50 protein-coding genes and 3 rRNA genes (1 of these 53 cut by a window edge) are annotated in these 57,445 nt (G+C 53.5%); 29 read left to right on the forward strand and 24 right to left on the reverse strand.

Going from position 1 to position 57,445, the window contains the following annotated elements:
• The first annotated feature begins 429 nt into the window (after positions 1-429).
• The 4 genes from P8S54_RS00005 to rlmM all read left to right on the forward strand — a co-directional run bounded on the left by P8S54_RS00005 (position 430) and on the right by rlmM (position 6,601).
• Positions 430-1,962 (forward strand): 16S ribosomal RNA (locus P8S54_RS00005).
• A 296-nt stretch (positions 1,963-2,258) separates the two neighbouring features.
• Positions 2,259-5,151: ribosomal RNA gene (locus P8S54_RS00010) — 23S ribosomal RNA — on the forward strand.
• A 115-nt stretch (positions 5,152-5,266) separates the two neighbouring features.
• Positions 5,267-5,382 (forward strand): 5S ribosomal RNA (gene rrf / locus P8S54_RS00015).
• The 16S, 23S and 5S rRNA genes sit together here, the layout of an rRNA operon.
• 151 nt (positions 5,383-5,533) lie before the next feature.
• On the forward strand, positions 5,534-6,601 hold the full coding sequence (gene rlmM / locus P8S54_RS00020) for a 23S rRNA (cytidine(2498)-2'-O)-methyltransferase RlmM (protein ID WP_281442705.1): 1,068 nt from the start codon (positions 5,534-5,536) through the stop codon (positions 6,599-6,601).
• 25 nt (positions 6,602-6,626) lie between these two features.
• Here rlmM and P8S54_RS00025 read toward each other — a convergent pair whose 3' ends face one another.
• Positions 6,627-6,914 carry an antibiotic biosynthesis monooxygenase family protein gene (locus P8S54_RS00025; protein WP_009099513.1) on the reverse strand — a complete coding sequence of 96 codons (288 nt, stop codon included), beginning with the start codon at positions 6,912-6,914 and terminating at the stop codon, positions 6,627-6,629.
• Positions 6,915-6,941: 27 nt separating this feature from the next.
• Here P8S54_RS00025 and tusA point away from each other — a divergent pair, with 27 nt between their 5' ends.
• A complete protein-coding gene (gene tusA, locus P8S54_RS00030; protein WP_281442706.1) occupies positions 6,942-7,193 on the forward strand; it encodes a sulfurtransferase TusA in 252 nt (83 codons plus the stop codon).
• A 62-nt stretch (positions 7,194-7,255) separates the two neighbouring features.
• On the opposite strand, the gene P8S54_RS00035 is transcribed toward tusA, so the two are convergent.
• The 3 genes from P8S54_RS00035 to P8S54_RS00045 all read right to left on the reverse strand — a co-directional run bounded on the left by P8S54_RS00035 (position 7,256) and on the right by P8S54_RS00045 (position 10,491).
• The gene (locus P8S54_RS00035; protein ID WP_281442707.1) at positions 7,256-7,960 is read right to left on the reverse strand and encodes a hypothetical protein; all 705 of its coding nucleotides are present in this window, start codon (positions 7,958-7,960) and stop codon (positions 7,256-7,258) included.
• 108 nt (positions 7,961-8,068) lie between these two features.
• The gene (locus P8S54_RS00040; RefSeq protein ID WP_281442708.1) at positions 8,069-9,067 is read right to left on the reverse strand and encodes a DUF3080 family protein; all 999 of its coding nucleotides are present in this window, start codon (positions 9,065-9,067) and stop codon (positions 8,069-8,071) included.
• A 5-nt stretch (positions 9,068-9,072) separates the two neighbouring features.
• On the reverse strand, positions 9,073-10,491 hold the full coding sequence (locus tag P8S54_RS00045; protein WP_281442709.1) for an MATE family efflux transporter: 1,419 nt from the start codon (positions 10,489-10,491) through the stop codon (positions 9,073-9,075).
• 153 nt (positions 10,492-10,644) lie between these two features.
• Between P8S54_RS00045 and P8S54_RS00050 the strand changes: the two genes are divergently transcribed.
• Positions 10,645-11,229: an elongation factor P hydroxylase gene (locus P8S54_RS00050; protein ID WP_281442710.1), complete on the forward strand. Its 585-nt coding sequence runs from the start codon at positions 10,645-10,647 to the stop codon at positions 11,227-11,229.
• On the opposite strand, the gene P8S54_RS00055 is transcribed toward P8S54_RS00050, so the two are convergent.
• Both P8S54_RS00055 and P8S54_RS00060 read right to left on the reverse strand, forming a co-directional pair.
• Positions 11,226-11,705: a hypothetical protein gene (locus P8S54_RS00055; RefSeq protein ID WP_009099520.1), complete on the reverse strand. Its 480-nt coding sequence runs from the start codon at positions 11,703-11,705 to the stop codon at positions 11,226-11,228. The genes P8S54_RS00050 and P8S54_RS00055 overlap by 4 nt on opposite strands.
• 13 nt (positions 11,706-11,718) lie before the next feature.
• Entirely contained in the window at positions 11,719-12,570 is an 852-nt protein-coding gene (locus P8S54_RS00060; RefSeq protein WP_281442711.1) for a TatD family hydrolase, read from the reverse strand.
• 221 nt (positions 12,571-12,791) lie between these two features.
• Between P8S54_RS00060 and P8S54_RS00065 the strand changes: the two genes are divergently transcribed.
• From P8S54_RS00065 to P8S54_RS00085, 5 genes are all read left to right on the forward strand, one after another.
• A complete protein-coding gene (locus P8S54_RS00065; RefSeq protein ID WP_281442712.1) occupies positions 12,792-14,021 on the forward strand; it encodes an ABC transporter substrate-binding protein in 1,230 nt (409 codons plus the stop codon).
• Positions 14,022-14,060: 39 nt separating this feature from the next.
• Entirely contained in the window at positions 14,061-15,614 is a 1,554-nt protein-coding gene (locus P8S54_RS00070) for a fatty acyl-CoA synthetase (protein ID WP_281442713.1), read from the forward strand.
• 2 nt (positions 15,615-15,616) lie between these two features.
• The gene (locus P8S54_RS00075) at positions 15,617-16,759 is read left to right on the forward strand and encodes an acyl-CoA dehydrogenase family protein (protein WP_281442714.1); all 1,143 of its coding nucleotides are present in this window, start codon (positions 15,617-15,619) and stop codon (positions 16,757-16,759) included.
• Positions 16,760-16,793: 34 nt separating this feature from the next.
• Complete coding sequence (gene bktB, locus P8S54_RS00080) at positions 16,794-17,981, forward strand: beta-ketothiolase BktB (RefSeq protein WP_281442715.1); 1,188 nt, start codon at positions 16,794-16,796, stop codon at positions 17,979-17,981.
• 77 nt (positions 17,982-18,058) lie between these two features.
• Complete coding sequence (locus P8S54_RS00085; RefSeq protein WP_281442716.1) at positions 18,059-19,711, forward strand: fatty acid--CoA ligase; 1,653 nt, start codon at positions 18,059-18,061, stop codon at positions 19,709-19,711.
• A 17-nt stretch (positions 19,712-19,728) separates the two neighbouring features.
• On the opposite strand, the gene P8S54_RS00090 is transcribed toward P8S54_RS00085, so the two are convergent.
• Complete coding sequence (locus P8S54_RS00090) at positions 19,729-20,742, reverse strand: AraC family transcriptional regulator (protein WP_281442717.1); 1,014 nt, start codon at positions 20,740-20,742, stop codon at positions 19,729-19,731.
• Positions 20,743-20,896: 154 nt separating this feature from the next.
• On the opposite strand from P8S54_RS00090, the gene P8S54_RS00095 reads away from it, so the two are divergent.
• A complete protein-coding gene (locus P8S54_RS00095) occupies positions 20,897-22,816 on the forward strand; it encodes an ATP-binding cassette domain-containing protein (RefSeq protein WP_281442718.1) in 1,920 nt (639 codons plus the stop codon).
• A 64-nt stretch (positions 22,817-22,880) separates the two neighbouring features.
• On the opposite strand, the gene P8S54_RS00100 is transcribed toward P8S54_RS00095, so the two are convergent.
• Entirely contained in the window at positions 22,881-23,333 is a 453-nt protein-coding gene (locus P8S54_RS00100; RefSeq protein ID WP_009099538.1) for a universal stress protein, read from the reverse strand.
• A gap of 146 nt (positions 23,334-23,479) precedes the next feature.
• On the opposite strand from P8S54_RS00100, the gene P8S54_RS00105 reads away from it, so the two are divergent.
• Entirely contained in the window at positions 23,480-24,019 is a 540-nt protein-coding gene (locus tag P8S54_RS00105) for a preprotein translocase subunit YajC (RefSeq protein WP_281442719.1), read from the forward strand.
• Positions 24,020-24,052: 33 nt separating this feature from the next.
• Here P8S54_RS00105 and slyA read toward each other — a convergent pair whose 3' ends face one another.
• Together slyA and P8S54_RS00115 are read right to left on the reverse strand one after the other, a co-directional pair.
• Entirely contained in the window at positions 24,053-24,505 is a 453-nt protein-coding gene (gene slyA, locus P8S54_RS00110; protein ID WP_281442720.1) for a transcriptional regulator SlyA, read from the reverse strand.
• A 75-nt stretch (positions 24,506-24,580) separates the two neighbouring features.
• Positions 24,581-25,735, reverse strand: coding sequence for a DUF5924 family protein (locus P8S54_RS00115; protein ID WP_281442721.1), 1,155 nt, complete (start codon positions 25,733-25,735; stop codon positions 24,581-24,583).
• A gap of 283 nt (positions 25,736-26,018) precedes the next feature.
• Between P8S54_RS00115 and fadB the strand changes: the two genes are divergently transcribed.
• Together fadB and fadA are read left to right on the forward strand one after the other, a co-directional pair.
• Positions 26,019-28,193, forward strand: a complete 2,175-nt coding sequence (gene fadB, locus P8S54_RS00120) for a fatty acid oxidation complex subunit alpha FadB (protein ID WP_281442722.1) — start codon at positions 26,019-26,021, stop codon at positions 28,191-28,193.
• Positions 28,194-28,213: 20 nt separating this feature from the next.
• Positions 28,214-29,395 carry an acetyl-CoA C-acyltransferase FadA gene (fadA, locus tag P8S54_RS00125; protein WP_035540594.1) on the forward strand — a complete coding sequence of 394 codons (1,182 nt, stop codon included), beginning with the start codon at positions 28,214-28,216 and terminating at the stop codon, positions 29,393-29,395.
• 62 nt (positions 29,396-29,457) lie between these two features.
• On the opposite strand, the gene P8S54_RS00130 is transcribed toward fadA, so the two are convergent.
• Complete coding sequence (locus tag P8S54_RS00130) at positions 29,458-30,546, reverse strand: histone deacetylase (RefSeq protein ID WP_281442723.1); 1,089 nt, start codon at positions 30,544-30,546, stop codon at positions 29,458-29,460.
• A 171-nt stretch (positions 30,547-30,717) separates the two neighbouring features.
• Positions 30,718-31,179: a flavodoxin family protein gene (locus P8S54_RS00135; RefSeq protein ID WP_281442724.1), complete on the reverse strand. Its 462-nt coding sequence runs from the start codon at positions 31,177-31,179 to the stop codon at positions 30,718-30,720.
• A gap of 72 nt (positions 31,180-31,251) precedes the next feature.
• Here P8S54_RS00135 and P8S54_RS00140 point away from each other — a divergent pair, with 72 nt between their 5' ends.
• The 4 genes from P8S54_RS00140 to P8S54_RS00155 all read left to right on the forward strand — a co-directional run bounded on the left by P8S54_RS00140 (position 31,252) and on the right by P8S54_RS00155 (position 33,177).
• A complete protein-coding gene (locus P8S54_RS00140) occupies positions 31,252-31,626 on the forward strand; it encodes a DCC1-like thiol-disulfide oxidoreductase family protein (RefSeq protein ID WP_009099553.1) in 375 nt (124 codons plus the stop codon).
• A gap of 28 nt (positions 31,627-31,654) precedes the next feature.
• Positions 31,655-32,224, forward strand: a complete 570-nt coding sequence (locus P8S54_RS00145; protein ID WP_281442725.1) for a hypothetical protein — start codon at positions 31,655-31,657, stop codon at positions 32,222-32,224.
• Between the two features lie 62 nt (positions 32,225-32,286).
• Positions 32,287-32,763, forward strand: coding sequence for a YbhB/YbcL family Raf kinase inhibitor-like protein (locus P8S54_RS00150; RefSeq protein WP_281442726.1), 477 nt, complete (start codon positions 32,287-32,289; stop codon positions 32,761-32,763).
• A gap of 72 nt (positions 32,764-32,835) precedes the next feature.
• Positions 32,836-33,177, forward strand: coding sequence for a zinc ribbon domain-containing protein YjdM (locus tag P8S54_RS00155; protein WP_281442727.1), 342 nt, complete (start codon positions 32,836-32,838; stop codon positions 33,175-33,177).
• 124 nt (positions 33,178-33,301) lie between these two features.
• Here the strand turns inward: P8S54_RS00155 and P8S54_RS00160 are convergent, their stop codons facing one another.
• Positions 33,302-33,505: a putative motility protein gene (locus tag P8S54_RS00160; protein WP_009099562.1), complete on the reverse strand. Its 204-nt coding sequence runs from the start codon at positions 33,503-33,505 to the stop codon at positions 33,302-33,304.
• Positions 33,506-33,781: 276 nt separating this feature from the next.
• On the opposite strand from P8S54_RS00160, the gene P8S54_RS00165 reads away from it, so the two are divergent.
• From P8S54_RS00165 to P8S54_RS00195, 7 genes are all read left to right on the forward strand, one after another.
• Positions 33,782-34,246, forward strand: a complete 465-nt coding sequence (locus P8S54_RS00165) for an SUF system Fe-S cluster assembly regulator (RefSeq protein ID WP_281442728.1) — start codon at positions 33,782-33,784, stop codon at positions 34,244-34,246.
• Between the two features lie 77 nt (positions 34,247-34,323).
• Positions 34,324-35,766, forward strand: a complete 1,443-nt coding sequence (gene sufB / locus P8S54_RS00170) for a Fe-S cluster assembly protein SufB (RefSeq protein WP_009099565.1) — start codon at positions 34,324-34,326, stop codon at positions 35,764-35,766.
• 72 nt (positions 35,767-35,838) lie between these two features.
• A complete protein-coding gene (gene sufC, locus P8S54_RS00175; RefSeq protein ID WP_009099566.1) occupies positions 35,839-36,588 on the forward strand; it encodes a Fe-S cluster assembly ATPase SufC in 750 nt (249 codons plus the stop codon).
• Positions 36,585-37,925 carry a Fe-S cluster assembly protein SufD gene (gene sufD / locus P8S54_RS00180; RefSeq protein WP_281442729.1) on the forward strand — a complete coding sequence of 447 codons (1,341 nt, stop codon included), beginning with the start codon at positions 36,585-36,587 and terminating at the stop codon, positions 37,923-37,925. Before sufC ends, sufD begins: the two co-directional genes overlap by 4 nt.
• 14 nt (positions 37,926-37,939) lie before the next feature.
• Positions 37,940-39,205 carry a cysteine desulfurase gene (locus tag P8S54_RS00185; protein ID WP_281442730.1) on the forward strand — a complete coding sequence of 422 codons (1,266 nt, stop codon included), beginning with the start codon at positions 37,940-37,942 and terminating at the stop codon, positions 39,203-39,205.
• A 22-nt stretch (positions 39,206-39,227) separates the two neighbouring features.
• On the forward strand, positions 39,228-39,797 hold the full coding sequence (gene sufT, locus P8S54_RS00190) for a putative Fe-S cluster assembly protein SufT (RefSeq protein WP_281442731.1): 570 nt from the start codon (positions 39,228-39,230) through the stop codon (positions 39,795-39,797).
• Positions 39,798-39,815: 18 nt separating this feature from the next.
• Complete coding sequence (locus P8S54_RS00195; protein WP_281442732.1) at positions 39,816-40,619, forward strand: ElyC/SanA/YdcF family protein; 804 nt, start codon at positions 39,816-39,818, stop codon at positions 40,617-40,619.
• A gap of 5 nt (positions 40,620-40,624) precedes the next feature.
• Here the strand turns inward: P8S54_RS00195 and P8S54_RS00200 are convergent, their stop codons facing one another.
• The 4 genes from P8S54_RS00200 to P8S54_RS00215 all read right to left on the reverse strand — a co-directional run bounded on the left by P8S54_RS00200 (position 40,625) and on the right by P8S54_RS00215 (position 43,639).
• Positions 40,625-41,071 (reverse strand): hypothetical protein, encoded by a 447-nt coding sequence (locus P8S54_RS00200; protein WP_009099572.1) that lies wholly within the window; start codon positions 41,069-41,071, stop codon positions 40,625-40,627.
• An 88-nt stretch (positions 41,072-41,159) separates the two neighbouring features.
• On the reverse strand, positions 41,160-42,068 hold the full coding sequence (gene rimK, locus P8S54_RS00205) for a 30S ribosomal protein S6--L-glutamate ligase (RefSeq protein ID WP_009099574.1): 909 nt from the start codon (positions 42,066-42,068) through the stop codon (positions 41,160-41,162).
• 40 nt (positions 42,069-42,108) lie between these two features.
• A complete protein-coding gene (locus P8S54_RS00210) occupies positions 42,109-42,549 on the reverse strand; it encodes a RimK/LysX family protein (RefSeq protein WP_009099576.1) in 441 nt (146 codons plus the stop codon).
• A gap of 43 nt (positions 42,550-42,592) precedes the next feature.
• Positions 42,593-43,639, reverse strand: coding sequence for a DUF3549 family protein (locus P8S54_RS00215; protein ID WP_281442733.1), 1,047 nt, complete (start codon positions 43,637-43,639; stop codon positions 42,593-42,595).
• A gap of 296 nt (positions 43,640-43,935) precedes the next feature.
• Between P8S54_RS00215 and P8S54_RS00220 the strand changes: the two genes are divergently transcribed.
• Entirely contained in the window at positions 43,936-44,268 is a 333-nt protein-coding gene (locus P8S54_RS00220; protein WP_035540609.1) for a YqcC family protein, read from the forward strand.
• Positions 44,269-44,394: 126 nt separating this feature from the next.
• On the opposite strand, the gene P8S54_RS00225 is transcribed toward P8S54_RS00220, so the two are convergent.
• The 7 genes from P8S54_RS00225 to P8S54_RS00255 all read right to left on the reverse strand — a co-directional run bounded on the left by P8S54_RS00225 (position 44,395) and on the right by P8S54_RS00255 (position 56,328).
• A complete protein-coding gene (locus P8S54_RS00225; RefSeq protein WP_281442734.1) occupies positions 44,395-45,021 on the reverse strand; it encodes an OmpW family outer membrane protein in 627 nt (208 codons plus the stop codon).
• A 397-nt stretch (positions 45,022-45,418) separates the two neighbouring features.
• On the reverse strand, positions 45,419-49,084 hold the full coding sequence (gene putA, locus P8S54_RS00230) for a bifunctional proline dehydrogenase/L-glutamate gamma-semialdehyde dehydrogenase PutA (protein ID WP_281442735.1): 3,666 nt from the start codon (positions 49,082-49,084) through the stop codon (positions 45,419-45,421).
• A gap of 92 nt (positions 49,085-49,176) precedes the next feature.
• Positions 49,177-50,667, reverse strand: coding sequence for a sodium/proline symporter PutP (putP, locus tag P8S54_RS00235; RefSeq protein WP_281442736.1), 1,491 nt, complete (start codon positions 50,665-50,667; stop codon positions 49,177-49,179).
• A gap of 348 nt (positions 50,668-51,015) precedes the next feature.
• Positions 51,016-54,207, reverse strand: a complete 3,192-nt coding sequence (gene putA / locus P8S54_RS00240) for a bifunctional proline dehydrogenase/L-glutamate gamma-semialdehyde dehydrogenase PutA (protein ID WP_281442737.1) — start codon at positions 54,205-54,207, stop codon at positions 51,016-51,018.
• 198 nt (positions 54,208-54,405) lie between these two features.
• Positions 54,406-55,239: a helix-turn-helix domain-containing protein gene (locus tag P8S54_RS00245; protein ID WP_281442738.1), complete on the reverse strand. Its 834-nt coding sequence runs from the start codon at positions 55,237-55,239 to the stop codon at positions 54,406-54,408.
• A 45-nt stretch (positions 55,240-55,284) separates the two neighbouring features.
• Positions 55,285-55,653, reverse strand: a complete 369-nt coding sequence (locus P8S54_RS00250) for a hypothetical protein (RefSeq protein ID WP_009099586.1) — start codon at positions 55,651-55,653, stop codon at positions 55,285-55,287.
• Between the two features lie 267 nt (positions 55,654-55,920).
• Complete coding sequence (locus P8S54_RS00255) at positions 55,921-56,328, reverse strand: CBS domain-containing protein (protein WP_009099587.1); 408 nt, start codon at positions 56,326-56,328, stop codon at positions 55,921-55,923.
• Positions 56,329-56,531: 203 nt separating this feature from the next.
• On the opposite strand from P8S54_RS00255, the gene P8S54_RS00260 reads away from it, so the two are divergent.
• Positions 56,532-57,086: a YqaE/Pmp3 family membrane protein gene (locus P8S54_RS00260; protein WP_281442739.1), complete on the forward strand. Its 555-nt coding sequence runs from the start codon at positions 56,532-56,534 to the stop codon at positions 57,084-57,086.
• Positions 57,087-57,184: 98 nt separating this feature from the next.
• A protein-coding gene (locus tag P8S54_RS00265) for a carboxylate/amino acid/amine transporter (RefSeq protein WP_281442740.1) crosses the window boundary here: on the forward strand, positions 57,185-57,445 show its 5' end (the start). It continues 609 nt past the right edge of the window; the window shows 261 of its 870 coding nt (coding positions 1-261); the start codon lies at positions 57,185-57,187; its stop codon lies off the right edge, out of view.

Here is a 57,445-nt window from a genome sequence, read left to right on the forward strand (position 1 = left end):
CCAAGACGGCAGCGAATCCGTAAAGTACGCATCCGCTGCCGGGGACGCCAAGCGTTACCAGCGGTGAATGAAGGTGAAAACCTTCGGTTTGTCAGTAGGTTAGAGCGGTTATGTGGCTCGCCTCGTTCGCTGAATTCAGTCACTGAAAACAGCGGTTGACAATCAACAGGAAATGCGTAGAATACGCATTCCTCGCTGAGGCAAGCCAGTTCAACGGCAAGCCGGTTATTAGCGGAACGCTCTTTAACAATTTGATCAGGTAATTCATGTGGGCGCTTGCCGATGAGGGTGATAAATCACCAAATATCAAGGCAAGCGGTCATGAAAACGTAAGTTTGAATGAATTCGTTTGAACCTTGAGCCAAGTTTGATGCGCTTTTGTTGCTTTCGGCTAGTCCTTAAGTAACGAGTAAGCATCACAATGATTTTAAACTGAAGAGTTTGATCATGGCTCAGATTGAACGCTGGCGGCAGGCCTAACACATGCAAGTCGAGCGGTAACAGATCTAGCTTGCTAGATGCTGACGAGCGGCGGACGGGTGAGTAATGCATAGGAATCTGCCCGATAGTGGGGGATAACCTGGGGAAACCCAGGCTAATACCGCATACGTCCTACGGGAGAAAGGGGGCTCCGGCTCCCGCTATTGGATGAGCCTATGTCGGATTAGCTAGTTGGTGAGGTAATGGCTCACCAAGGCAACGATCCGTAGCTGGTCTGAGAGGATGATCAGCCACATCGGGACTGAGACACGGCCCGAACTCCTACGGGAGGCAGCAGTGGGGAATATTGGACAATGGGGGAAACCCTGATCCAGCCATGCCGCGTGTGTGAAGAAGGCCCTCGGGTTGTAAAGCACTTTCAGCGAGGAAGAACGCCTAAGGGTTAATACCCCCTAGGAAAGACATCACTCGCAGAAGAAGCACCGGCTAACTCCGTGCCAGCAGCCGCGGTAATACGGAGGGTGCAAGCGTTAATCGGAATTACTGGGCGTAAAGCGCGCGTAGGTGGCTTGATAAGCCGGTTGTGAAAGCCCCGGGCTCAACCTGGGAACGGCATCCGGAACTGTCAAGCTAGAGTGCAGGAGAGGAAGGTAGAATTCCCGGTGTAGCGGTGAAATGCGTAGAGATCGGGAGGAATACCAGTGGCGAAGGCGGCCTTCTGGACTGACACTGACACTGAGGTGCGAAAGCGTGGGTAGCAAACAGGATTAGATACCCTGGTAGTCCACGCCGTAAACGATGTCGACCAGCCGTTGGGTGCCTAGCGCACTTTGTGGCGAAGTTAACGCGATAAGTCGACCGCCTGGGGAGTACGGCCGCAAGGTTAAAACTCAAATGAATTGACGGGGGCCCGCACAAGCGGTGGAGCATGTGGTTTAATTCGATGCAACGCGAAGAACCTTACCTACTCTTGACATCCTGCGAACTTGTGAGAGATCACTTGGTGCCTTCGGGAACGCAGAGACAGGTGCTGCATGGCTGTCGTCAGCTCGTGTTGTGAAATGTTGGGTTAAGTCCCGTAACGAGCGCAACCCTTGTCCTTATTTGCCAGCGCGTAATGGTGGGAACTCTAAGGAGACTGCCGGTGACAAACCGGAGGAAGGTGGGGACGACGTCAAGTCATCATGGCCCTTACGAGTAGGGCTACACACGTGCTACAATGGCCGGTACAAAGGGTTGCCAACTCGCGAGAGTGCGCTAATCCCGAAAAGCCGGTCTCAGTCCGGATCGGAGTCTGCAACTCGACTCCGTGAAGTCGGAATCGCTAGTAATCGTGAATCAGAATGTCACGGTGAATACGTTCCCGGGCCTTGTACACACCGCCCGTCACACCATGGGAGTGGACTGCACCAGAAGTGGTTAGCCTAACGCAAGAGGGCGATCACCACGGTGTGGTTCATGACTGGGGTGAAGTCGTAACAAGGTAGCCGTAGGGGAACCTGCGGCTGGATCACCTCCTTAAACGATGCATTATCCTCGCGGTAAGCGCTCACAATGAATTACCTGATCAGAATGCTGTTGATGAGCAGTGATAAACGCTCTTTCACACTAAAAAAAGAAGAAAAGACCTTTCTTTTTCTTTTGATGTTGAAAATACGATTCGTTTATCACTGCTTATAGCAGTCGCTCTTTAACAATGTATATCATGCTGACATAAACGCTTCGTAGAAGTGTTTATACGTAATTGTTTTGTGATACGTCTCAAGCGTATCCGGCAATCGTTATTATTGCGAACCCCAGACTCCTTCGGGTTATAGGGTCAAGCAATTAAGCGCACACGGTGGATGCCTAGGCAGCCAGAGGCGATGAAAGACGTGGTAGCCTGCGATAAGGCTCGGCGAGGTGGCAAACAACCTGTGACCCGGGCATTTCTGAATGGGGAAACCCACTCAGCATAAGCTGAGTATCTTACGCTGAATATATAGGCGTAAGAGGCGAACCAGGGGAACTGAAACATCTAAGTACCCTGAGGAAAAGAAATCAACCGAGATTCCCCTAGTAGCGGCGAGCGAACGGGGACCAGCCCTTAAGCATGTGACTGATTAGACGAACGCGCTGGGAAGCGCGGCCGTAGCGGGTGATAGCCCCGTAGTCGAAAATCTGATCATGTGAAATCGAGTAGGTCGGGGCACGAGAAACCTTGACTGAAGACGGGGGGACCATCCTCCAAGGCTAAATACTCCTGGCTGACCGATAGTGAACCAGTACCGTGAGGGAAAGGCGAAAAGAACCCCGGAGAGGGGAGTGAAATAGATCCTGAAACCGTGTGCGTACAAGCAGTAGGAGCAGACTTGTTCTGTGACTGCGTACCTTTTGTATAATGGGTCAGCGACTTATATTCAGTGGCGAGGTTAACCGTTTAGGGGAGCCGTAGGGAAACCGAGTCTTAACTGGGCGACACAGTCGCTGGATATAGACCCGAAACCGAGCGATCTATCCATGAGCAGGGTGAAGGTTGAGTAACATCAACTGGAGGCCCGAACCAGGATCTGTTGAAAAAGATTTGGATGACTTGTGGATCGGAGTGAAAGGCTAATCAAGCTCGGAGATAGCTGGTTCTCCTCGAAAGCTATTTAGGTAGCGCCTCACGTATTACCGCCGGGGGTAGAGCACTGTTTCGGCTAGGGGGTCATCCCGACTTACCAACCCGAGGCAAACTCCGAATACCGGTGAGTACAGCGTGGGAGACACACGGCGGGTGCTAACGTCCGTCGTGAAAAGGGAAACAACCCAGACCGTCAGCTAAGGTCCCCAAATCCTGGTTAAGTGGGAAACGATGTGGGAAGGCTCAGACAGCTAGGAGGTTGGCTTAGAAGCAGCCATCCTTTAAAGAAAGCGTAATAGCTCACTAGTCGAGTCGGCCTGCGCGGAAGATGTAACGGGGCTAAACCAGGTACCGAAGCTACGGGTTCATTCTTAGGAATGAGCGGTAGAGGAGCGTCGTGTAAGCCGATGAAGGTGAATTGAGAAGTTCGCTGGAGGTATCACGAGTGCGAATGCTGACATGAGTAACGATAAAGGGAGTGAAAAAACTCCCTCGCCGGAAGACCAAGGGTTTCTGTTCGACGCTAATCGGAGCAGAGTGAGTCGGCCCCTAAGGCGAGGCCGAAAGGCGTAGTCGATGGGAAACGGGTCAATATTCCCGTACCGGACATGATTGCGATGGGGGGGACGGAGAAGGCTAGGTGAGCCAGGCGTTGGTTGTCCTGGTGAAAGTGAGTAGGCCGAGGTGCTAGGAAAATCCGGCACCTTAAAGCCGAGACACGAGATGAACTGACCACGGTCAGGAAGTCACTGATGCCACGCTTCCAGGAAAAGCCTCTAAGCTTCAGATCATGTGCGACCGTACCCCAAACCGACACAGGTGGTCAGGGTGAGAATCCCAAGGCGCTTGAGAGAACTCGGGTGAAGGAACTAGGCAAAATGGTGCCGTAACTTCGGGAGAAGGCACGCCGGCGTAGGGTGATGAGACTTGCTCTCTAAGCCCGAACCGGTCGAAGATACCAGGTGGCTGCAACTGTTTAGTAAAAACACAGCACTCTGCTAACTCGTAAGAGGACGTATAGGGTGTGACGCCTGCCCGGTGCCGGAAGGTTAAATGATGGTGTTAGCCCTCGGGCGAAGCTCTTGATTGAAGCCCCGGTAAACGGCGGCCGTAACTATAACGGTCCTAAGGTAGCGAAATTCCTTGTCGGGTAAGTTCCGACCTGCACGAATGGCGTAATGATGGCCACGCTGTCTCCACCCGAGACTCAGTGAAATTGAAATCGCCGTGAAGATGCGGTGTACCCGCGGCTAGACGGAAAGACCCCGTGAACCTTTACTATAGCTTCACACTGGACGCTGATGTTGCCTGTGTAGGATAGCTGGGAGGCTTTGAAACTCGGACGCCAGTTCGGGTGGAGCCAACCTTGAAATACCAGCCTGGCATCATTGGCGTTCTCACTCAGGTCCGTTATCCGGATCGAGGACAGTGTGTGGTGGGTAGTTTGACTGGGGCGGTCTCCTCCCAAAGAGTAACGGAGGAGCACGAAGGTACCCTCAGCACGGTCGGACATCGTGCAGTGAGTGCAAGAGCATAAGGGTGCTTGACTGCGAGACAGACACGTCGAGCAGGTGCGAAAGCAGGTTCTAGTGATCCGGTGGTTCTGTATGGAAGGGCCATCGCTCAACGGATAAAAGGTACTCCGGGGATAACAGGCTGATACCGCCCAAGAGTTCACATCGACGGCGGTGTTTGGCACCTCGATGTCGGCTCATCACATCCTGGGGCTGAAGTCGGTCCCAAGGGTATGGCTGTTCGCCATTTAAAGTGGTACGCGAGCTGGGTTTAGAACGTCGTGAGACAGTTCGGTCCCTATCTGCCGTGGGCGTTGGATGTTTGAGAAGAGCTGCTCCTAGTACGAGAGGACCGGAGTGGACGACCCTCTGGTGTTCCGGTTGTCACGCCAGTGGCATTGCCGGGTAGCTATGGTCGGACAGGATAACCGCTGAAAGCATCTAAGCGGGAAGCCCCCTTCAAGATGAGACATCCCCGAGGACTTGATCCTCCTAAAGGGCCCAGCGAGACTAGCTGGTTGATAGGCACGGTGTGGAAGCGCTGCAAGGCGTTGAGCTAACGTGTACTAATGGCCCGTGAGGCTTGACCCTATAACACCCAAGGGGTCTGGTCGTAGTAGTAACGAGAACCGGATACGCGCATCAAGCCCAGGGCTTGATAGAGACGCACACAAACACGTCAGCATGATATACATCGCCAGTTACGCCTGACGACCATAGCGAGCGTGAACCACCTGATCCCTTGCCGAACTCAGCAGTGAAACCGCTTAGCGCCGATGGTAGTGTGGGGTCTCCCCATGCGAGAGTAGGTCATCGTCAGGCACTTATTAAGAAAAGCCCCGAGCACACTGTGTTCGGGGCTTTTTGCTATGCGCTAAACAAAATAACCCCTGCTAGATAAGTGCTATGATGCGCTTTAATAATCAGTTAGATAACTATTTCAGTTTTATTAGGCAAACGTTGAGGTGAATAGGTGAGTGAAACGGTACCCACGTCGTGGCTGGTTTACTGCCGACCAGGTTTTGAAGGCGATGCGCTGTCAGAAATGCAGCACCACGCTAAACAGCAAGGTGTCTCCTGCGAGCCTGCGCAGGGGGAGGGGTGGGTGAGTTTGACACGTTTAGATGGAGAGCCGATCAATGACGTGCACCGCCAGGCTGCATTTAAGCGGCTTATTTTTGCACGCCAAAGCTTAGCTGCACTTCCGGCACTGGCTCTCTCAAGGGAGGACCGCTTGACGGCTATTCTGGATCAAGTGAAGGCAAGTCGGTGGAGTTTTGAAGAAATTTGGCATGAAACGCCCGATACCAATGATGGAAAAGCATTGGCAGGCTTGATTAAAGCGCTGACTAAACCGCTGCAAAGCATGCTAAAAAAACGTGGTGCTCTGCGCGGTAAAGCCGGGGGGCGTCGGTTGCATATTTTTTGGACCGATGGCGATCGCGTTCAACTGGGCATAAGCTTCCCCGATAATCGGAGTGAACTGATTAACGGCATCCGTCGCTTGCGCTTCCCTTCTCGAGCGCCTAGCCGCTCAACGCTTAAGCTAGAAGAGGCGTGGCATGAGTTTATTCCTCGTGAGCAGTGGGATGACCGGCTCTCGGCACATATGCAGGCAGCAGATTTAGGGGCAGCCCCAGGTGGTTGGACCTGGCAGCTGGTTCAGCGGGGTATGTATGTTTACGCCATCGATAATGGGCCGATGGATAAATCGCTAATGGCGACTGGGCAGATTGATCATCTTAAAGAGGATGGCTTTAGCTGGGAGCCCCCTCAGAGGCTTGATTGGCTGGTATGCGATATTGTTGATAAACCAGTACGCGTGCTGGCAATGGTGGAGCGGTGGCTAACGCGTAAGTGGTGTCGCGAGGCGATTTTTAATCTTAAGTTACCCATGAAAAAGCGCTGGGATGAGGTGACTCGCTGCTTAACATCGTTGGAAGAGACGTTGGCGGAAGCGGGGGTGCGGGCTAACATTTCCTGTCGTCACCTCTACCATGATCGGGAAGAGGTGACGGTTCACGTAAGGTTAATTAATTAATGACCGGTCAAGCGAGCCGAGGGCTTTAGTAGCCCGGCTCGTATACCCGAATGGTTTCATCTTCGGTTAATAGCGGTAAAATACGCTGCATGGCGTCTGCGCGGGCTTCGCTTGCATGCCACTCTTTCCAAGCGCGTAGATCACGCCATTTGGTAATCATTAGGCGCCGATCAGTATGGCCAAGCTCTACCAGCGTTTCTCCACCGACAAACCCTCTTACCCCAAGGGAAACGCGCATGGCTTCGCGTGCAGCTTGCTCAAATTCTTCTTCCAGGCCGGGCATAATACGCCTTTCAATGATTACTTTTATCATACTGTGGATTCCTAACCGAGAATATAAATGACTGTTAATACCGACGACACGCAAGCGTTTGACGCATCGCTGGATACCACCGGGCTTTACTGCCCTGAGCCTATTATGCTGATGCATAACCAAGTGCGCGACATGGCGTCAGGACAAGTGCTTAAAGTGATAGCAACCGATCCCGCTACAACTCGAGATGTCCCTAAATTTTGTCAGTTTCTAGGGCACGAGCTGTTATCGCAGCGCGAGGAAACTGGCCACTATTTCTACTTTATCCGTTTAGCTTAAGTCTGTGGAGTTTAGCGAGGCCAGTGCCGACTAATGGTGGATAGCCTCGCCAAGCCGTTGATTTAATCGGCTTCCCCGTGAGGAACAACCATCATGGCTAATGCATCTAGTGTGGCGGGATCCTCTTCCATAATTTGGTTGGCGATATGCCGCTGGAAGAAGTACACCTTTTGATGGCGCAAATGCGCTTCATACAGGCACCTATCGCCAAGTAAGATTGGCGTCATGGTGGCCTTCTGCTCATCGGCCAGTAAAGCTTCTACGTTGCCATCGCTGTAGAGGCGCCATCCGTAAACGGCTTTCATGTGCCAAGGGGCATTAGAGTGGTTCATGCATAAAGCATGGGTGCCTAAGGTGTCAGGGAGTTGCTGAATAAGTGAAACCTCTTCTGAAGCTTCGTATTCAAAATAGCTTGCCGCCGCCGTTAGCTCGTCATATTTATGGTCGGGAGGGAGTTCGAATATCTCTTCGGTTTCGGGATCACGATAACCGATAAATAGGCCACTTTCATGGCTGTCTAAATCGTGGCAAGCCGCCAGTGATTCCATCCAGGGCACTAGTCCAACCACGCTACCGTCTTTGCGGAGGCCCCATGCCAATATAGGCAGGCCATAGTAGGTGTCGGGACTCGCAGCGAGCTGGTAAACCATCTCTAACCCATCTAGCTCTGGTGCTAGACGAATCAAACATTTTTGCGCCTGGTGATGCTGACGCACGGTATCCAGGTCGATGACCTGGGCAGAGCGGGGTGACTGGGATGCGCCCATGGTGTCCCTCCTTGTGCTGCGTGGTCTCGACATTGGTGAGTTTTTTGCTCACCACGTAGTTCACCAATAGCACAGGTTTACCATAAGGTTAAGAGGGGAGCGTATTTTTTACGTGATACTGCATACTGGAAAGCGGCTTCTGAGCTGATTATGGGTGGTTTTCGTGGTTTGAAATTGCTGCCAGGGAGCGCTGGGGTTGCTCAATGAAAGCCACGTATTTTGATACTCCACAACGGCCTCAGGTGGGGAGACGTCATGCGTATCGATCAGTTGATTGACCGCTATAAGCCACTGCTCAGCCTGTTGCTCAAGGGTGGTAAGCCAAGTAGCCTCCCAGGAGCTTAAACAGGTATCAGTAGATAGCGCTTGTTCTGAAAGCACGATATTAGCCTCACTCAAACGCTGCTCGGCGAGAAGCAGTGTACGTAATAGCTCTCCCGTTAAGGGGCGTTCTTGAAGTGTTTTAAGGTGGTGTTCGAGGGTGGAGGAGTCCTGTTGCCACTCAAGACTAAACTGATTCACTACCATTTGGTGCAAGTACTCAATGGAAGCTAGGTGTTGAGAAAGGTCTGCTACACCTCCTGAACTTAAGGGTTGGCTGGCTCTTGAAAAGCTCTTTTCCCATTCGGAGGATTCGAAGATGGCATTCCAGCTCACCGCAGGTAGCTGAGCGGTTTTCTGTAAAGTGAGCGTTTCCAGGCGTGCTCGGTTTTCATCGCTTAATTCACTAACTGCCTCACTTTTCCAGCAACCGCTAAGGCGCTGCCAGAGGGTACGTTCGTAAAGCCACTGCTGGCTTGGGGGCGCAACTCGTCCTAACTGATTATTGCGTGCGGCAACGAGCGAGGTGATTTGACACTCCCTCAGGGCATAGATATTAAGCATGCTTTCACGCATTTCAGGCACATCAATTTGCCTGTTTTGGCGATCAGGAAAGGCACCAATGTTACGTGGAGAGGAGCGCTCAATAGATGAAATGTTGAGATCAGTGGCCAACTTCTCATGGTAAGCAACCCAGGGTTGCTCGGCATCATTGTTGCCGCACCCTGCTAGCAGGGTGGTTACCGATAGTGCGGCTAGAAAGTTTTTGGCACCAAAGGGTGTCATAGGGGTTACTCCTTTTGGCTGATCCACTTTAATCGCCACCCAAGTAAAACAGCGGCAGTGCTGAGCCCCGCGATTAAGCCTATCCAGTAACCATGTACACCCAGTGGTTCAGACACTCCCCCCATACCGTGAGTTCCTAGCCAGTGGCCGCCTCCTAGGCCGACAATCCAGTAGGAAAGTACCGTAATAATCATCACGATCCGAGTATCTTTATAGCCCCTAAGCGCGCCCGCTAAGTTAACCTGTAGTGAATCTGAAAGTTGGAAAATGACCGCTAGTGCGATAATGGTAAGGGCCAGTGCCTTAACGTCGGGATTTGAGGTGTAGAGTGAAATTACCGGTTCCGCCGTAATCCATATCAGGGAGCTGTTGATAATCGCTACGATTACGCTGATTACGATGCCATTCCAGGCGACTTTACGGGCTAGTGCTAAGCGCTGCCGACCAAGTGTATTACCTACGCGAACTGTGAGAGCCATGCTGAGTGACATCGGGAGCATAAAGAGAATGGTGGTATAGCTCAGGGCGATTTGGTGGGCTCCCACGGTGACTTCGCCAAAACTGGCAATGAAGAGCGCGATAAGAGTGAAAAGCGTTACTTCGACAAAAATAGCGACCCCAATGGGCACGCCCACAACGACCAGCTCACGAATACCTGACAGGTTAGGCGGCGTTAACTGCTTCCATAATGAGACACTGCGGTAGGTGCGGCCACGGCGCGTGTAATAGGCCATCGCGAGCGCCATTGTCCACATCGAAAGGGCTGTGGCGATGCCACAGCCAAAAGCGCCGAGGGCTGGTAATTGCTGAACGGTGCTAGGAAGCCAATCACCTAAGAGATTTGTTAGGCCATCGCCGCCATAGATCAATACGTAGTTACTGGGAATATTAACCGTAAGCCCTACCAAGCTGATCCATAGGGCTGGCCGGGTATGGTTCATGCCGTCTGAGAAGGCCCTAAGTGCTTGGAAGAGCGCAATGCCAGGCATGCCAAAGGCCACCGCAGAAAGATACGCAGCGGATTCTTTAGCCACTGCGCTAGGTACATCCATCGCTTCGAAAATGGGCATTACCGAAAACCAGAGTAACAGAGCGGCAATGATGCCTAATACGAGCGCCACCCAAAGCGCTTGATGCACGGCAGGGCGAATGTCGTCATTGCGCTGGCCACCTAAAAGATGCGCCACAATCGGTGTTAGCCCCATCAGCGTGCCGGTCATAAATAGCATGAGTGGCATCCATAGGCTTGAACCTACTGATACTGCCGCCAGGGAAGTGGCGTTGTAACGCCCAGTCATCATCACATCGACCACGCTCATGCCCGCTTGGGCTAGCTGGGCGCCGCAAATGGGTAGCGCTAGCGCTACCAGAATGCGGGTTTCTGGCCAATAGGTTGATTTGATCTGTTTAGCAAAGCCGCCCAAGGTCAGGCTCCTAGTAAGTTAAGTGGCCCAGGAAAAGCCGATAGATTAGCAGGAGTTGCTAATCTTTTCCGTCTTCACTTGGGCCAGCACACTACTTTAGTGTGCGGGTTACGCTGGGATATACTGCTCAAAATCGATAGCTAAAGTGACACCATGACAACTCATAACGAAGGGCGTTGGACGCTGAACGATATAGTGGCGCTATTTGATGGCGTTTTTGCAGAGAGCTATATGACACGGCTTGTAAAAGGCGGTGACGAGCCGCTTTACCTGCCAGCAACGCCTGATACGCCATTCCACCAGGTTATTTTTGCCCGCGGCTATTTTGCCAGTGCTCTGCATGAAATAAGCCATTGGTGTATTGCAGGCAATCGGCGGCGGCAATTGGAAGATTACGGCTACTGGTATTTGCCTGATGGGCGAAATGCCGAGCAGCAGCAGGCATTCGAGCAAGCCGAAATTGCGCCCCAAGCGCTTGAGCGGCTGTTTACCCATGCCTGCGGCCGCACCTTTCATGTCAGCGTCGATAATCTCGGGGGGGAGGTAGCCGTGGACCGTGAGCAGTTTTCCCATAAGGTAGCTGCTCGGGCTCGGCGCTATCAGGACGAGGGGCTTCCCACTCGCGCCAACGCTTTTTATGTTGCGTTGACGCGCTACTATCAATGTTCAGACACGCTCAGCATGGCTGTTGCGCAGGGGCGAAAAGCATTAAGTACTAACGCGGCCTGCCCGGTTTAATCTTGCTCAGTAAGCCGCTGATGTAAGGAAAGCATGACGGCTATTTCATCTTCTGGTCGCATGGGCTCAAGGCCTAGATCATTAAATGTTTCATTGCGTAGCCGATGCCACTCATTAGCACTGATCGAGTCATAAAGCACTTTAGCGGGCGCAAGCTCGACAAAGGGGTCAAGGCCGTATGTATCAAATAGCCGGGCTATGGCTGCTTCATCGTCACCGTTGTCGCTGGTATACAACGTCTGCGAGAAGTAGTCGGTTTCTAGTTCACGAATCACATCCAATGGGCTGACACCCAAGCTCTCAAGCTCTTCAATACTATATGCGCCCATTACATTGGTATCTTCTGTGATCCAGCTGTCATCAGGTTGAATCAGCGTTTGCTTGATACGACCATCGGGCAGTGACCAGGCAATAACCAGTGGCAAGCCATCTTCGTCGCCCGTCTCAATGGCAATAAATCCTGGATAATCAGCCACGCTATCACTCCTATTAAGATGCTGCGTCAATGCGGAAAAAACGCTGAGCCGTGCGGGTGGTTGCCTCGCCTAGCGCTGCTTCGCTTACGTTATGCCAAAGGGCAATTTCTTTTACAATCCAGGGTAGCAGGGCTGGCTCGTGTCGGCGCCCTTTCAATTTGGCAGGAAGGTTGCGGGGCAGCAGATAAGGGCAGTCGGTTTCCACCATCAAACGCTCAAGGGGAATATCGTTAACCAGCGAGCGCAGAGAATGGCCTCTACGCTCGTCGCAAATCCAGCCAGTTAAGCCAATGTGCAGGTCAAGGTCAAGGTAGCCATGTAGCGTTGCGCGGTCAGCGGTAAAGCAGTGAATAACCGCCTCGCTGATGTCATCTCGCCAGCTGCGCAGCATCTCTTTCATGCGTTGGCCAGCATCGCGCTCATGCAAGAAAAGTGGCAAACCGCTTTCAACGGCTAAACCTAACTGAGCTTCAAAAGCTCGCTCTTGCGCCTGAGGTGTCGAAAAGTTGCGGTTAAAGTCTAGCCCGCACTCACCAACAGCGACAACCTCAGGCTGCCCGTGAAGCGCTTTTAGTTGGTTCGCTACATCGCTGTTCCAGCCTTTGGCGTCATGAGGGTGAACCCCTGCGGTTGCGTATACGCCTTTAAACTGTTGCGCCATAGCAACTGCTTGTTCGGCATGTTCGATATCCGTGCCGGTAACAATCAGCGCAGTCACATTGGCTGCTTTCGCTCTGGCAATGACATCACCAAGGTCACGCTGAAAGCTCTCGTGGGTCAGGTTTGCGCCAATATCCACCAGCGGCGTATCGGGACGAAATTGCAGCGCGTCGGGTAAAAATTCATCCGTATAGGGTGTGCCCACACCTAGCTCCTACTCAACGGCAAAACCCTATTGTAACGCTGGTAAGCGGTATCGACTAATGGATCATGACAGTAGATTGCGGCTACGAATGGCACGAATTGCAAAAAAACTGGCTTGATAGGTAAACAGATAAGCGATTTTTACTCTTACTATGAATAAGAGCCATGGCCTAAAGCGCCATTAAGGCCTACCCAATAACAACAATAGACAGGTTAATTAATATGCAACTATCGCAAAGCTTCACTGTGTCTGCACTATCTGCTGCCTTGCTTGCTGCTAGCGTTGCCCCAAGCGCTTTTGCCAGTAACGGTATTTCGGATAATGAAATCCGAATTGGCTACCTAGCTGATATGTCAGGTGTTTATCGAGATCCCATTGGCCCTCTAGGGCAAGATGCCATTGAGATGGCGATTGAAGATGTAGGTGGCAGCGTGCACGGCGCCAACATTGTGGTTTTCAGTGCCGATGATCGTAATAGCCCCGATGTGGGGTCAAGCGTTGTGCGCGAATGGATTGATGAGCGCAATGTCGATATGGTCACAGGCTTAGTGGCATCATCGGTCACATTGGCGGCTGTTAGGCTTTTAGAAGACGCGGACAAACTGGGCCTTGTTAATGGCGCGGTATCTTCTGGGGTGACTAACGAGCACTGCTCTCCTAACCATATCCACTGGGTCTATGATACCTGGGCTATGTCCAACGGTACGGCAAAAGCCATTACCGACGAGGGTTACAAGAACTGGTATCTGTTAAGTGCCGACTACTCGTTTGGCCACGCCCTTGAGGCAGATGTGGAGCGTGTGGTTACCGAAAATGGTGGCACGGTAGTGGGCCGCGCGCGACACCCTTTCCCAAACAATGATTTCTCCTCTTTTATGCTCCAGGCCCAAGCGTCTGGCGCTGACGTTATTGCCCTCAATAATGCTGGCGGCGATACCATTAATGCCGTTCAAACAGCTGGGGAGTTTGGTATTACTCAAGCTGGCCAAATTTTAGCGGGCATGGTGCTGTTCAGCACTGATATACGCAGTATCGGCCTTGAAAATGCCCAGGGGCTGCAGTTCACAAAAGCCTGGTACTACGATTTAAACGAAGAAACGCGTGCCTGGGCAGAGCGCTTCCGCGAGCGTACTGGCAGTATGCCAACGATGGTTCACGCGGGCCTCTACTCTAGTACCCTCCACTATTTAGAAGCGATTGAAGCCACGGGAACAGACGATACCCAAACGGTTCGCCAACAGATGGCGGATACCCCAATTAACGATATTTTCGCCACCAACGGCTATATCCGCGAAGACGGCCGCATGGTGCACGACATGTATCTGGTTGAGGTGAAATCGCCGGATGAGTCTGCAGACGAAGACGACCTTTTCCGAGTGGTACGCACTATTCCCGCCGAAGAAGCGTTTCGGCCGCTATCTGAAAGCGTTTGCCCGCTCGTTAATAGCTAATGCCCTGCCAATCAAGCACAACACTAACAAGGACTTGGCATGTCGAACACGCATTTAATCCACCGTAATACCATCGGCGCTGCGTTAAATCGCAGCGCTCGCAAGTACGCACAGCGGCCAGCGCTTACCTTTGGTGAGCGGGCATGGAATTATCAAGCGCTAAACAGTGCCGCTAACCATGTTGCTAATGGGCTGTTGGAGGCGGGGCTTTCGCCAGGGGATCGGTTGGCGGTATACGGCAAGAACTCAGATGCTTACGTGATTGCTTGGCTGGCAGCCACAAAGGCCGGGCTTGTGCATGTCCCCATTAACTTTGCGCTTAGCAGCGAAGAACTGCGTTATATCCTGGAGCAGTCGGGGGCGAAAGGGCTGCTCAGCGATACTGTGCTAGCCGATAAAGTCGCTGAAGCGACACAAGGTTTGGGTTTAACTCTAGAGGGTACCCTGTACGCCGCTGACGAAGGCGACCCAACAGACTTTGACGTGCTGACCTGTGCACGAACTTCTCAAGCATCCCATGAGCCCGATATAGCGCTAGAAGGAAGTAGCTTAGCCCAGCTGCTTTACACCTCGGGAACCACCGCGGCACCCAAAGCCGCGATGATGAGTCATCAGGCATTAATGGCTGAATACATGGCCTGCATGGTTGAGCTGGATATAAACAGTAACGACGCGATGTTGGCTGCCTTGCCGCTTTACCATTCGGCGCAGATGCATGTTTTTTTAATGCCCGCCTTGCTGCTGGGTGCCCCCGTTTATCTACTTGAAGCACCGCTTCCAGAGAGCTGTCTCGCTGCGATTTCAGAGCATAACATCGCCTCGTTTTTTGCACCGCCAACCGTCTGGATCAGCCTGCTGCGTCACGCGACATTTGACCAGTTTGATTTAACCAGCCTTAAAAAAGCGTATTACGGGGCCTCAATTATGCCAGTGCCTGTGTTGGAAGAGATGCAGCAGCGCTTTCATGGAGTAGGGCTTTATAACTGTTATGGGCAGAGTGAGATTGCCCCTTTAGCAACGGTGTTGCGCCCAGAAGAGCATGCCGAGCGCCCAGCCTCAGCAGGGCGGCCCATACTCACCGTAGAAACCCGCATCGTCGATTTAGATATGAACGACGTGCCTCCTGGCGAACATGGGGAGATTGTTCACCGCTCGCCCCAGTTAATGACGGGGTACTGGGATAAGCCTGATATGACCGCCGAGGCTTTTCAGGGCGGTTGGTTCCACTCTGGTGACGTGGGCTATTTCGACGAAGCAGGCTACCTGTATGTGGTTGATCGCATTAAAGACGTTATCAATACCGGCGGCGTACTGGTAGCGAGTCGCGAAGTGGAAGAAGCCCTTTTCAAGCATACGGCTATTTCTGAGGTGGCGGTGGTTGGCCTGCCCGATGAAAAATGGATAGAGGCCATTACTGCGGTCGTTGTGGTGAAAGAGGGTCAAAGGGTTAGCGAAGATGAGCTTATTCACCATGCGAAAAGCTTAATCGCCCCCTATAAAGTGCCTAAACGCGTGGTGTTTGCCGACACACTGCCTAAAAGCACGGCAGGTAAAATCCTCAAACGTCACCTTCGTCAAGACCTTAAGGAGTAAGCATGGACGCCCAAACCAACGAGCTGTTTCATGCCATGATTTCGCGCTGTTTAGCGCAAGAAGTCGCCCCTTTTTACCCGCAGTGGGAGGAAGCTGGAGAGATACCCCGTTCACTGTGGAGAGCGCTAGGGGCTGCAGGGTTATTAGGGATTGATCTTGATGACACCTGGGGCGGCGCTGGCGCTGATATTGCCATTACCCAGCTGGCACTTGAGGAAATATCCCGGCAAGGCTTCGGCGGGTTAGCCAGCGCTTATAACATCCATGCCAATATTGTAATGCCCTATCTTCAAAACCTAGGCACCAACGAGCAGCGTGAAACATGGCTGCCCGCGATGGCCCTGGGAGAGTGCCTGGGCGCCATCGCCATGAGCGAGCCACACGCCGGAAGCGACTTAGCGGCGATGAAAACTCGCGCAAGTAAAACCACTGAGGGCTGGGAGCTTAACGGCAGTAAATTGTTTATTACTAACGGTCAAGTGGCCGATCTAGTGATCGTATGTGCGAAAACCGACCCCAGTGCAGGGGCGAAAGGGGTATCGCTATTTTTGGTAGACACGACGTTACCTGGTTTTTCGCGGGGTAAGCCGATCAAGAAAATTGGCCAGCATGCCAGCGACACGGCAGAACTGGCGTTTGACCAATTGTTGTTGCCACACAGCGCCTTATTGGGCGAAGAAGGCGCGGGTTTTCGTTACTTGATGCAAGAACTGCCCCGGGAGCGGTTAGGGGTGGGCGCCCAAGCGTTGGGTGCCGTTGAAGGGGCGCTCGCGTTGACGCTTGATTACGTAACCCAGCGCCACGCTTTCGGCCAGCGGGTGGCTGATTTCCAAAATACCCGCTTTACGCTGGCTGAAATAAAAGCGCAGCTAGACATGGCGCGGGCGTATTTTGACCAATGTGTCGATAAGTACCGCCATGGCACGATGACCAGCACGGATGCAGCTATCCTAAAACTACAGCTTAGCGAGCTCCAGTGCCGTGCTGTTGATCGTTGTCTTCAGCTGTTTGGTGGTTATGGCTATACCCATGAATACCCCATTTCACGCTTTTACTTGGACGCCCGCGTACAAACTATTTATGCAGGCAGTTCGGAAATTATGAAAGAAGTTGTCGCGCGTTCGCTGCTGGGAAAAGTCGCATAACCCCTCAGCCGGGCGCCATGATTAAGGAGTTCACATGCAGCTGGATAGCGTTGTCATTTTGGGCGGTGCACGCACTGCCATTGGAGGATTTGGGGGGACACTCTCATCGCTGGCGCCTTTTGAGCTAGGGACGATTACTGCTCAGGAAGCGCTGCGTCGGGCGGGAGTGGCGGGCGAGGATATTGACCACTCGGTGTATGGGCACATTATTACCACCGGCCCTCAGGATGCGTATCTTGCGCGTCACATTGCATTGAATGCTGGTGCTCCCAAAGAAGCGGGCGCCTTTAACGTGAACCGGCTGTGTGGTTCCGGTGTGCAAGCCGTGGTGTCGGCTGCCCAGCAAATTGCACTGGGCGATAGTCGTCTGGCGCTAGCGGGTGGGGCTGAGTCCATGTCGCGAGGTGCCTATGTGCTGCCACCCCAGGCGCGTAATGGAATACGCATGGGGGATGCCAATATTCAGGATCTTACCCTAGGTATTCTCAGCGACCCGTTTGGCAGCGGGCACATGGGGATGACAGCAGAAAATATCGCTAAGCAGTATGGCTTAACCCGCGAGCAGCTGGATCAGTTTGCCGTCGATAGCCACCACAAGGCGGCCCGAGCGATTGCCGAAGGGCGCTTTGATGAGCAAATCGTGGCGGTTGAGGTTGCCCAAGGCAAACAGACGATCTCCTTTAAACGCGACGAGCATGTACGTGAAGGCGTCGAACTTAGCGATTTAGCCCGTCTAAAGCCGGCGTTCAAGAAAGATGGGATCGTGACGGCGGGTAACGCCTCCGGTATTAATGATGGTGCGGCGTCGTTAGTGCTGGCCCACGCAGAGGAAGCCAAGGCGCGTGGCTTAACCCCGCGTGCACGGCTGCGGGTGGCTACAACGGCCGGTGTAGAGCCTTCGCTGATGGGGCTGGGGCCAATACCCGCCGTTAAGCGCTGCCTTCAGCAAGCGGGGCTGCACATCAACGATATCGATGTCATCGAGTCTAATGAAGCCTTTGCGGCTCAAGCAATGGCCGTTGCCGACACGCTCGGTTTCCCACTAGAAAAATTGAATCCTAACGGCGGTGCGGTGGCGCTGGGTCATCCGGTAGGTGCTACCGGCGCTATCTTAATCTTAAAAGCCTTGCATGAATTAGAGCGTACCGGGGGCCGTTTTGGTCTAGTGACGCTGTGTATCGGCGGTGGGCAGGGCATTGCACTGCTGATTGAGCGCTGGTGATTCTGGGCTCAGGCGTAAAGGTTACTTCTTGAACGCATAGGTTAATTTTGCCAACACAATCAAAAAGGTGAGTATTTATGTCGACGATAACGCCCAAGATTATTCCTCCAACGCCTTCCGCCACTAATTCGCCACTGTTAATCGGCGACTTGCTTGAGTCAGGCGTGCGTATGGCGGGTAACAACCAAATTGTTTATCGCGACCAGTGCCGCCACGATTACCGACGTTTTCGTGAACGGGTGCATCAGCTTGCCCATACGCTAACGGCAAAGGGCGTAAAAGCAGGTGATGTGGTGGCCGTTCTGGATTGGGACAGCCACCGCTACCTTGAATGCTTCTTCGCCATTCCCATGATTGGCGCTGTGCTACACACGGTGAACGTGCGCTTAGCGCCCGAGCAGATTCTGTACACCATGGAGCACGCCGAAGATGTGTTCGTACTGGTGCACGAAGACTTTGTGCCACTGCTTGAGCCTCTAGCGGATAAGTTACCCAATATTCACGGTTACATGCTGTGCCAGGAGGAGGCGAGAGACGTCAACACGTCGTTACCTCTGGTGGGGGAGTTTGAGGCGTTATTAAGTGAGCAACCCAGTCATTACGATTTCCCTATCTTTGATGAAAATGCCGTGGCCACGCTGTTTTACACCACAGGCACTACCGGTAATCCCAAAGGGGTGTTTTTTACGCATCGACAGTTAGTGCTGCATACCTTGGGTGAAGCCAGTACCTTCCAGGCGCCGGGCTTTGAGCTGCTCAATCGTGACAAGGTCTACATGCCCATCACGCCGATGTTCCATGTGCATGCATGGGGCGTGCCCTATACCGCCACACTGATGGGGGCCACCCAGGTGTACCCGGGCAAATACGAGCCCGAGATGCTGGTCAAGCTGCTGGTCAGTGAAAAGGTCGATTTTTCTCACTGCGTTCCCACGCTGCTGAATATGGTGGTCAGTGCGGATGCGATTGCGTCGAAAAAAGTAGACCTAAGTGGCTGGAAAGTGCTGGTAGGCGGCAGTGCTCTCACTCAAGCGCTGGCCAGCCGTGCTTGGTCGCTGGGTATTGATACGCGCAGCGCCTATGGCATGTCGGAAACCTGCCCGCTGCTCACGGCGGATATTCTGCCCCGTGAGGTGGGTGAGGCGAACTTCGATACCCAGCTTCCTTGGCGCTGCAAGGCTGGCCTACCAGTGCCCTTGGTGAAGTTGCAAGTGGTCGATACCGACGGCAAACCGCTACCCCATGATGGCCAAAGTGTCGGCGAAGTACGTGCCCAAGCACCCTGGCTCACTCAGGCCTACTATAAAGAAGAAAAGCGCAGCGAAGAGTTATGGCGTGATGGTTGGCTACATACGGGCGATGTGGGCTCCATTGACGAGCACGGCTTCTTAGCCATTAGTGACCGCATTAAAGATGTTATTAAGACCGGCGGGGAGTGGCTCTCATCGCTTGAGCTGGAAAGCTATATCAGCCAGTGCCCAGGCGTTGCTGAGGTGGCTGTGATTGGCGTTGCCGATGATAAATGGGGTGAGCGCCCGGCTGCGTTAGTGGTGCCCAGCGATCTGAAGAACCCGCCCACGGCAGAGGAGGTGCAAGCCTTTATGGAGCAGTTCGTCGAGCAGGGCGCTATCAACCGCTGGGGCATTCCATCGCTTATTCGTATGGTCGATGAAATCCCTAAAACCAGCGTCGGCAAACTGGATAAAAAGCGCATTCGAACAGAAATATAAGGGAAAAATATAAGGAATTACTGTTTGACGCTCGCTGCACGCGCTTTTCGGTAGGCGGCGGGCGAATTACCGGTCCACTGCTTAAATGCGCGGCTAAAACAGGCTAAGTCTTCAAACCCGAGCGTATCGGCAATAGAGGTAAGCGGCTGAGCACTGCGGGTTAAAGCCTGAACCGCATAATCGCGGCGAAATTCATCTTTTACCGCTTGGAAATGCGTGCCTTCCAATTTTAGTCGGCGTGACAACGTGCGCACCGACATATGCAGCGCGTCGGCAACATGGGCAACGTTGGCCGCCGCAGGTAAATGTCGCCTTAGATGTTCGCGCACCCGGTGAGTTAACAGCTGCTCTTCAAACGAGACATAAAACCAGTCGGCCGGGGCGCGCTGTAAAAACGCGCCTAAGTGCTGTTTGGTTTGTCGGATAGGGTGATTCAATAGCGATTGATCAAACGACATGGCAGTTTGGGGTTGATTAAAACGCACCTTACCAGGATAGAAATAAAGGTAGTCGGCGTTATAGGAGGGCGGCGCGTAATTACACTCCATTAATACAGGGGGGATTTTGCGGGCGATCATCCACGAAGCAATGCCGTGGAACAGCTTCAGCATTAGCTCATGAACTAGAATGCGGCTACCCGAAAGGGGGGTATGTTCAACTAACGCCATGCGCGCCACGCCATTGTTAACAGAAAAAGCATAACTAAAATCGTCCAGCATGATTCTGAAAAACTGTGTATAGCGGTGCAAGGCGACGTGCAGCGTGGGGGCATCTAACAAGCTTAAACAGAGTAGTTTCAGGGTGCCGCAGCGCAGCGGGCGTGAAAAAAAACGCGGTGTCTCGTCGTCTAGCTCAAGGGCAATAAGTCGATAAAGCTCAGCAAATTGTTCAACCGTCACCCGCCCGTTAGGCGCGCTTAACAAAAAAGGAGAAATACCCGCCTGTTCTAAATAACGGCTTTGAGACTGCACACTGTCTGGTAAGCCATACAGCAGTTCGTTAACGAAGTGCATCGAAACAGTCACTGTCACTGCACACCTGCCCCAATAACGTCCCAGACGCTACGTAATGATTGTCGAATATTCACATGACGTTATCACGATGTCATCTTCGCCTCTACAAGGTTGCCCCTCTTATGCAGTGCATGCGTTACACTGTGCGCCTCACGACGAAGGAGGATACTGCGTGACCTTGTTACGACTCGAACAGCTGCAACTCGCTTATGGCACCCAAGTACTACTTAACCGCGCCGACCTAACGGTTGAAAAAGGCGAGCGGCTGGCGCTGGTCGGGCGCAACGGCACCGGTAAGTCAACGTTGTTGAAATTGGTGGCGGGCGATATTCAAGCCGATGATGGCTCGATTTGGCGCGCGCCGGGTTTGAAAATCGGCGTGCTGGCCCAGGAGCTGCCAGAGTCTTCCGGTATGACTATTTTTGATATGGTCGCCCAAGGGTTGCCTGAGGCAGGGGAGCTGCTGTCTGAATATCAGCACTTAATCAATGACCCCGACCCTGATATGAATCGTATGGCCAAGCTGCAAACCCGCATTGAGGCTATTGACGGCTGGTCGTTTCATCAGAGTATTGATGTCGTTCTCACCCGCTTAGGGCTGCCGCCCGAAGCCGAAATGAGCGCGCTTTCCGGCGGTTGGCGCCGCCGCGTTGCGTTGGCGCGTGCGCTGGTTTCAGAGCCTGACCTGCTGCTTCTGGATGAGCCTACCAACCACCTGGACCTAGACACTATCGCGTGGCTGGAAGAGCAACTGTTAGCCTTTAACGGCGCGGTATTGCTGATTACCCACGACCGGGCTTTTTTATCTAAATTGGCGACCAATATCCTTGAGCTAGACCGAGGAAAGTTGGGTCGTTACCCGGGTACCTACGCTGGGTATCAAGAGCGTAAGCAGCACGAGCTGGAAGTAGAAGCCCGCGAGCACGCCCTATTTGACAAGAAATTGGCCCAGGAAGAAGTTTGGATTCGTCAAGGTGTCAAGGCGCGGCGAACCCGTAACGAAGGCCGAGTGCGCGAGCTTGAGCAAATGCGCGTAGAGCGCAGCCAGCGCCGAGAGCGTCAAGGCACGGCCAATCTCAACGTAGATAGCGGCGAGCGCACCGGCAAGCGGGTAGTCGAGCTGAAAGGCGTCACGCAGCGATTTGGAGATGAAGTCATTCTGCGTGATGTGAACCTTGAAGTAATGCGCGGTGACCGTATCGGCTTCCTTGGTCGCAACGGCGCCGGAAAAACCACGCTGCTGAAAATCTTGCTAGGCGAGCTTGCGCCAACCGAAGGTAGCGTCCAGTTGGGCACCAATTTGCAGGTGGCCTACTTCGATCAGCTGCGTGCCGGCCTGGAGCTGGAAAAAACCGTTTACGATAACGTTGCCCAAGGCAGCGATCGGGTCAGCGTTGGCGGGAAAGATCGCCACGTGATGAGCTACCTTCAGGACTTCCTGTTCACACCGGACCGTGTGCGCCAACCGGTGAAAGCACTTTCCGGCGGTGAATCCAATCGGCTCCTGCTGGCCAAGTTGTTTACGCAGCCTGCCAACGTGCTGGTGCTGGATGAGCCGACCAACGACTTGGATATGGAAACATTGGAGCTGCTTGAAGAGCTGCTGCTCGATTTCGACGGCACGCTGCTCCTGGTTTCCCACGACCGGACGTTTATGGATAACGTTGTCACCAGCATGCTGGCCTTCGAAGGCGAGGGCTGTGTGCGGGAGTACGTCGGTGGCTACACGGATTGGATTCGTCAAGGGGGCAAGTTACCACCGGCGCCCTGGGATGGCGCAGCGCGCCAGAATACCGAACCGACCAGCAAAGCGGTGGAAAAAACGCCTGAGCCGCCCGTTCCTGAGCCTGCTAAGAAAGCCGTTAAACTCTCCTACAAACTGCAGCGGGAACTAGATACGTTGCCTGGTGAAATAGAGCGGCTGGAAAGTGAGGTTGAGGCATTAGAGCAAGAAATAGGCAATCCTGATTTTTACCAGCAGGACGCCAGTAGGGTGACCGCCAAGCTGCAACAGCTGGAAGGCGTGCAGCAAGCGCTGGAAGTGGCTATGGAACGCTGGATGGAGCTAGAGGCCATGGCTAACGGCGAGTAGTGCCGCACAACAAACAAGGCGCCCATAATGGGCGCCTTGTAACTGGCTGTTAAGCGCTAACAGTTTATTCGTCGCTCTTTTCGCCTTTTTTACCCACACGCACCGCAAGTACATCGCACTGAGCACCGTGCAGAACGCCAGTGGATGTGGAGCCAAGTAGCAGGGCAAACCCATGCCGACCGTGTGAACCTACCACGATTAAATCAACATCGTGCTCTTCGGCAAAGCGGTGGATTTCAGTGTCTGGCATGCCGACCACGACATGCTGATTGGCTTGAGAAATATGCGGCGATGCAATTTCAGCAAGGCGTTTTTTAGCGTGCTCGTCTAACTGGTCTTGAATGCTGGTAAGGTCCATGGGGATATCGCCGCCGTAAGCGAAGCCCAGGGGCTCAAGCGTATGCATGATGGAAATTTTAGCGTCTTGGTTACGCTCGGCGATAGCCACAGCACGCTCTAAAATCTTGTGCGAGTCTTTGGTTAAATCAACGGCTACTAGAATGTGGCGATAGCTCATGGCTGTTCTCCTTTAGCGATAAGTAACAAAGAAGAAACTTTGTTAGATGCTCTTTACTTTAGGCTTCAAAGGCTCTCTTAACAACGACCTGTATCATGGTTTTTTCAGATAGCTAACGCATTTTGTCCGAAAAGGGTGGGGTTAGAATGGAATGGTTAATCATCGTTTTGATATTGATGTTCGTGATCGCGCCGGTGATGTGGCTTAAGCCAAGCCCTAAGCAGAAGCGCCAGATGGCCCTGCGTGATAGCGCCAGAAAACAAGGGGTGACCATTAAAATGGATAAGCCCCCGTTGCATCATTTTCGCGGCACCATGCCGGCATACCGCTGGTACTATCCGCAGGATGCGCCTGGGCCGACATTTGTTTTGCTAAGGGAGGGAAGTGCCAGCGAAGCACTTGAGCTTTATCACGCTGGGTGGCGGTGGCGCATCGCGCCGTTACGAACGCTACCCGATAACGCCACCGAACCCTTCAAGGCACTGTTGGAACGTCTGCCCCAAGATGCGCTAGTTATCGAATCTACTCCGCGCTCGCTTACCCTATGGTGGTGGGAGTCTCAAAACGCCGAGCGATTTAGCACCTACTTAGATGACTTTAACCAGCTGAAAAGTGCACTCGGCGGGCTATCTGACAAACCCGTTAGTAAGCCATTAGGCACTCAACACCCAGAGCGCCGCTTTTAGTACGTAGCGGCTAGTCGCGGCGCTATTCATCGTTTATTCGCTGGGGGTGCCTTGGTCTCGTGCTTGTATGGCAAGCCCGTTAGACTCAATTAGCCCAAGCCACCCATCTAGTTTTTCCAGCTCATTTTCACCCAGCCCTGCCAGCATCTCTTTGCGTGCTTCTTGAACGACGCTGTCTATTTGCTCAAGCAGCGGCATGGCAGCCGGGGTCAGGTAGATGCGTTTACTGCGGCGATCATTATCGCAGGCGCGGCGCTCTACCAAGCCTTGCTCTTCCAACTGGCCAAGGGTGCGCACTAATGAAGGGGCTTCAACCCCAATCGCACGGGCAAGATCGCACTGAGGGTTGCCTTCCCCAAGTTTCCAAAGATGGTAAAGCGTGACCCAGCGGGTTTGTGTTAGCCCCAGTGGGGCTAGCCTGCGGTCGATGATAGAGCGCCACAAGTGCGGCAAGCGGGCGAGACGAAAACCAATGGATGACGGCATAGCAATTGGCTACCAGTAAGTGTAAGTAGAGGAATTGTCATTAGCTGAACCGCTGAATGCAAGGTGTTCTGTCATTCAGTTCCCGTTTGACGCCTCGACGTCGCTACTTCTTCCAGGAATAAAACGGCGTAAATTGAGGCCGCTTAAACCGCTGGGGTTAATATGGCCGTCAGCAATAGAGGCCTCGCCCGGGGCATCTGATACGTTAAAGCGAAGTAAGCCTAATCGCTGTCCGCCATCGGTCATGATATCGATGCGCCAGTTACCCGAGGGGTCTGCGGGGAAATTGAGTTTTTGGCTCCAGGCCCGGTAGCCCTGTTCACGCCCCCCATTAATTGAAAGCTCCACCAGATCGATAAGCGTTCCGTTGTGGTGCCACGCATGGTAGATCGTTTCGCTTAAGCCCCGGGGCGCCCTTATGGCGGTATAAACGTATAGGCCGTTGGCTTGTAATGCCTGTGGTGTAAGCGCAATAGAGCCTTGCGGCTGGCGCTGTTGAACGTTAAAGGCCGGCGACAGCGCGCTACTGGTCATCCATAGGCTTGCAGGCGGCACCCAAATACGACCAAACCATGCGGCATACGCTAGCACCATCGTTAGCCCAAAAAATAGGCACCAGTCCTTTAGCGAGCGCTTGTTCAGTAAATGCCAAAAGCTAGGCAGTGCCACGAGTACGGTTATTACAAGCGCCAATAGCAGGCTTTGGCGGGTCGTGAGGTGAAGCATGATCGGCAAAATCACTAGGACGACCAAAAAGACGCACTGGGCATGAAAAATAAAGTAGAGGCTACGCCAGCGACCCGCTAGCTTGTAGTAGAGCGGATCAATGATCGATAACGCCGCCATGCCAACTACCAGTGCGGCAAATAACGTTTGACCGCTATTCCACACGGTAGTGATTAAAATGAACGGTAGGGTAAAGAAGAGCGTTTCTTGGTGAATCATTTGGGCGATAAACGTAGTGACGCCCTGGGGCAACGTGGGGTGCCCGCGCTTTGCAAGCCAACGGCTAATTAAGCCTTCTGAAAGTAGCAGCAGCCAAGCGAAGAGAAGCCCTAGCGCCAATACCACCCCCAGCCACTGCTGGCGGTCAACAAGGAAAAAACTGCCCAGGCCTGCCGCAAAAGCCATTGGCGGCCACAGCCAGCTCCATGGTTTAAAGCGCTCGACCAAGCGCTCAACGCGATTTTGTAGAGAGGTAATACGCGAAGGGGTAAGCAGGGCGCTCATAGCAGGGTGACTCACAGTAAAACAGCATGATGGTGTTAGGTTTAGAGCGAACATCGCATGGTGTCAGGTTATCTAGCGTTAAGGCGAGGCTTTTCTACTGAACGTCGCACGCCACGCTAAGTCATAGCCGCTAACCATGTTAATAGCCGCTAAGCATGTTAGCCGAAAGTCAGGGCTTGACGTTCTTGAGTAACTCAACCAAGCTTATGCAATCAAACGACCGTATGAAATGCGAGGCAGGCCCGAAATAAGGCGCCGGCCCGAACTTGTGGAGAGAGCGCGGATGATCTATCAAGGCAATGCCATCACGGTGGAGCGTCGTGATACCCAAGGTGGCAATGACATCGCAAAACTCACTTTCGATTTGAAAGGTGAGTCCGTCAATAAACTTTCTAGCGGTGTAGTCGCCGAGCTGGGGGAAGCCGTTAAAGCGCTTCAAGGCGAAAGCGGTTTACAGGGCTTAGTCATCAGTAGTGGCAAAGAGGCGTTCATCGTCGGTGCCGATATTACTGAGTTCCATAGCCTATTTGATAAAGGCGAAGAGTACCTGGTTGAGATGAACCTCAAGGTACACGATATCTTCAACGCCATTGAAGACCTGCCTTTCCCCACCGTCACGGCGATCAATGGGTTAGCGTTAGGTGGCGGTTGTGAAGTGCTGCTGACCACCGACTTCCGGGTAATGAGTGAAAAAGCCAAAATTGGCTTGCCTGAGACCAAACTTGGCATCTTGCCTGGCTGGGGTGGCTGTGTTCGCTTACCTCGCCTGATTGGTGCTGATAACGCTATCGAATGGATTGCGGGTGGTACGGAAAACCGTGCTAACGCTGCGCTTAAGGTTGGCGCAGTGGATGCGGTTGTGGCCCACGAGCTTCTCGAAGAAGCCGCGCTAGACATACTTGACCGTGCCAATGCCGGTGAGCTTGATTACCAAGCGCGCCGTGATGAAAAGAAAGCGCCGCTCAACCTCAACGCAATTGAGCAAATGATGGCGTTTGAAACCGCCAAAGGGTTTGTAGCCGGTAAGGCTGGCCCCCACTACCCAGCGCCGGTAGAGTCAATCAAAGTTATCCAAAAAGGCGCAGGTGAAACCCGTGCCCGTGCTCAAGCTATTGAGGCAAAAGCCTTTGCCAAGCTAGCGCTGAGCAGCGTTGCCTTTAACTTGGTGGGTCTGTTCCTTAACGACCAAGTGGTTAAGAAGAAAGGCAGCAAATACGAGAAACAGTCGCAGCCGGTTAAGCAAACGGCAGTGCTTGGTGCGGGTATTATGGGCGGTGGTATTGCCTACCAAAGCGCCAGTAAAGGCACACCCATTGTAATGAAAGACATCAATGAGGAAGCGATTGAGCTGGGCCTGAAAGAAGCGCGTAAACTGTTCTCCAAGCAGGTTGAGCGTAAAAAGATGACGGTCGAGCAGATGGCCGAGAAGCTGACCAATATTCGTCCTACGCTCTCTTACGGTGATTTCGACAGCGTCGACCTAGTGGTTGAAGCCGTGGTTGAAAACCCCAAAGTCAAAGACGCTGTACTGACCGAAGTGGAAGGCCTAGTCAGCGAAAATACCATTCTGACGTCTAACACCTCGACGATTTCCATCAATCGTCTGGCGAAAAACCTTAAGCGTCCTGAAAACTTCTGCGGCATGCACTTCTTCAACCCGGTACACCGTATGCCGCTGGTTGAAGTTATCCGCGGCGAGAAGACCTCAGACGCTGCTGTGGCGGCAACGGTTGCTTATGCGCGTGCCATGGGCAAAACCCCCATCGTAGTTAACGACTGCCCTGGCTTCCTGGTTAACCGCGTACTGTTCCCTTACTTCGGTGGTTTCAGCTTCCTGGTGGAGCAGGGGGCTGACTTCCAGCGTGTTGATAAGGTAATGGAGAAGTTCGGTTGGCCCATGGGCCCCGCCTATCTGCTGGACGTCGTAGGTTTAGATACTGCTGTTCACGCTAACGAAGTGATGGCCGAGGGCTTCCCCGATCGTATGGCACGGGATGGCAAAACTGCTATTCAGGTGATGTACGACAACAAACGCCTGGGCCAGAAAAACGATAAAGGCTTCTACGCCTACGAGGAAGACAAGAAAGGCAAACCGAAGAAAGTCACCGACGAGCAGGCCTACGCGCTGGTCAAAGACGTCGTCAAAGAGCAGAAAGAGTTTACTGATGAAGACATCATTGCTCGCATGATGGTACCGCTTTGCCTGGAAACCGTTCGCTGCTTGGAAGATGGCATTGTTGAGACGCCTGCTGAAGCTGATATGGCGTTGATCTACGGTATTGGTTTCCCTCCCTTCCGCGGCGGCGCGCTACGCTACATCGATGCGATGGGCGTTGCTGAGTTTGTGAAGCTGGCTGAAAACCTTGCGGATGAGTTAGGCCCGCTGTATGCGCCGACTGAGAAGTTGCGCCAGATGGCTCAAAATAATGAGCAATTTTACGCTGGCAACCAGGCCTAACCACCACGCATAGGAGATAGATGATGAGTTTGAACCCAAGAGATATCGTGGTGGTTGACGGTGTACGTACCGCCATGGCGAAAGCTAAAAACGGCGCGTTCCGTAATGTACGCGCTGAGAACCTGTCCGCTGCGGTGATGCAGGCACTGTTTGCTCGCAACGCCAACCTAGACCCGTCCGAAGTGGATGATGTGATTTGGGGCTGCGTTAACCAGACCCTTGAGCAGTCCATGAACATCGCTCGTAATGCCGCGATTATGACCGGCATTCCGCGTTCGGTGCCTGCGCAGACCGTAAACCGTTTGTGCGGCTCCTCAATGACCGCGCTGCACATCGCCGCTGCCAATATTAAAGCAGGCATGGGCGACTTTTACGTGATTGGTGGGGTAGAGCACATGGAGCACGTGCCCATGGCTCACGGCGTTGATGTTAACCCTGCCGCCAGTAAGCACGCTGCAAAAGCCGCGATGATGATGGGCCTGACCGCTGAGCTGCTGGGTAAGATGCATGGCATTTCGCGTGAAGATCAGGATAAGTTTGGCGTGCGTTCTCACCAGCGTGCCCAGGCAGCGATGGAGAAGGGTTACTTCGATAACGAAATTATTGGCGTCGAAGGTCATGACCAACGCGGCTTTAAAGTACTGGTTAAAAACGACGAAGTGATTCGTCCTGAGGCGAGCCTGGAGTCTATGGCAAATCTCAAACCAGTATTTGACCCGCGCAACGGTACCGTTACCGCTGGCACGTCATCGGCGCTGTCGGTAGGGGCGTCAGCCATGGCAGTAATGAGCTACGAGCGTGCCCAAGCCCTGGGGCTTGAGCCGATTGCGAAAGTGCTCTCAACGGGTGTGGCTGGTTGTGATGCTTCCATCATGGGTTACGGCCCAGTGCCTGCGTCTAAGAAAGCGCTGAAAGCGGCAGGGTTATCGGCTGCGGATATTCAAACCGTTGAGCTTAACGAAGCGTTTGCGGCTCAAGGCTTACCGGTCCTGAAAGACCTGGGCTTCCTTGATGCCATGGACGAAAAAGTTAACCTGCATGGTGGTGCCATTGCTCTGGGCCACCCGCTGGGCTGTTCAGGCTCGCGCATTTGCACCACGCTGCTTAATGTTATGCAGCAGCGCGACACTACTCTTGGCCTTGCCACTATGTGTATCGGTATGGGGCAAGGGGTAGCGACCGTGTTTGAACGTTTGAAATAAACACAGCGTTTTCCAACCAAAACGGCACCTAAGTAAGGGTGCCGTTTTTTATTGCCGCTCGGTTATTTCGTTTGAAACGCATTACGATGAAAGTCAGCGGCCGCTTGGACTTCCGCAATACCGCAGGTATCGGGGACAGGCACGGCATTACCCGCTAAGACGGCAAGTACTGCTCGGGTGCCGTTGGCCAGCGATTCCAGGTTATAGCCACCCTCCAGTACAAACACCAAGCGGCCATCACAGTGCTGGTCGGCTAACTGTTGTAGGGCCCCCGTTAGGGCGCCAAACCCCTCGTAGGAAACATTCAGTGCTAAATCGTGCCAGTGCGGGTCAAAGCCCGCTGAGACTAAAATAATATCGGGTTTAAACCACGCGGCCGCTGGCGCCAGAATATCGCGAAACGCTTTGAGGTAAGCCTCATCCCCGGCCCCGGCGGGTAGCGGCACATTGATGGTCGTGCCTTCCCCTAGACCAGCACCGACCTCTTCCAGGTGGCCTGAGCCTGGATAGAAGGGGGCAGCGCGGTGTATATCGAAAAACATCACGTCAGGGTCGGCCCAAAAGATATCCTGTGTACCGTTACCGTGATGGGCATCCCAATCAATAATCAGCACTCTCTCACAGCCTAAAGCGCTGCGTGCATGGGCCGCAGCAACAGCAACGTTATTAAATAAGCAAAACCCCCGGGCACGTACGGGCTCGGCATGATGGCCGGGCGGGCGAATGAGGGCGAACGCACTCTGGGTGCGTTTCTCCATAACGGCTTCTACGGCGGCAATCGCGGTTCCTGCGGCGACCTCGGCGGCATCAACACTGCCGGGTGACACCGCCGTGGTATCCACATCCAGCCAAGCATTTTTGCCCCTTAAGCTAAAAATGTCGCTTAAATAGGAGGTAGTGTGGACACGGGCTAATTGTTCAGCAGTGGCGGCTTTTCCGCCTTCGATTTTCAGGCCCTTAATGGGTGCTTTCTCAAGCAGCAGTTGTATGGCCTTTAAGCGGCCAGGGTGCTCGGGATATTTCCATGGAATAGGCAGTCCTGCCAGGAGGTGACGAATGCGCTTATCAATCCGCTCCGGTAAAAAATCTGCGTCAATGTTAGGCTCGTGAGCCAGTACGCGATCGTCATAAAAAGCGATGACTTTATGCATAATAGCTACCTGAAATACATGCGTTGGATATTAGCAATGGCGTTGGCCGTATCGTCAGTTGCTGCTGCAACGAGCGCGCCATGCTTTTTTACAGTAAGGCAGGCTTATCAGCGTTATACAATGTGGTTATCGACACTAAACGTTAAATTTAGACGTATGTTTCCATTTTTCTCAGATAATGCCGGCTTCGAGGCTGGCAGCCATCGACATTCCTAGCTCTTCACACTGGTCAAGAAAAGCTGCTTGAAAGTCACCCTTACAGATAAGAGGGTCTTGCACTAATCGCCAGCGCATTCCCGTGGTAATACCCTCAATCGCGCGGCGGGTTCCCGTGCCATCATGACCGGCTCGCACATAAAAGGCGAACGGTAGCCCTTCGTTTTTCTCCAAGCATGGGTAGTAGCATCGATCGAACACATCCTTCATCAAGCCTGCCATATACCCCAGGTTTTCGGTTGTCCCCAGTATGATGGCGTGGGCTGAGTTAATATGCTCTGGCTGTGTTTCAAGCGGACTAAGAGAGACCACTTCCACATTTTCTATTCTGGAATCAGACGCGCCACTGATAACAGCTTGATACATTTTTTGGGTGTTATCTGAAGGCGCATGGGCAATGATTAATAGACGTTTCATGGTCAAACCTGCTGAGTTGCGTCGCGTGGCGGAAGTGCCACACTATTAGGCACAGCCTTAACGAGAGCCTATATGCCTAATCATGCGTTTATCAACGTCTACTACGATGGTATTTGCCCCGGCTGCCGTAAAGACCGCGCCCGATTTGAGCGCTGGGCAGGCAAGCGTGCCAAGGATATAAAGTGGTGCGATGTGACTGAGCATCAGCAGGCGTTACGTGAAAAAGGGGTGGCGCCAGAGGCGGCGCTGCGTTCGTTGCATGTTGAAAAAGCCGATGGCTGTATCATCGAAGGAATAGAGGCCTATCAACTGCTGATGGCGCGTATTCCCCTTTTTCGCCCCATCGCCTGGCTCATAGGTTTGCCTGGCATTAAAGCGGGGCTGCGCTGGTATTATGATCGATGGGTGCAGCGGCGCTTAAAGCGGGAAGGGCGCTGGTCTGAATAAGTGTAGAGACTTAACAGGGAATTGAACGATGAAGCAACAGGCTAAATGGATGAGGCTTACGGGGGCATGCATGTTGGTGGCTGGGTTAGCGGGGTGTGCAGGGCAGTCCGCTACCTCCGAGCAACAGCCTTCTGAGCCGATAGCCGAACCCGTGTCGCCGGAAACACCACGCTCTGCGCTGAGCCAGCCAAGCCATTCAGGCACGGGTTCAGCCACAGATTGGGTACCGCCTCTGTTTATAAGCCCCGAAGAAGAAGCGGCTTACTATGTTAGCAGATTGGCAGACAGGCGTTTTGTTTCCAGTTACGGAGACCGTGATAACCCCCGCACGTGGTACATCGCCGCTGAGCGGCTAGGGGAAATTGGCAAGCCAGCCGTTCCATTGTTGTTTGCACGACTCAATACACAGGATGAGTATGAGCTAATGCTGGCGCTTTATGCACTTCAGTTAGCGACTCAAGACACGCTGTTGATGGCCAGGACTCGGGGTGACTATGTCCAATTGACAACCACCTTAGACCCTGCTGGAAATGCCGAAAATACTCAGATTGCCCGGCAGTGGTGGCAGCGGCACGCCGCCCAACTGGATTCCCCCTAGTACCTTGGCTACATTCAATAGCGCTAACGACGGTCACGACATTGGCAATAAAGGAGAGCAACATGGCATTTGCACTATCCTCAATGCAGGTCACTAGCGGTTCGTTTGGGAATCATCAGGCGATTCCCGCTCAATATACTGGCGCCGGAGACGATATCTCACCAGCGCTGGCTTGGCAGGGCGCGCCAGAAGGTACCAAAGGATTTGCGGTGATCTGCCATGACCCAGATGCACCATTAGTTAAAGAGGGTAGCTACGGCTTTGTTCATTGGGTGTTGTATAACTTGCCGGGCGACTTGGTTGAGCTAACTGAGAAAACGGCGGTGGGCACAGCGGGTACCAACGATTTTGGTAATCAGGGTTATGGTGGCCCCATGCCACCCGAAGGCCATGGTCCCCACCTGTACTACTTCTGGGTGCTGGCATTGGATCACCAAACAAACTTGCCAGAAGGGTTAACGTTGGCTGAACTGCTTAAAGAAGTTGAGCCGAACCTGCTAGGCATGAACCGTTTGGTCGGTACTTTTCATAGGGAGTGATTGAAGCTCTTGGCTGGAGCATTTTGCTTAAGCCGTGTAGGCTCCATCGCTTTCTTTGCGCTGGAGCCTTACATGAGTGATTTACCTAACTGTCCTGCTTGTGCCTCAGAGTTTACCTACGACGATGGCCTGCAGTACGTTTGCCCAGAGTGTGGCAACGAGTGGTCGAAAGTAGCAGAAGAAGGTGCAGAAGACATAGATACTGGTGTTCGCGATGCCAACGGTAACTTACTTACCGATGGTGACAGTGTGACGGTGATTAAAGATCTAAAGGTGAAGGGTAGTTCGCTGGTCGTTAAAGTGGGTACTAAGGTGAAAAGCATCAGGTTAGTCGATGGAGATCACGATATTGACTGTAAAGTTGATGGCATAGGCCCAATGAAGCTGAAGTCAGAGTTTGTTAAAAAAGCTTAATACTAAAATATTCGATTGGCACGTTGAGAGCCTGAAAATATAGTGTATAGGTACATAAAAATAGCCCCTTAACGTAAGGGGCTATTTTGTGTTTATCAACCAGATTCAACTGCCAAAAAACTGCTTAAGCAGTGGTGTTAATGAGCGTGCCCACGCTGCCGCTTGTTGCTAACTGGGGCTCCAACGAAATAGTGTCCATTAGCGCTGTGATATGCGCTGCCTGACCATCAAGCGCATCTTTAAAAACGCTGAGCTGAGCCTGCTGTGCGACCTGTACCTGCTGCAACGCCATTGATGCGCTTACCATATTGTTAACCGCCGAATCCATAATGCCTCCTCTTCATCTCTCAATGCCCAACGCAATTACGACATTTATCATACATGACGCTATCAGGCGTTGTGCATCGGTGTAAACCGAAGACGTCAGTAATAGCTTTTTTAAATGATAATGATTGTTGTTTTTGATGCGATTAGGGTCGAACGTGCTGTTATTTTGTACAAATTGATAACGATTTTGCTCTAGGGCTTCACATCAAATTTATACAGGACTAAAATGGTACCCAATTAATGGCTAAGCCAAATATGACGGCGAACGGGAGTCCACATGCTTAAGCTTTCTCGGCTGACAGATTATGCAGCGGTGGTAATGGCGCAAATTGCCCGCTATCCCCATGATTCGCATACAGCGGCTGGTTTGGCAGAGGCGGTGCAGCTTCCTCACCCAACGGTTAGCAAAACGCTCAAAATGCTGGTGAAAGCTGGTTTGTTGGAGTCCCAGCGCGGTGCCCAAGGCGGTTACCGGTTGGCACGCCCGGCATCGCACATCACGGCAGCTGAAATCATTTCAGCTATTGAAGGGCCGGTGGCGATGACCGAGTGCAGCCAAGCAGAAGGCGAGTGCGAGCTAGCGGCTACCTGCGGGGTGGCAGATAACTGGCAGCGTGTCTCGCTCGCTATTCGAACGCTGCTTGAGAGCGTAACACTGGCGCACTTGGCGGACACTACGCCCATAAAATTACCCGTTCAGCTACCTATTCAAACTATCAATCTGTCAGCTGCTTCTGCTTAGTAAGCGCAGCAAGCATACTTTATTACTCATTGACGGTGAGCTAGCCTCGCCACCCAACTGCCCCGGAGGGTATCACCATGGCAAGCGAAGAAATGGAACAGTTGGTTCGTCGCGAATACAAAGATGGTTTTGTAACCGATATTGAAAGCGACACCCTGCCACCTGGCCTGGATGAAAACACCATCGCCTTTATTTCGAATAAGAAAGGTGAACCGGAGTGGATGCTGGAGTGGCGCCTGGACGCGTATCGTCAGTGGTTAAAGATGGAGTCGCCTTCCTGGGCACACCTGGATTATCCGCCCATCGACTACCAGTCAATTTCCTATTTCAGTGCGCCCAAACGCCCTGAAGACCGTCCCCAAAGTTTGGACGAGGTTGATCCCAAGCTGCTTGAAACCTATGAGAAGCTGGGTATCCCGCTCCATGAGCGTGCGGCGCTGGCGGGGGTTGCAGTAGATGCGGTTTTTGACTCGGTTTCAGTAACCACTACGTTCAAAAAAGAGCTGGCTGAAGCGGGCGTTATTTTCTGTTCTATTTCAGAAGCGATCCGTGATTACCCTGAGCTGATTAAACAGTACCTGGGTACGGTTGTGCCGGTGGCTGATAACTACTTCGCTGCGCTGAACTCTGCGGTATTCACCGATGGCTCATTTGTATTCGTGCCTGAAGGCGTGAAATGCCCAATGGAGCTATCGACCTACTTCCGTATCAATGCTGCCAACACCGGTCAATTTGAGCGCACGCTGATTATTTGCGAAAGCCGCGCGCAGGTCTCTTACCTGGAAGGCTGTACTGCGCCGATGCGCGATGAAAACCAACTCCACGCCGCAGTGGTAGAGCTCGTGGCGCTGGATGATGCTTACATCAAGTACTCCACGGTTCAGAACTGGTACCCCGGTGATGAAAACGGTAAGGGCGGTATCTATAATTTCGTGACCAAGCGTGGCGACTGCCGCGGCGATCGCTCACGTATTAGCTGGACTCAAGTAGAAACCGGTTCGGCGATTACGTGGAAATACCCCTCCTGCGTACTGCGCGGTAAAGACAGCATTGGTGAGTTTTACTCCGTCGCGGTGACGAATGGTCGCCAGCAGGCGGATACGGGCACCAAAATGATTCATATTGGTGAAGGCACCCGTTCTTACATTGTTTCCAAAGGTATTTCAGCGGGCAGAAGCAATCAGTCCTACCGTGGCCTGGTTAAAATTGGTCCTCGTGCCAAGGGTGCTCGAAATTTCACCCAGTGTGATTCGCTGCTGATCGGCGACAAATGCGGCGCACACACCTTCCCCTACCAGGAAATTGCCAACAGTACCGCGACCATCGAGCACGAAGCGACCACTTCAAAAATCGGTGAAGACCAGCTTTTCTACTGCCAGAGTCGCGGTATCTCTGAGGAAGATGCGGTCAGCATGATTGTTAACGGTTTCTGTAAAGATGTATTCCAAGAGTTGCCGATGGAGTTCGCGGTTGAAGCTGAAGCTTTACTCAGCGTGACGCTGGAAGGCGCAGTGGGATAACCGATTCCGTTCAATGCAAATTATTTAAGCGCGTCGCGACAGCGACCCGAAAGAATTTATAAGGCGATTACTATGTTGCAAGTTAATGATTTACACGTCACCGTCGATGGTAAAGAAATCCTCAAAGGCCTTACGCTCACCATCAATGCAGGTGAAGTGCACGCCATTATGGGCCCTAACGGCGCCGGTAAATCCACGCTGTCGGCGGTGATTGCCGGTAAAGACGGCTACGAAGTGACCCAGGGCACCATTACCTTTGACGGTAAAGATGTGCTGGAAATGGAAATTGAAGAGCGCGCCCAGGCGGGGTTGTTGCTTGGCTTTCAGTACCCGGTGGAAATCCCAGGGGTGAAAAATATCTACCTACTGAAGTCTGCCCTCAATGCTCAGCGCGTGGCCCGCGGCGAAGGCGAAATGCCTGCCCCCGAGTTTATGAAGCTGGTAAAAGAGAAGCTTGGCTACATGAAAATGGATGCCAGCTTTCTACAGCGTGCCGTGAATGAAGGCTTCTCTGGCGGCGAGAAAAAGCGCAACGAAATTCTGCAAATGCTGGTGCTTCAGCCCAAGCTAGCCATGCTGGACGAGATTGACTCAGGCCTTGATATCGATGCCATGAAAGTTGTCGCAGACGGCGTAAATAGCCTGCGCGGCGCAGAGCGAGCCATTCTTTTGGTGACCCACTACCAGCGCCTGCTTGATTACATCGTGCCTGACAAAGTGCATGTCCTGGTCGATGGGCGCATTGTTAAAACCGGTGACGCTGAGCTTGCCAAGCAGCTGGAATCTAACGGTTACGAAGGTATTGAGGAGTCTGTGGCATGAGCGATACGCAAACGTTTTTGGACACGCTAAAAGTGCGTAGCCAACAGCGCGGCGCGGAGCCCACTTGGATCGCTGCGCGCCGTCAAGCCGGTGCCGCGCGCTTTGAAGCCTTGGGTTTTCCTACCCGTCGCGATGAAGAGTGGAAATATACTGACGTTCGCACTATCGCCCAGGGTAACTTTGCCTTAGCAGATAACGCAGAGTTCTCCCAGGCGACTGCCGCCACGCTAACACTCCCGCTAGATGCCTATCGGCTGACCTTTGTGGATGGCGTATTTTCGTCGGCACTATCGGATTTGGAAGCGCTGCCGAGTAGCGTTCAGGTAATGCCACTTTCCAAAGCGCTGAGCGAGAACCACGAAGCCGTTGGTGGGCCGCTGGGCCGTTTGACTGGGGTTGATTTCTCCGCGTTCGCAGCGCTTAACACGGCGTTTACGGAAGAGGGTGCCGTGGTTCGTATTGCCCCGGGCACCGTGGTAGAAAAACCTATCTTGCTCCAGTTTCTATCTCGCGCTGGCTCGCCCGTTATGTGCCACCCGCGCATTTTGGTAGAAGCGGCAGGGCGCAGCGAAGCAACGATCATTGAGCACTACGCCGGTGAAGCCGATGCGGCTAATTTCACCAACGTAGTAGCCGAGCTGATGCTTGATCGCGGCGCGATTCTGAACCACTACAAGCTGCAGGAAGCACCCCTGGGTGATATGCACGTGGCAAGTATCCATGTGGAGCAAAACCGCGATACTCGCTACAGCTCATACAATCTGAACCTGGGTGGTGCATTAGTTCGCAATGACCTTATCAGTGATCTGAACGGTCAGGGGGCGGAAACCAATTTTTATGGGCTGTTTTTCGGCCAGGGCCGCCAGCACGTGGATAACCACACCAAGGTGAACCACAATGCGCCGCTAACGTTCTCCAATGAGAACTATAAAGGCATTCTCGATGACCGTGCTCACGGCGTCTTTAACGGCAAAGTTTACGTGAAGCGCGATAGCCAGAAGATTGAAGGTTTCCAGAGCAATCAGAACCTGTTGCTTTCTGACCGTGCACGGATCGATGCCAAGCCCGAGCTTGAAATCTACGCTGACGACGTGAAGTGCTCCCACGGCACTACCACAGGTCAGCTAGACGAAGAGGCGATCTATGCGCTGCGGACCCGTGGTATTGATGAGGCAACTGCCAGAGGCCTGTTGACCTTAGCGTTTGCCGGGGAAGTGCTTGAGCAAGTAGCGCTTGACATAATTGCCGAGCGGGTTGAACTGGCTGTGGCGGGTAAATTGCCAGAGCGCTTTAACTTAGCAGGCTTGGTGGAAGCGGCCGTTTCGCTCAACGATTAATTAAGGAGCTATCGATGCCCCATTCCGTGATTGAGAAACCGTTAGCTCGTACAAGCGCCCCCTTTGATGTAACAGCGTTGCGTGAAGACTTTCCAATATTGAACCGGGAAGTGCATGGCAAGCCGCTGATTTATTTCGATAACGCAGCGACTAGCCAAACGCCTCGACAAGTTATTGAGGTGTTTAACGACTACTATTCGCGTTACAACGCTAATATTCACCGTGGCCTGCACACCCTGGCGGATGAAGCCACGGCGGCGTTTGAGGGTACTCGCCACCGGGTGAAGGCTTTTCTCAATGCGGAAGACGCGCGTCAAATTATCTTCACTCGGGGCACCACCGAAGCGATCAATCTAGTGGCGCAAAGCTGGGGGCGCACTGCGTTGGCCGCAGGTGACGAGGTGCTGATTTCGCTGCTAGAGCATCACTCCAACATCGTACCCTGGCAACTTCTAGCGGCTGAGCGGGGTTTCACTATTAAAGTGATTCCTGTTGATGCCCAGGGCGCGTTGGATATGGCGGCTTACCGCGCGCTGCTTAGCGAGCGCACTAAGCTGGTGGCGGTGAATCACGTCTCCAATGCGCTGGGTACGATTAACCCGGTGAAAGAGATGGCAGCGCTTGCCCATCAGCACGGTGCGCTGATCCTGGTCGACGGCGCCCAGGCAACGCCCCACCAGCAGGTAGACGTGCAAGATATCGATGCTGATTTCTACGCGTTCTCGGGTCATAAGGTTTACGGCCCCACCGGTGTTGGCGTGCTCTATGGCAAAAAAGCACTCTTAGACGCTATGCCTCCCTGGCAGGGCGGCGGAGAGATGATTAAAACGGTCTCCTTCGATGTCGGTACAACGTTCGCTGAGATCCCTCATAAGTTTGAAGCAGGCACGCCCGCCATCGCCGAAGTGATTGCCTTAGGCCGTGCGCTTGAGTGGATGGAAAGCGTGGGCGTTGCGGCGATTAGTGCCTGGGAAGGCGTATTGTTAGATCATGCTACCCAAGCAGTTGGCGAGGTGGAGGGGCTGCGTATTTTAGGCACTGCTCCGCATAAAGCAGGGGTGCTCTCCTTTGTGGTCGAGGGTGCCCATTCTCAGGATATAGGTCTGCTAATTGATCAGTTAGGCGTGGCTATTCGCACTGGTCACCACTGCGCCCAACCGCTTTTGCATCATTTTGGCGTGGATGCCACGTGTCGTGCGTCGTTTGCTGCGTATAATACCCTCGAAGAGGTGGATATATTTGTCGCAGCGCTTAATCGTGTCATTGGCATGGTACGTTAAGGGCGGTCACTAAAGGACATTTATGGATATCGAGCAAGTTGCCAGTCTCGAACGAGGCCAGAAATTGCCGCTCCAGCGTGATGTTGAGGCCATTGCTATTCCGTTTGGTAAAACGGATACCTTGGCTGAAGACAGTATAGTGAGCGTCATGCAAGCCAAGGGCAGTACGGTGAGCGTGGGTTTTGAAGGTCGGCTCTACCTGATTGAGGGGCGAAACTTAGATGCGTTGGGACTAGAGCCGTTACCGCGGCCCACGCTGCCGGACAGTGCCAGTGACGACGAAATTGAGGCATTTGTGTGGGAACAGCTTCGCACCTGTTTCGACCCTGAGATACCGGTTAATATTGTTGACCTGGGGCTCGTGTATGGCTGCCGCCTTGAGCGATTAATCAGCGGTGAGCGTATGGTCACCATCCGAATGACGCTGACCGCCCCAGGCTGTGGTATGGGGGATGTGATAGCCGCTGATGCACGCAATAAAATTTTAGGCGCACCGCAAATCAATAAGGTGCACACTGAGATTGTCTTCAGTCCTCCCTGGAGCCGTGACATGATGAGCGATGAGGCCAAGCTTGAGCTCGGCATGTTCTAACCCCGGCTGGGGAGCGGGATGTACAGCACCTTATTAGTATTTATCAAGCGTTTGTTTATGTCGCTGGCTGCTTTGTTGCTGCTGGCGACATTGCTATTTATAGCTGGCAATCTCTGGGTTGTTGCCAGCACCGCCCGTTACATCGATAGTCACCTCGAAGAGTGCCGACCCAATAATCTCGCGATTGTATTTGGCACTTCGCACTGGACACGCAGCGGCTTAAGAAATCCGCATTTCTATGCCCGTATGCGCACCTCAGCGCGCTTAATCGAAGAGCAGCGGGTGAGTCATCTACTGCTCTCGGGGGATAACCGCACGCAGGCGTATAATGAGCCTCGCGCTATGTGGCGCGAGCTTTATCGGCGTGGCGTGCCTGCCTCTCAGATGACGATGGATTTTGCTGGCTTTAGTACCTATGACACCTTAGTGCGCTCTCGAGATGTGTTCCAGCTTAACGAAGCGCTGCTGGTGACCCAGAGTTGGCACTTGCCACGCGCAATTTTTATTGCCCGCGCGCTGGGTATGGAGGTCACAGGATGTGTCGCTGAAGAGGAGCGGGTGGCGGGGGAGTGGCGGTTAATCGTACGCGAATGGGTGGCGAGGGTGGCCACCCTTGGGGATCTTTATATCTGGGGTAGAGAGCCTTACTTTCTTGGCCCGCCAGAGCCTATCGAGCTGTATCTTGCAGATGATAAGCCAGGGGCAGATACATACGAGGACAGCCGATCAGAACATGCTCAGCCAAACAATGGCAGCGAACGTTCAAAGGCCGCGGCTGACCTTATTCGTCGTTATTACCCGCCTATCATCGGTGGTCGTTAGCGTTACTAACGACGCGTCTTACGTTTCTGCAAGCTATACAGTTCGCGTATCAATTTGCGGCAGCCCTGCATGCACTCTTCCACAATCGGCTCGATTGGATCGGGCAGTGGGTGGGTAAATAGCGTTGAAAGGGCTTGCATAAGGACACGCTCTTGTTCCAACAGCTCATTGATTAAAACTTGGCTATCGTTACCAACGAAGCTTTTAAGACGGCTCCAGAGCCATAAAAAGTCATCGCGCTCCACGTCGGCATCCCTGGGCAGCATTTTCAGATGCGCACGGGCGAGTTCCTGGAGCGTCCGCATCTGCTTTAACCGCTCAGTATAGTGCGGTTTCAGCGCGTCACGTAGCGACGGGCGCAGGCGTTCAATATTGTCCTGGAAATAATCAATACTATCGGCCAGCGCTTCCAGCACGCTGTCCATCGCCACTTGGCGATTGTCGAGAAACATGAGCGTCTACCTCCTTCGGTGACGCAGATTGTGGGGGTGGGCGCTCTGATTTGCCACCCCCAAAGGCGATTATTTTTTCGTTTTGTCCTTAACCTTTAGGCTTGGGCGGTGCTTTACGCACAGGAGTGGCATTTTTTTCAATGTGCTCAATGATCATACCCGCAATATCCTTGCCGGTAGCGCTCTCAATACCTTGTAGGCCGGGGGATGAGTTGACTTCCATAATCACTGGGCCGTGATTAGAGCGCAATAAATCAACCCCCGCGACACGCAGTCCCATGGCTTTAGCCGCGCGAATAGCGGTTGAGCGCTCTTCGGGGGTAATGCGAATCACGCTAGCGGTGCCGCCTCGATGGAGGTTAGAACGGAATTCACCATCCGCTGCTTGGCGCTTCATCGAAGCGACAACCTTATCGCCAATCACGAAACAGCGAATGTCAGCGCCGCGCGCTTCTTTAATGTATTCCTGCACCATGATGTTGGCTTTCATGCCCATAAAGGCTTGAACCACCGATTCAGCCGCCTGATTGGTCTCCGCCAGTACTACGCCAATTCCCTGCGTACCTTCTAGCAGTTTAATCACCAGCGGTGCGCCTTTTACCATGGTGATCAAATCAGGGATATCGTCGGGGGAGTGGGCAAAGCCAGTAATCGGTAGACCTAAGCCTTTACGGGAAAGTAGCTGCAGCGAGCGCAGCTTATCCCGTGAGCGGGTAATCGAGACGTTATCATTAAGAACGTAGGTGCCCATCATTTCAAACTGACGCAGGAGGGCACAGCCGTAAAACGTGACTGATGCGCCTATGCGGGGAATAACGGCATCAAAATGCTCGATCTCTTCACCTTTATAGTGAATCGATGGGTGATGCGAAGTAATGCTCATGTAGCAACGCAGTGTGTCTACTACGCGAGCGGTATGACCACGCTGCTCTGCCGCTTCGACTAGGCGGCGGGTAGAGTACAAATTGCGATTGCGTGATAGCAAAGCGATATGCATGAAGGGGGCTCCAAGCCTAGCAAAAGGCGAATATAAAAAGTTACGGTTCACCGTGTAAAAATGCGGCACCGGGTGCAACGAGCAGGCGGCGCATGGCGCGGCGACCCAGCAGCATCGCGTGGCGCATATTGCTACGGTCAGTCAGTGTCAGTTCAACAGGAAAATTTAAATCGCCCATCTGCATTGGGGTGCGAATAACATAGCGCCATTCGCTGTGGCCATTAGAGCTGGTTATCCGGCGCCGGTCGTGCAAGTGAAGGCGATAGCGGTGAGCCGGCGTTTCCGGGCCTCCACTGTGGGTAATAAAGCTCACCCATAGTTGGCCTTCAGCATCTTCGTGGGTTTCAATCTCTTCGGCATGGAGCGCAGACGTGCGCGCGCCGGTGTCGGCTTTGCAGCAGAGGTGAAGCCCTAGCTCAGGTAACGTCACCATCTCGCGACGGCCGATGACTGCCTTGGCCTGATAGGGTAATTCCTTCACGGCTCACTCCTTGCGGGTAATCCATTAAAACGTCGCCCGCGGGTTAAGTGCGGGGCAACATGTTGGCTAATCGCTGTTGTATAGCTGATCCCGGTGACGCATCGCGCAGCGCCATCATCACCGGTAAGCGTAGACGAGGTATTAAGGCGATGTCTCTTACCACAGCAGCAAAGTCGGTGCGTTTATCCTCCGCTAAGCGCTGTAGAAAAAGCGGTAAACGCTGACCATCTTCAAGATATTGCCAGCCGCGGCCTGCAATGGCGGCTAATACATCCGGCCCACTGGCTGCTTTGTCTTCTAATAAGCTGCTGTACCACTCGCCAGCGTGTGTTTCATTGGCACTACCTACTGCGCGTATACAGGCGCTTAGCGTCTCTATATCGCCTTCTTGTGCGGCTATTTCACCGCGGCTAACAAGCGCCGATACTAACGCCTCAGAGAACGTCTGATGTTCTAAACAGTAACATAACGAATGAACAACGCCGGTGGGCAGGGTGGTCAGCCGAAGCGCCAGTGCGTCAGCCTCGGTGGTTTCCATGCGCACCACATAGTCGGCAACCCCCTGCAGTCCTAATGCCTGCCAGTCAATAGCCTGCTGATTGCTGAAGTAAGCTTCAACCGGTTCTAGGTGCTGGCTGGCGGGTAACCCTAAGGCAAACGTTGCACGAGCGTTTAGCATCGCCTGAAAGGTTATGTCAGGCGTAAAAGCGAGAGGATTATCCTTCATTAAATGATCCACGTCTGCCGTTTGTTTACGCTCAAGCGCCTTAGTGCCAACAGTCGCTACATTACGGCCTAAGGTTTCCAGCAGGCGGTTTATAAACCCATCTCGCTGCGCTGGCGAGAGCATGCCTTGCTCATCCAACGGTAGAGCTAAAAACCAAATAGCAGGCTCTGGCATATCGCCTAAACGAAAAACGATGCCCAAGCGCGCCTGGTGCTGCCAAGGCTCTGGCCAAGCCTGGTCACCGCTTTCGAAAGCGCGAAGCGTTTCCCGGGGGCAGGGTGTGACCCGCCGTCCCATGTGGAATAGCGAAACGTCAGCACCGCTGCGGGTAAAAAAATCATCAAGGGATTGAATTGGTTGCATAACATCCTTCCACATTACAAGCGTGCACTCTACCTTGCTGTTCTAGCAGTGTCAGCCGTCAGGACAGAAAAATCGCCGCAATTTGCCTCAAGTGGTTAAAGTTTGAGCAACTTTGCTAAAGCCCCATGGGAGTAGCGGCTGCGACACCTTTCCATAGTTTATCCACAGCCTCTTGCAGGTTTTCTGTGAGTCTGTGAATAAACTCTTTTTACCGGTAAGCGAGTGGCAAGTTACTCACAGAGTTGGGATAATAGTGAGTAGAGTGTTCTATATTCACGATGATTCCTAAGGTATTTATGAGCGTCCATCAACAGCTTCAAACCGCGCTTCTCGAGCTTGAAGCCTCCATGAAGGCCGCCAACTTATGGCGTATGCCTACTCCTGCAGCAGATGCATTTGCTAGCCAGGAACCCTTTTGTATCGACACGATGTCGTTGCCCCAGTGGGTTCGCTTTGTGTTCATTGCCCGGCTCAACGCACTGATTGAAGCCAAGGCCGCCATGCCGGCTAAATGTGAGATAGCGCCGGCGATGGCCGCGTATTTAATCCAAGAGAAGGTGCGTGCCAGTGACCAGATATTGGTAGTGCGTGCGGTTGAAAAGGTTGACCGCTTAGTCACTGAAAATTAACTTGCCCTTTGCTTATTGAACCCAATGAAAAAACCCAGTTCACGCTAGCGCGAGCTGGGCTTTTTTTACAGCAGTTAGGTGTCAACGATGTTACCACTAGCGTATTAAACGCTAGTGGCGCACTCGTTAAAAACGGTAGCTAATGCCTGCCATGACGACGACCGGGTCGATCTCTACGGTGCCAGCAGCCTCGCCATTAATTGTTGCGTCTGTATCAATATCGATGTACCAAGCCGCAGCGTTGAGCGCCCAGTTATCATCGATTAACAGATCAATGCCCAACTGGCCTGCTGCCCCCCAGGAGCTGCTTAAATCCAGATCGCCAATCGCGAGGCTCTCATCAGAGAAGTGCGTATAGTTGATCCCAACACCCGCATAAGGCTGTACTCGTGCATTGGTTCCACCCAACGGGTAGTACTGAAGCGTTAAGGTGGGTGGTAAGTGTTTCGTTGAGGCTAGGTTGTCGCCATTCAGCTCGATGTCGTGCTTAAACGGCAGTGCCGCGAGAAGCTCCACGCCGATTTTATCGTGGAAGCGATAGCCCAGAGTAAAAGCAAAATCAGTTTTGTCCTGGACGTCGACCGAGAAGGCGCCCCCTGCTAGTGAGCCGTTATCACTTTTCGGAGTCACCTGCGCCACGCCCACACGGGTAAAGAAATCACCGGCGCCATAGGCGAAGGCTTGGCTGCTGGTAGCCAGTGTAGCTGCCGCGAGGCCAGCGGCAAGTAGGGTAGGTACAGTACGGTGGCGCATAGCGTTGCTCCTAGCGGATTAAGTCACTTCATTAATGGGTCACATCCTAATAGGAAGTTTATCGACTCGTAGCAGAGCAGTTATTGACCTAGGGCAAAGAGCGCTAAGAAGTATTACAAAAGCTACCTAAATAGTTCTGTGAGCAGGCTTGAATAGCCTGTGGGGAGTCTTTGCTGAAGCTGTTAATTAGGCTGGTGGTCGTTGTTTGGAAAGCCTGGAGAGGTCGTTACAAGTAAACGGGCGTCACTGACATCAATGAGACCCTCCCGCAACAGACGGGAAGGCCTCAGGATCAATCGATCGTTTAGCTAATTTAAGTGCGGAGTCCGCGCTCGTTTAGCGAACAATATGTTGATGTTCACCCGCAGCTCAGCTGCAAAAATGAAAGCTGACGGGCCTATTCGGCCGTTGCCAGCAGGCTAGCGTTGCCGCCCGCTGCGGTCGTGTCGATGCACAGATGACGCTCCACCACAAAACGATCCGGTGCGATGGTCTGGGTCTCAAGCGGTATGATGGCTCCTTCGCGTTTCGCCAGCGCAACCCGCAGCTCACGCGTCCAATCGCTGGCGCCAGCGGCAGCGACCGCCGCAATGCCTTTGATCTCGCTCAGCGTTGCGGCGGAGACGCTCCCATCAAGCCCGGACACGGGTGCGCCCGCATCAATCAGCGGCTGAACTACTTGAGCCGCGCCTGGCGCGACGACGATGGCTGCACAGCCTGTGCCGAGGGCTTGAGCAGCCTGGGCAATGGCGATATCCAGAGTCGGCCCTAGGCACAGAATCACTCCCTTTGGATACATCGCCAAACGGTTGCTTTCCCCCGTCGGCCCCGGCAGTGTCTGCGGCGTCATATCCAATGCTGCCGTTTCAGCCAGCGCCTTGCGGATCACGCCACCTTTGCCAGCGAGCGCTTTGCGCAGCACCTCAATTCGATTGGGGCGCACCGCCCAGTTGCGTGAATCTAACCCGTCGAAGGCGGCCTGCAGCGCTTGAAGCGTCACGGCATTTCCCTGGGGCGCGTCGCTGTGCTCAGCGGCGGCAGTGCGGCGGAAACGCGTGATATAGAGCGGCCCGCCTGCTTTGGGGCCAGTGCCGGAAAGGCCTTCGCCGCCAAACGGCTGAGAGCCAACGATGGCACCAATCTGGTTGCGGTTGACGTAGACGTTGCCAACATGGATGCGCTCGACGATCTGTTGCACGCGGTCATCAATGCGGGTGTGCAGGCCGAAGGTGAGCCCGTAGCCCTTGCCATTGATATCGTCGACGACCTTGTCGATATCCCGCGCCTTGAAGGTGGCTACGTGCAGCACCGGGCCGAAGATTTCACGCTCAAGATCTTCAATGCCCCCAACCTCGATTACCGCCGGTGTAACGAAGGTGCCGGTGGTTGGCGCGGAGAGCTTCTTCAGCACCTTGCCCGCTTTCTCATGGGCGGCTACGTAGTCGCTTATCTCGGCCTGGGCGTCGGCGTCGATCACGGGTGATACGTCGGTGTCGGTATTCCATGGGTCGCCAATGGTAAGTGAGTCCATGGCGCCATAGAGCATGTTGAGCAACCGGTCGCGGGCCTCTTCCTGAACATACAGCATACGTAGCGCCGAACAGCGCTGACCAGCCGACTGGAAGGAGGAGATCAGGATGTCGCGCACCGCCTGCTCGGTCAGCGCCGTGGAGTCCACAATCATGGAGTTGAGGCCACCGGTCTCAGCGATCAACACCGCGTCGGGGCCTGCATTCTCCGCCAGGGCTTTGTGGATGATCTGTGCCACTGGAGTCGAGCCGGTGAAACAGACACCCGCAATACGCGGATCGCTGGTCAGCGGGCCGCCCACCGTTGGGCCGTCGCCTGGCAGCAACTGCAGTGCTGCTTCCGGCAGACCCGCTTCACGCATTAGCTCTACCGCACGGGCGGCGATTAGCGGCGTTTGCTCGGCGGGCTTGGCGAGTACCGCGTTGCCAGCCACTAAGGCTGCTGCGATCTGGCCAGTCGTAATTGCCAGCGGGAAGTTCCACGGGCTGATACACACGAAGATGCCACGCGCGCTGCCGGGCTCTTCTGCTTCCAGGCGCTCGCCTTCGTTGGCGTAGTAGCGTAGGAAATCCACGGCCTCACGCACTTCGGCGATGCCGTCGAACATCATTTTGCCAGCTTCTCGCGTAGTGATCACGGTGAGCTCGGCGATATGCTCCTCGTAGAGGTCGGCGGTACGGCGCAGTATCTCCGCACGCTCGGCCACGGGGCGCGCCGACCATTCGCGGAAGCCTTCCTCGGCGGCGTCAAGCGCAGTGGCGACCTCTTCTGGGGTGGCCTCATGCACCTTGCCAATCACACGCTTGCCGTCGGCAGGGGAGTGGGCATCTCGCGCCGGGCCTTGAGGGGCGGGATTGCCCACCAGCATAGGGCCAGCTGTCCAGGTGGTATCTGCAAACGCTTCGCGGGCGTTGAGCAGTGGCAGGATCGAGGCGGGTTCGTTGATACGATAGCCCTTTGAGTTCTTGCGGTCCGGCGCGAACAGCTCGCCGGGCTGGCGAATCAGCGGGCTTGAAACATCGTTGCCGAGCTGCTTAAACCCTTCAATCGGATCTTTTGAGACGTCACTGGGCGGAATTGAGCTATCTACCACCTGGTTAACGAACGAGGAGTTTGCCCCGTTCTCTAGCAGGCGGCGCACTAAGTAGGCCAGCAGGTCGCGGTGCGCGCCGACCGGGGCGTATATGCGGCAGTGCGTGCCTTCTGTTTCTTTAACGATGTGGTGCAGCGATTCGCCCATGCCATGCAGGCGCTGAAACTCGTAGCTGTCTTTGTCGCTGCCTGCCATCTCCGCTATAGCGGCACAGGTATGGGCGTTGTGCGTAGCGAACTGCGGGTAGATGCGGTCGCGACGGTCGAGCAGCATTTGGGCGCAGGCCATGTAGCTGACGTCGGTATTGACCTTGCGCGTGAAGACCGGGAAGGTCTTCACCCCCATCTCTTGGGACAACTTAATCTCAGTATCCCAGTAAGCGCCTTTCACCAGGCGTACCATAATCTTGCGGTTAAAGCGTTCGGACAGTTCGTAAAGTGCTTCAATCACGGGTGCGGCGCGGCGGCCATAGGCCTGCACCACGACGCCGAAGCCATCCCATCCATCTAGGCTTGGGTCTGACATCAGTGCCTCAATCACATCGAGAGAGAGGTCCAGACGGTCTTGTTCTTCGGCGTCGATATTGAAGCCGATATTGGCCTTGGCGGCCTGCTGCACCAACTCTTTGGCGCGCGGCACCAGTTCCGCCATTACCGTATCGCGGTGGGTGTATTCGTAGCGTGGATGCAGCGCAGAGAGCTTTACCGAGATGCCGGGGCTGCCGCGCACATCGCCCTTGGCTTGCTCTGCAATGGCGGTGATCGCTTTGGCATAGGCCTGGTGATAGCGGATGGCGTCCTCATCGGTACGCGCTGCTTCACCTAGCATGTCGTAGGAGTAGGTGTAGCCCTGTTTCTCCAGTTCGCGGGCGTTCTTCATACCTTCTTCGATGGTCTGGCCGAGCACGAACTGGCGGCCAAGAATCTTCATCGACTGGCCAACCGCCTTACGCACCACCGGTTCGCCCATGCGGCGTACCAGCCCGCGTAGTGCCCGCGTAGGACCTTTGGGGTCTTCACTCAGCACCTTGCCGGTTAACAGCAGTGCCCAGGTTGAAGCATTGACCATTGATGAGGAGGATTTGCCCAGGTGGGCGCCCCAGTCAGAGGGCTCGATCTTGTCGTGGATCAGGTCGTCAATGGTTTCCGCATCGGGCACACGCAGCAGCGCTTCTGCCAGACACATCAGGCCGACGCCCTCGGTGGTTGAGAGTCCGTACTCGGCCAGGAATGCCTCCATCATTGAAGGAGATCTTTCCTTACGCACACGCTCTACGTACTTGGCACCAATGGCGGCGACCTTTTTGCGGTCGTCCTCCGAGAGCTTGATACGCTCAATAAGCCCGTGCAGCACATCTGCCTCATTGGCGTCGTAGTTGCTGCGAATGCGGGAGCGTAGTTCACTCACGTCGCTCTGCAGGTGATGATTGGCTTCGTTCATACAGGGTCTCTCCTTGCTACACGAGAGGGCTCCCGCGGGAGCCCTCTCGATACGTTGAATGCGCTCTACGCTCTGCGCCTCACGGCGTGTTACTAGCGATCAATATGCTGATATTCACCAGCGTCGTCAGTCATGTTGCTCACCACTAGGATGGCGATGAAGGACGCGATGAAGCCTGGAATGATCTCGTATACACCCGGGCCACCCATGAACTCACCGTTCCAACCCAAGGCAATCCAGAGCATGACGGTGACAGCACCCACCACCATGCCTGCAAGGGCGCCAGCACCGTTTGTACGTGACCACATGAGCGACAGAATGATCAGAGGCCCAAACGCCGCGCCAAAGCCTGCCCAGGCGTTACTGACCAGCCCCAGTACTTGAGAGTCTTCGTCAGAGGCGATAATAGCGGCAACCACGCCCACAAGAACCACGCAAACACGGCCGACGGCCACACACTGCTGCTCAGTCGCTTTTTTGTGCAGGAACAAGCGATAGAAGTCCTCTGTCAGCGATGACGATGATACAAGCAGCTGGCTAGAGATCGTGCTCATCACAGCAGCCAGCAGAGCGGCATAGAGGAAGCCGGTGATTAATGGATGGAACAGCATATCCGCTAAAATAATGAAGATCGTTTCTGGGTCCTGAACATCTAATCCATTACGAATGGCGTAGGCCCGGCCAAAGATACCCAGAGAAACCGCACCAATTAGCGAGACAAGCATCCAGGCCATACCAATATTACGGGCAACAGGCACGTCTTTTTGCGAGCGAATAGCCATGAAGCGCACGATGATATGCGGCTGCCCAAAATAGCCAAGCCCCCAGGTAACGGCAGACAGCCACCCTATGAAGGTCAGCCCTGATGTCCAAGATAGCAGCGTGGGATCTACGCTATTGAGTGTTTCTGACGCTTGAGAGAAACCGCCGCCACCTTCGCCAAATAGAACTACTGCAGGCATGATCACCAATGCCAGCATCATGATGCAGCCCTGCACGAAATCCGTCATGCTCACGGCTAGGAAGCCGCCAACAACGGTGTAAATAAGCACCACGCCGAGTGTAATCATGACACCCATACCGTAGTTGCTCATATCACCGAAGTTGTATATGCCGGAAAACGCGCTTTCAAACAGCTTGCCGCCTGCCACTAAGCCTGACGCGGTATACACTGCGAAAAAGATCACAATAACAATAGCTGATACCGTGCGCAGAGACAGCGCGCGCGTTGGGAAGCGGTTCGCTAGAAAAGCAGGAATGGTAATCGCATTACCGTAGTGAATCGTCTGTTCACGCAGGCGCGGTGCGACCAATATCCAGTTGAAGAGTGCACCTACCAGCAGGCCGATACCAATCCAGGCCGACCCCAAGCCAGAGACAAACATTGCGCCGGGTAAGCCTAGGAGCAACCAGCCACTCATGTCCGAAGCGCCGGCCGAGAGGGCCGCCACTTGGGGGCTGAGGGTTCGGCCACCCAGCATGTAATCTTCAGAGGAAGACGTAGATTTGCGCATAGCGTAAACGCCTATGGCGATCATTAGCGCAAAGTAACCCAATAAGCTAATCCAAACACCAGTAGCCATGAAACTTCTCCAGTTCGTCAGAACGGACCTAGGCTTTGTCGAAAAATACCCGCGTTAGCCGACTTTTCGTACAACCCTAGCTCCGACAGGTTTGGCGTGTTTACCGGGTATCGCCCGGTAAGAACGCCGTCTTTTTTTGTTAACCCTTTATCTTTTTCACGTTACTGGCCCCGAAGAGCGCCTGCTAAGAAAGTGGTCAAAAAGGTTGTGGCTTTGCTTGTGTGCAATGTTCCCTGTGCCTAGTACACGGCCTGGGTAGGCCGTGAATGTGAAGGCAATCGCTCTATTATTTTCAACCATGAGACGGTTCCTTTTCAGGAGTTCAGGTTAGAAGTATTGATGAGCCGATCACTCATCGCCTAGCGCCAGCAGCGACGCGTTGCCACCTAGGGCGGCGGTGTTGTTCGTAATGGTTTTTTCGGTAATAAAGCGCTGCAGATAGTGTGGGCCACCGGCTTTTGGGCCGGTGCCGGAAAGCCCTTGACCACCGAAGGGTTGAACGCCAACCACTGCGCCGATGATATTACGGTTGATGTACACATTGCCTACACGAATTTTCTGCGCTATTTCAGCGGCAAAGGATTCGTTACGGCTATGTACCCCAAACGTTAGTCCATAACCCCGGCCATTAATGTCGTCAATCACACGTTTAAGCTCGCTGGCCTTGTACCGCACAATGTGCAGCACTGGGCCAAACTGTTCCTGAGTAAGGGCATTGATGCTGTCAATCGTAAACGCAACCGGCGCGATAAAAGTACCGTGTTGGGTGTGCTCTGCCGCCATGGGTGTTTCAGCGACTAAGCGATTCTCACCTTTTAATTTTTCGATATGGGCGAGCAGGCTTTTACGGGCATCTTCATCAATCACTGGCCCCACGTCGGTGCCCAAGTCGCGAGGGTCGCCTATGTGCAGTTCGTTCATGGCGCCTTTTAAGATGTCTATAACGCGGTCGGCAACGTCATCCTGCAGGTAAAGGACGCGAAGGGCTGAGCAGCGCTGCCCGGCACTTTGAAACGCCGACTGAATCACGTCGACGACCACCTGCTCGGGTAGGGCGGTGGAATCGACAATCATGGCATTCATGCCGCCGGTTTCAGCAATCAGCGTTGGCAGTGGTGCGTTTTCACGTGCAGCGAGGGCGCGATTGATAATTTGTGCTGTGTCGGTGCCACCCGTAAATACTACGCCGGTGATACGCGGGTCGGAGGTCAACACGCTACCGACGGTGGGGCCGTCGCCAGGCAGTAGCTGCACCACGTCGCGGGGCATACCCGCTTCGTAAAGCAGCTCAATCACGCGGTGGGCCACGATAGAGGTTTGTTCAGCGGGTTTTGCTAAAACAGTGTTGCCAGCAACCGCTGCAGCAACGATCTGTCCGCAGAAAATGGCTATTGGGAAGTTCCAAGGGCTAATAGCGGCAAATACCCCTTTACCGCCCATCATTAAGCGGTTGGATTCACCGGTGGGGCCGGGTAGCTCAATGGGTTCGCCAAACGACGCTTCGGCACGCATGGCGTAGTAGCGGCAAAAATCGACAGCCTCTTTGATTTCGTCAACGCCATCGGTCAGTAATTTGCCGCCTTCCCGGGAGCAGAGCGTCATCAGCTCTGGCATGTGTTCTTCCATTAAGTCGCCCAGGCGGCGAAGAATCGCGGCGCGCTCGGCGACGGGTGTGGCATCCCAGCGGGGAAAAGCTTCCCATGCCGCATCAAGGGCTTTAGCCGCCATCTCTTTGCTGGTCCACTGAACGCTACCCACGGTTTGGCGGCGGTCAAACGGTACCGTTACGTTGTGAGTATTGGCAGCATCGTCCGCAACATCAAAGGCAAGCAGCGGTTTGGCTGAATACTGCTTCTCCATAAACTCTGCCATTTTCTCCATTAATGGATAGTAGTGGCTGCGGATGTTGAGGTTTACACCGCGCGAATTGCGTCGCTTTGGGCCATAAATATCTTTGGGCAGGGGGATCCGCTTGTTGTAGAGCGTTTTTTGCTGGCGCAGTGTCTCAATGGGGTGCTGACAAAGCGACTCTACCGGCACATCCGGGTCCACAATTTGGTGGACGAAGGAGGAGTTCGCGCCGTTTTCAAGTAGGCGCCGTACTAAGTAGGGAAGTAGGTCTTTATGGGCGCCTACCGGGGCGTAAATGCGGCAGTAAGTGCCTTTCGGCGCACGCTCAAGGGCGGCGTCATAGAGCGCTTCACCCATGCCGTGCAGGCGTTGGAATTCAAATGGACGGCTGTCGTGGTTCGCTAACTCAAGAATGGTCGTAACGGTATGGGCGTTATGTGTAGCAAACTGAGGAAAAATACGCCCCTGGGTGTCGCTCGACAGCAGGAACTGAGCACATGCTAGATACGCCACGTCCGTACATGCTTTACGGGTAAATACCGGGTAACCGTCAACGCCAAGCTGTTGAGACTCTTTTATTTCGCTATCCCAGTAGGCGCCTTTCACCAAGCGCAGTGGGATCTCGTCGCCCTGCTCATCCGCTAAGCGATTAATATAGTGAAGAACTGGCAGGGCCCGCTTGGAGTAAGCTTGGACAACCAGACCAAAGTGGCCCCAGCCTTTTACAGCACTGCTTGAATACACCGCGCGGAAAACCTCAAGGGATAGCTCTAGGCGATCCACTTCTTCGGCATCAATGGTGACCGCAACATCCAACTCACGCGCTTTGGTAACCAGCGTGATGACGGTATCAACCAGCTCTGCCAGCACCTGCTCGCGACGGCCAAACTCATAGCGTGGATGTAGGGCGGAAAGCTTAATAGAAACCGACGGCGCTGGGGTCTTATCACTTAATGATTTACAGGTTTTACCGACTTGCTCGATAGCGCGCGCGTAGTCATCAAAATAGCGTTTGGCATCATCGCGGGTGCGGGCCGCTTCACCCAGCATATCGTAGGAGTAGGTGTAGCCTTTATTAAATAAAGGTTTGGAGCGCTTCAGGGCTTCATTAATGTCGCGCCCCAGGACAAACTGCTTGCCCATGATTTTCATTGCTTCGTACATAGCCCGACGAATAACGGGTTCGCCCAGACGGTTGACCATGCGATTAATAAAGTGAGCCGGTTGGCCCTCTTTAGGGTGGTCAAGCTTAAGCACGCGGCCGGTCATTAGTAAGCCCCAGGTAGAGGCATTGACCATCCAAGATTCGCTTTTACCTACATGCGACTGCCAATCCGCCGGGCCAAGCTTATCTTCAATCAGCGCATCAGCGGTGGCTTTGTCAGGAATACGCAGCATGGCTTCCGCAAGACACATCAACATCAGGCCTTCGTGGGTATCCAGGCTGTACTGCTGCAATAGTTCGTCGATCGTGTCGACGGCGGTATCCATCTTGCGCACATCGCGCACCAGCGCTGCGGTATTAGTCTCAATGCGTGCGAAATCTTCGCGATCGGCATCCAGTACCTTGATCAGTTCGCCAACAAACGCGTCTTCATCCACGATGTAGTGGTCGCTAACACGCTGCATCAACATATCAAGGTCGGTTTGCCAGATGGCAGGATCACGCATTTTTTTGGCATTGAGCATTGAGGCCCCCTTGATTCTGAACTAGATCAGTAGATGGCAGGGCATAGTGCCCAAGCTAACGCCCGAATGTAGAACGCCCCGTCCTTGGGTGTATGTCGTTTTCATGGCAAAACGTGTCAATTTCACGGCAAGATGGATGTTGTTTAGACTTTAGTTTAGTTTCTTAGGGCTTTCCAACGACTCTTCAACGGCTATGCTTCACGGCTGTAAGGGAGTAGGCAAAATAGTAGAGAATGATGATGAAGGGTGAGAGGCAATCGGCGTAGCAGCCCCCTGGCGCAATTTACGGGGCGATAAGCCATAGCTGCGCCGAAACGCGTGAGAGAGCGCGCTTTGGTTGGCAAAACCGGTTTGAATGGCAATATCGGTCAGCGGGAGCCGGCTTTGAACAATAAGTTGCCTAGCGGCATTTAAGCGCTGTCTTTTTACGTACTGCCAGGGTGAAAGGCCCGTTTGGGCGCGAAAGCGTTCTGAAAAATGTGCTTCGCTCAAGCAGGCAAGTTTGGCTAAATCGGCCACGCGTAGCTCGTCGGCCAAATGTTGGCGAATAAAACGATCGATTAGGTCAAGATCAAGGCGGCGCTGGGCAGCGCTAGGAGTTGAGCCCAGGCGGGCTTTTAATGAGCCTAATAACGTGGCAGCAAGGCGGTCTTGTTGGAAAGAGGTGGATGGCGTGTCAAAGCCATGGGTAAGCTCGCTCTCGACAAATGCTAAATAGTGGCGAAGTGGATTATCCAGGGCGAAAAAACGCGGGGCATCAAAAAGGGCGACCAGTTCACGATGCTCACCGGTGAGTGCGGGGGCATCTTCTGGCAAATCGAGAATAAGCTGGCGGTTATGGCCATGGCCCGAGTAGTAGTGCTCATGGTTAGCAGGCACGATACAGCCTGAAAAAGCGTTCACGCGCCCGCCTAGCCCCTCAATTTCAAATTCCGAAGAGCCACACAGCGTAATCACGATTTGATGGAAATCATGGGAGTGGTGCTTAGTGGCACTTTCCAACGGGATGTGCCGAATAGTGCTGCCAGGCATAATGATCTCCTCGTGACTATTACGGGCTATGGCGTAAACCAGCGTTTAACGTTGCTGAGACTCTCGCAGTGCTGTATGAGCGGCTAGATGATCGCGCAGCACGGTAAGCTCCGCATGGCCTTCTTGGTTAAGCAACGATTTCCCTTGGGCAATTTGCCAACGCCGCCCATGGGTATCCATTAAATGCATGGCCCGGCGACGTATGCTGTCTAGGTACTCATCGTGCCTAATGGGGTAGCCGATAATGGTATTCCACTCAGTTTCACTGACTTGGCTCTCTAGTGCTTTATCAAACAGTGCTATTAAATCTTTGGGCTCGGTGCGGTAACGAGGCGTTCCCACCGATATTAGCGCTAGAAAAACGCAGCCTATAACCAGTAAGCAGACCCCTAGCACCAGCAAATAAAGCGCCATGTTTAGCTCCCTATAATTTCCGGTGATAGTGGCGGCTAGTATACGCCTGCACTTGGAGAGACGAAAATTTTGCGGTTTTGCGAACTTTTCCTGAGCAAAGTGTCTGAGAGTGTACAGGCAACATAGTGATAGCAGTCGCTAATAGTGTTGTTCTGGCTATTGTTTTCGATCCCTTGCTTCCGCTGCTTATTAAATTAAGCAGCGGTTTTTTTTGGTTAACGTTTAACTTGATAAGCGCTTATTGAGTCATAAAAGGTCAGGTTGTGTTCAATGGCGACGAATCGTCAGTAAGGCGATTAAAATATCCCGGCGGGTGACCGTGCCCACTAACCGCCGTTGCTCAACGACGGGATAAATCTTTGGTTTGGCCCCCATCATTTCCTGGGCTAGATCAGTGATACTCTTATTCGGTGTCGTGGTAAGCACTTCCTGGCGCATTAATTCGCGAACCAGAGGCGCTTCATCATCATGGTAAATACTGTCTAATACGCGACCGAGCACGTCTTGCTCTGAAATAAAGCCAATTAACTGGTCAGAGGCGTCCACGACGGGCGCACCGGGCAAGCGGTGAAGGGCTAATCCCTGTGCGAGCGTGGTAATCGAGGTCTCGGGCGAGACACGATAGCAGTCACGAGACATAATATCGCGAACAGTATCGGGGGTCTTCTTATTCATGGCGGCACTCCTTACGACATGCTATTCAACCCATGATGGGAAGGTGCATCGCCTGCCAGTTTGTTTAAGAGAGTGAATCACTTTTCGGAAACAAAACGGGCCAACGCTTTTCATACTGTAGGAGATTTAACGGGTTCTGCGTTGCTCCTCCTAAGCTGTTTTTCAACGCTTTTGTTCTTTTTAACGGGTGTAAGGAGTCTGAAATGGACGCACGTGAGTATCTTAATCGCCAAGGCGTTGGTCTTGATCGCGACCAAGAGCGGCCTAACACCTTGGAGGAGAAAGCCTGGGAGCGTGCCCGTGGGGCGGGGAGTCAACGCCCTAAGTCTGGCACTCCTCACGACTGGCAGGATTGGGAGCGCCATCATGATGACCTGGCAGAAGGGGCTGATACCTTAGAGCAGAAAATCGATAAGGAAGCCCACCGTAAAGCGCTGGCGCTGGCGCGGGAGAGGGAGCAAGCGGAACTTGCTCAATCGTCCGTAGAACACTTTATCCCACCCACACCCCCCTCATCGACAACGCCAGTCTCTCAGCAAAGGGCGGCTGTTAAGCCCGAAGCGTCAGTGAATCCCCAGCCTGTCTCAGAACCTGCCTCGCTGCAGATTGCCTATAGTGCGCTGGCGGTATTGCTGCCACCTCTTGCGGTTGGATTGACCGGGGGAGGGGGAAAGCGTGTGACGATGGCACTTTTATTAACACTATTGGCGTGGGTGCCTGGGGTTATTTATGCCCTTGGCTGGTTAAAACAGCGATAAAAGAAGGGTTGAAAGGGTATTAAGCCAGATTTGCCCATTGGCAGCGTGGTTGATAGGCGTATAATCACTGTCAACTTTTATGCGCAAAGAGGTTTACGATGGGCTACCTTGTCGGAGTGACGGCGCTTTGGGCGTTCTCATTCTCGTTAATTGGTGTTTACCTGGCGGGCCAGGTAGATAGTTATTTCGCTGTTTTGATGAGGGTTACCCTGGCTATGCTGGTGTTCCTTCCCTTTTTGCGCCCCAGCTTGCTTCGTGGCAAGCAGCGCTTGGCGCTCATGGCCCTAGGCGCTGTGCAGTTGGGTGTTATGTATGTGTTCTTTTATCAGTCATTTTTGCTGCTATCAGTGCCTGAGGTA

This window comes from Halomonas sp. M1 (assembly GCF_029581375.1).
Classification (GTDB): Bacteria; Pseudomonadota; Gammaproteobacteria; order Pseudomonadales; family Halomonadaceae; genus Vreelandella.

Excerpts from the sequence above, each read along its gene's own strand:
- fadB (WP_281442722.1), top strand. The coding sequence starts at position 26,019 with ATGATCTATCAAGGCAATGCCATCACGGTGGAGCGTCGTGATACCCAA.
- P8S54_RS00085 (WP_281442716.1), top strand. The coding sequence starts at position 18,059 with ATGTCGACGATAACGCCCAAGATTATTCCTCCAACGCCTTCCGCCACT.
- sufB (WP_009099565.1), top strand. The coding sequence starts at position 34,324 with ATGGCAAGCGAAGAAATGGAACAGTTGGTTCGTCGCGAATACAAAGAT.
- P8S54_RS00105 (WP_281442719.1), top strand. The coding sequence starts at position 23,480 with ATGGAATGGTTAATCATCGTTTTGATATTGATGTTCGTGATCGCGCCG.
- putA (WP_281442737.1), bottom strand. The coding sequence starts at position 54,207 with ATGCTCAATGCCAAAAAAATGCGTGATCCTGCCATCTGGCAAACCGAC.
- P8S54_RS00155 (WP_281442727.1), top strand. The coding sequence starts at position 32,836 with ATGAGTGATTTACCTAACTGTCCTGCTTGTGCCTCAGAGTTTACCTAC.
- P8S54_RS00040 (WP_281442708.1), bottom strand. The coding sequence starts at position 9,067 with ATGACACCCTTTGGTGCCAAAAACTTTCTAGCCGCACTATCGGTAACC.
- P8S54_RS00130 (WP_281442723.1), bottom strand. The coding sequence starts at position 30,546 with ATGCATAAAGTCATCGCTTTTTATGACGATCGCGTACTGGCTCACGAG.
- tusA (WP_281442706.1), top strand. The coding sequence starts at position 6,942 with ATGACTGTTAATACCGACGACACGCAAGCGTTTGACGCATCGCTGGAT.
- P8S54_RS00145 (WP_281442725.1), top strand. The coding sequence starts at position 31,655 with ATGAAGCAACAGGCTAAATGGATGAGGCTTACGGGGGCATGCATGTTG.
- sufD (WP_281442729.1), top strand. The coding sequence starts at position 36,585 with ATGAGCGATACGCAAACGTTTTTGGACACGCTAAAAGTGCGTAGCCAA.
- P8S54_RS00165 (WP_281442728.1), top strand. The coding sequence starts at position 33,782 with ATGCTTAAGCTTTCTCGGCTGACAGATTATGCAGCGGTGGTAATGGCG.
- P8S54_RS00215 (WP_281442733.1), bottom strand. The coding sequence starts at position 43,639 with ATGCAACCAATTCAATCCCTTGATGATTTTTTTACCCGCAGCGGTGCT.
- P8S54_RS00245 (WP_281442738.1), bottom strand. The coding sequence starts at position 55,239 with ATGCCTGGCAGCACTATTCGGCACATCCCGTTGGAAAGTGCCACTAAG.
- P8S54_RS00220 (WP_035540609.1), top strand. The coding sequence starts at position 43,936 with ATGAGCGTCCATCAACAGCTTCAAACCGCGCTTCTCGAGCTTGAAGCC.
- P8S54_RS00035 (WP_281442707.1), bottom strand. The coding sequence starts at position 7,960 with ATGGGCGCATCCCAGTCACCCCGCTCTGCCCAGGTCATCGACCTGGAT.
- P8S54_RS00050 (WP_281442710.1), top strand. The coding sequence starts at position 10,645 with ATGACAACTCATAACGAAGGGCGTTGGACGCTGAACGATATAGTGGCG.
- rimK (WP_009099574.1), bottom strand. The coding sequence starts at position 42,068 with ATGCATATCGCTTTGCTATCACGCAATCGCAATTTGTACTCTACCCGC.
- P8S54_RS00225 (WP_281442734.1), bottom strand. The coding sequence starts at position 45,021 with ATGCGCCACCGTACTGTACCTACCCTACTTGCCGCTGGCCTCGCGGCA.
- slyA (WP_281442720.1), bottom strand. The coding sequence starts at position 24,505 with ATGCCGTCATCCATTGGTTTTCGTCTCGCCCGCTTGCCGCACTTGTGG.
- P8S54_RS00065 (WP_281442712.1), top strand. The coding sequence starts at position 12,792 with ATGCAACTATCGCAAAGCTTCACTGTGTCTGCACTATCTGCTGCCTTG.
- sufC (WP_009099566.1), top strand. The coding sequence starts at position 35,839 with ATGTTGCAAGTTAATGATTTACACGTCACCGTCGATGGTAAAGAAATC.
- fadA (WP_035540594.1), top strand. The coding sequence starts at position 28,214 with ATGATGAGTTTGAACCCAAGAGATATCGTGGTGGTTGACGGTGTACGT.
- P8S54_RS00070 (WP_281442713.1), top strand. The coding sequence starts at position 14,061 with ATGTCGAACACGCATTTAATCCACCGTAATACCATCGGCGCTGCGTTA.
- sufT (WP_281442731.1), top strand. The coding sequence starts at position 39,228 with ATGGATATCGAGCAAGTTGCCAGTCTCGAACGAGGCCAGAAATTGCCG.
- P8S54_RS00250 (WP_009099586.1), bottom strand. The coding sequence starts at position 55,653 with ATGGCGCTTTATTTGCTGGTGCTAGGGGTCTGCTTACTGGTTATAGGC.
- putP (WP_281442736.1), bottom strand. The coding sequence starts at position 50,667 with ATGGCTACTGGTGTTTGGATTAGCTTATTGGGTTACTTTGCGCTAATG.
- P8S54_RS00075 (WP_281442714.1), top strand. The coding sequence starts at position 15,617 with ATGGACGCCCAAACCAACGAGCTGTTTCATGCCATGATTTCGCGCTGT.
- P8S54_RS00140 (WP_009099553.1), top strand. The coding sequence starts at position 31,252 with ATGCCTAATCATGCGTTTATCAACGTCTACTACGATGGTATTTGCCCC.
- P8S54_RS00260 (WP_281442739.1), top strand. The coding sequence starts at position 56,532 with ATGGACGCACGTGAGTATCTTAATCGCCAAGGCGTTGGTCTTGATCGC.
- P8S54_RS00025 (WP_009099513.1), bottom strand. The coding sequence starts at position 6,914 with ATGATAAAAGTAATCATTGAAAGGCGTATTATGCCCGGCCTGGAAGAA.
- P8S54_RS00200 (WP_009099572.1), bottom strand. The coding sequence starts at position 41,071 with ATGTTTCTCGACAATCGCCAAGTGGCGATGGACAGCGTGCTGGAAGCG.
- P8S54_RS00160 (WP_009099562.1), bottom strand. The coding sequence starts at position 33,505 with ATGGATTCGGCGGTTAACAATATGGTAAGCGCATCAATGGCGTTGCAG.
- bktB (WP_281442715.1), top strand. The coding sequence starts at position 16,794 with ATGCAGCTGGATAGCGTTGTCATTTTGGGCGGTGCACGCACTGCCATT.
- P8S54_RS00135 (WP_281442724.1), bottom strand. The coding sequence starts at position 31,179 with ATGAAACGTCTATTAATCATTGCCCATGCGCCTTCAGATAACACCCAA.
- P8S54_RS00195 (WP_281442732.1), top strand. The coding sequence starts at position 39,816 with ATGTACAGCACCTTATTAGTATTTATCAAGCGTTTGTTTATGTCGCTG.
- P8S54_RS00185 (WP_281442730.1), top strand. The coding sequence starts at position 37,940 with ATGCCCCATTCCGTGATTGAGAAACCGTTAGCTCGTACAAGCGCCCCC.
- P8S54_RS00255 (WP_009099587.1), bottom strand. The coding sequence starts at position 56,328 with ATGAATAAGAAGACCCCCGATACTGTTCGCGATATTATGTCTCGTGAC.
- putA (WP_281442735.1), bottom strand. The coding sequence starts at position 49,084 with ATGAACGAAGCCAATCATCACCTGCAGAGCGACGTGAGTGAACTACGC.
- P8S54_RS00115 (WP_281442721.1), bottom strand. The coding sequence starts at position 25,735 with ATGAGCGCCCTGCTTACCCCTTCGCGTATTACCTCTCTACAAAATCGC.
- P8S54_RS00150 (WP_281442726.1), top strand. The coding sequence starts at position 32,287 with ATGGCATTTGCACTATCCTCAATGCAGGTCACTAGCGGTTCGTTTGGG.
- P8S54_RS00100 (WP_009099538.1), bottom strand. The coding sequence starts at position 23,333 with ATGAGCTATCGCCACATTCTAGTAGCCGTTGATTTAACCAAAGACTCG.